This is a genomic window from Segatella copri (assembly GCF_009494835.1).
Classification (GTDB): Bacteria; Bacteroidota; Bacteroidia; order Bacteroidales; family Bacteroidaceae; genus Prevotella; species Prevotella copri_F.
The window spans coordinates 1-57,671 of record NZ_VZBE01000001.1 but is presented as its reverse complement, the minus strand read 5'-3'; the positions used below and the strand labels follow the sequence as shown (position 1 = coordinate 57,671).

The following is a 57,671-nucleotide window of genomic DNA, read 5'->3' as shown; positions in this document are numbered from 1 at the left end:
TGCGGATGATGCCTGCCATCGTCAGTCCCATGAAGAAATGCTCAAACGGCATCAGCTCTTCCAGATAGATGGTCAACATGCAGAAGAAGATGGCGTTGCCGATGCTTCTGAGGAAGATGGGCAGATAGAGTGCTTCGATGTTGAGTCCCGGGTCGATGAGGAAATACATCATTACGGGATAACATACCATCGTTGCCACGCCTATCGTGAGCAGTTGGGTATATTTCTGATGGAGCACCTTGCACCAGAACAGGCAGAAGAGGCATCCGGCGATAGACCCCACCCATTCTACGAAGTTGAGCACATTGGTGGTAAACGTGCCGAAATGAAGCACGCCGCCCGTAAAGGCTGTCTGCAGCACCTTGGGCGTACTGCCCATAAACTCTACGAAGGCGAAGAGGATGAGCAGGGGGATGAGCCGTTTATACTTCCATGCCGCGGGAGCGATGAAAGGATGACGGATGTGGAGCATGCGCTGGATGCAGAAATAGCCGGTTATGATAAAGAGTACGACATCTATCTGCATGATCTTTGAATCGAGCCAGTTGTAATGCTCGCCGTAGGTGAAGAAGAAGATGAACTCCAGCATCCATGCCGACCAGAGGAAGCATCCCAGATAGTCGAGGCTGATGAAGGGCAGGGGTTTCATGAAGCGGAAGTCGTGGGTGGTGACATACACGATGAGTGCTACCAGCAGCAGGGCGCCTGTCATCGTCCAGTTGATGATGCGCCAATCCTGATATATATATAAATAAGGTGTTCGGTAACCCAAGGCGTGAAGAACATGTTTCCCAAAACCACGCTATAGAGCAGGGGGAAGAAGATGGTAAAATCGCGCTTGGGGGTCATCCACAACTGGATGTTGCTCATGCATTCGAAGGTTCCGCAGAGTTTAAAGAAACCTGCTAGGTAAGAGAGTATGCACATCACGGGAACCGAATCGGTCCACATGATGAGGAAATTGCAAGCCGCTATTACCAACGCCGCATTCAGCAGAAGCTGGCGGTTGGTAAAATGGAACTTCATCTTGAAGAGGAAGGGGAATGGCATCGCCACGCCCACCACGTTGAACATGACAATCATGAGCACGTCTTCTCTCATCAAACTGTACTCGCCCATCACCTGGCTCATGGCTCCTCCGTAAATTCCGCCCGACATCTGGAAGATGAAGGCGAAGAGGAGATAAATCCAAGGCTGCAACCGGCGAGGAATATATCCGTTGAACGAAGGGACGCGGAAGGGTCCCTGTAACATAGGAGGTCCTGGCATTTTTTTTAATTAATAATTGATAATTTATAGTTTATAGAACATTCTATTTGAGGCGAACCTTGGTTTCTACGTTCAGACCGGCACGGAGCAGGGCTACCTGTTTAGGGTCGTTATCGCGGGTGAGGGCGATGCGAACCGGTACGCGTTGTTCTACCTTGACGAAGTTGCCGGTGGCATTATCTACCGGAATCATGGAGTAGGCGTTGCCGGCAGCTGCAGAGAGTGCCTCTACCTTGCCATGGAATACGACACCCGGAATGGCATCGGCTGTAAAATCTACCGCCTTGCCCACCTGGATGCCGTCCATCTGGGTTTCACGATAGTTGGCTACTACCCATACATCGTTGTCATCCACGATGCGTGCCAACATCTGTCCTGGCTGAACCAGCTGTCCCTCGTGGATATCTTTCCTGCCCATCACGCCGTCGCAGGTAGCCACGATTACGGTATAAGAAAGGTTCAGACGAGCCAGATTGAGCTGAGCCTCAGCCACACTCTCGCCGGCACGCGAACCGCCCAGCTGCTGGGTCTGTACGTTGCGAACCGAGGCGGCACTTGCCTTCCGGCTGCTTGCCTGCTCATAACGTGCCTTGGCTCCCAGATAGCGGGCGTAGGCATTATCATATTGTTGGCGGGTTACCGCATCCTTCTTCATCAGGGCTGCAAAACGGTCGAAATCCTGCTTGGCGTTCATCATGTCTACACGTGCCTCTTCGATACCTGCCGAAGCCGTCTGCACGTTGGTAGTGGTGGTTCCCATGCTGGCTGATACAACCGAAGAACCTGCCTTAGAACCGCGCAGCCCAGCCTCTGCCTGAGCCACATGCAGGCGAAATTCTGAATCTTCGATAATGACGAGTGTATCGCCCTTCTTTACGTGCTGATAGTCGGAGAAACGGATTTCCTTGATAAATCCTGATACGCGCGTGTTGATAGGCGTAATGTGGCGGTTCACCTGGGCATCATCGGTATAAGCCACGTCGCTACCATGATAAAAATGGCTGAAGCACCAGCCGATGGCTCCTATAAAACAGAGGATGATAACTACATTATATATTCTCTTGATAATCTTCTTATTCATAATTTATGTTTGTTTTAATGTTCGAAAAAAGAGCAAATGAACTCTTCACTTCCTAAATTTCTCCCGCTACGTATTTCATGCGGTAATAAGCGTATACGATGTTGATGCGGGCGTCTACCTCGTTCAGTTCGGCGTTGAGCTTCAGGTTCGATGCATCCACCATGTCGGTTACCAGCGCCAGCTGACTGAGATAGCGGGCGTTCATCACCTCGTAATTCTGCTGCGCCAGTTCTACGCTCTTGCGTTGCGTTTCCAGTTCTACGTAGGTTTGCTGATATTGCACGTAGGCAGCCTGCACGTTGTTGTTCAGCTGTTCTGCCTGCAGGGCGTGGTTTTCCTTTGCCTGTCGGGTTTCTACGGCAGCCTGCTTGATGCGCTTGTTACTCTTGAAGAGCGAGCTGAGGCTGTATTTCACGCCTACGCCCACATACCATACGTTCAGATTCTTGTCTATCGGCGGCAACTCGAAGAGGATAGGTCCGTCAAAATTCTCGGCAGCCACCAGGGCCACTTTCGGCAGCAGGTCGCTCTTGGCAATCTTCTCCTTCTGTTCCGCTATCCTGATGGCGTTGCTGCTCTGTTCCAGCAGGGGCGAATTCATCGTGCCTGCCGTCTGCCAGTAAGCTTCGCCATCCTTGGCGTAAGCCTTGTCGGCAATCGTGGCGTCTGGAATAATCTGCATCTCCTGTCCCCCTTGTTCTCCCTGGTTCATGCCGAGCGTATTCAGAAGCTGGTGGTTCAGAATGCTGCGGTTGTTGCGTAGCGAAGCGAGTCCCAGCTTGAGGCTCTCCATCTGCAGTTCGTATCGGGTGATGTCGTTCTTCAGAGCCATTCCCTGGGTTTGTTTCGCCTTGATGTCGGCGATAAGCTGGCGGGTGAGCTCGATGTTTTTTTCATATACCTTGATGCGGTTGTCTATCTTGTAGAGGTCCAGATACTGTCCCAGGGCGACGAAGCGAGCCTGCTGACGGGTGAGTTTCACGCCCACCTCTGCCTGCTGCTTGCCCAGTTCGGCGAGGCGTATGCCTGCGTTGATGGCGCCACCAGCATAAACCACCTGCTGTGCCTGGAAGGCGAAATTATTGCCGAAGTGGGGCGATTTCAAACCTTGGGCGTTACTGAAGTCGCGGTCGGTCATCAGGGCGTTTCCGATGTAGCTGAAGGAGAGGGATGCATTGAGGTCGGGCAGTTTCTTGCTTTTAGCCGATTCGATTCCGATGCTGGCAGCTTCTACGCCCGATTTCGAGGTTCGTAGCGACTTGCTGTTTTCTTCGATTCTTTCGAAGAGTTGGGCGATGGTCATCCTGGTTTGAGCCACAGCCCATAGAGAGCCTCCCCAGATGAGAAGGCCTGCAATCATCATTTTCTTTATCATTCAAAAATCTGTTTTTTATTATTCTTTAAAAATTCTGTTATTTCATGAATTCGGGTGCAAAGGTACGGCGATTTTGGCGAATATCCGTTTTAAATTTTTCGTGCCGCATGGATTTTTTCGGAACAAAAGTTCTTTTTTCTCACATTATTTCCGTATATTTGCACGCAAAAAGCGAATAAAAGGTATTTATGGTAGAATTATCAGAACTGAACAGTTATCAGGAGGCCAGTCTTTTCTGCTCCGATTTGAGCGAGTGGCAGGAGGGTCCGCAGGTATTGACCTATGGAGCCATTCTCCTTTGCCGCAAGGGCAGGGCTGTGATGAATGTGAATTATAAGGATTGGGATCTCTATGAGGGAGCCGTCATCACCCTGTTTCCGAATGATGTGGTAGAGGTGAAGAAGGTGGAGCCTTCTGCTTCCTGCGAGGGAGATGCCTGTGCCGCCATGAATGCTTCGACCTTCGAAGTGGAGATGCTGAAATATAATCCATCTCTGCTGCGCGAAGCCAGTCTGCAGCTGGAACAGACGGTTTATTCAGCCCTGCGCGAGGACCGATGCCGGCAGGATTCGCCCGTGGTTACCCATATCATCGAGAGCATGTTTTCCCTCCTCAGACTCTATTTCGAGCAGCACGACTGTACCTGCATCTCGCAGCTGGTACTCTATCAGCTCAAGGCCTTCTTCATAGGGTTCCACGAATATCTGCAACGCAATCCGCAGAACTGCCCCGACGAGGTGAAATCTTACAGGGTGAGGGAACTCTTCAACCGCTTCATGATGCTCATGGAACGCGATTACAAGAAATCGAGAGATGTCAACTATTATGCCGAGCAGATGAACATCACCTCCAAGTATCTTTCGAATATCGTGAGGCAGGTAACGGGGCATACACCCAAAATCATCATCGACCAGTATGTGGTGCTCCAGCTGAAGATGCAGCTCAAGCGCTCTGCCCAGAGCATCAAGGAGATGGCATGGGAATATCATTTTGCTGATGCCAGCTTCTTCTGCCGCTATTTCAAGAAACATACCGGAATGACGCCGCAGCAGGTGAGAGAATGAATACAGTAATTATAAAATAAAAATTTTCAAAACATGACAACAACACTTATCATATTGCTTATTACGGTAGCCCTGTTCATCTGGGGCAGGGTGAGGGCCGACATCGTGGCGCTTACCGCCCTGGCTGCACTCCTGGTTCTGGGTATCCTGACACCTGCCGAGGCGCTGGCGGGCTTTTCTTCGCCCATCGTCATCATGATGATAGGACTCTTCGTGGTGGGTGGAGCTATCATGCAGACCGGACTTGCCAAGCTTACGGGCAATAAGCTCATGGCGCTCTCGCGCGGCAACGAAACCATCACCTTCCTGCTCGTAATGCTCGTTACCTCGTTTATCGGCGCCTTCGTGAGCAATACCGGAACGGTAGCCCTCATGATGCCTATCATCATGAGCATAGCTGCGGGCTCGGGCATGCAGTCGTCGCGTTTTCTCATGCCGCTCGCCTTTGCCGGAAGTCTGGGCGGAATGCTTACCCTCATCGGTACGCCGCCCAACCTGGTTATCGATGAAGTATTGACCGAGGGCGGTTATCAGCCGCTTGCCTTCTTCAGCTTCTTCCCTGTGGGCATCATCGTCATCGCCATCGGCATCATCGTGCTCATGCCGCTCAGCAAAATCTTCCTCAGCAAAAAGCAGAGCGGTAAGAAAAAAAAGCAGGGCAAATCGCTTGATGACCTGGTAGACGAATATCAGCTGCTCGATAATCTGCATCGCTACATCGTGCCTAGCCGCCGCCCTTCTGCCGCCCTCGACGAGAATGGCGAGCAGATGGATATCGTGGGCAAAACCCTGAAGAATCTGAGCATCCAGAAGAAATATGGCGTGAGTATCATCGAGATAAGAAACGAGAAGAAATCACGACTGGGACTGGTGAAGGATGTGAGCCAGAACATGGCGAAGAGCAGCAGCACCATTCAGGTTCACGATACCTTATATATAATAGGTGAGGAGGAGAAGATGAAACGCTTTGCCAGCGATTACGGCCTCAGGAAGATGAAGGATGTGAAGATTGATTTCTACGACTTGGGACTGACCGAAATCGTGGTGATGCCTACGTCTAATTTTGCCGGTCTGCGCATAGGCGATGCCAACCTGCGCAAGCGATTCGGCATCAACGTGCTGGGCGTAAAGCGTGGCGATGAATATATTACCGACAATCTGATAGCCACCAAGCTGCATGTGGGCGATATGCTCCTGGTGCAGGGCGAATGGACCAATCTGGCTCATCTGGCTAACGATACGAGCAACTGGGTGGTTATCGACCAGCCAGAGAAGACTGCCGACAAGGTGCTCTTGGATTATAAGGCGCCTGTGGCGGCTGCCATCATGCTGCTGATGATTGTGATGATGGTATTCGATTTCATTCCTGTGGCTCCGGTCACGGCGGCCATCATCGCCGGACTGCTGACCGTCTTTGCCGGATGTTTCCGGAATGTGGAGGCGGCTTACAAGACCATCAACTGGGAGAGTATCGTGCTGATTGCCGCCATGATGCCGATGTCTACGGCGCTTGAGAAGACGGGTGCTTCGGCCTTGGTTTCTCAGGGGCTGGTAGAGAGTTTGGGTTCGATGGGACCTACAGCTCTCTTGGCAGGCATCTACTTCACCACTTCTCTGATGACGATGTTTATCAGCAATACTGCCACGGCTGTGCTGATGGCTCCTATTGCCCTGGTGGCGGCCCAGCAGGTAGGTGTGAGTCCTTATTCCTTCCTCTTTGCGGTTACGTTGGGCGCCAGCATGTGCTTTGCCTCTCCGTTCTCCACGCCTCCTAATGCGCTGGTGATGAAGGCGGGTGGCTATACGTTTATGGATTACGTGAAGGTAGGTTTGCCTCTGCAGATTATCATCGGCGTTGTGATGACCTTCGTTCTTCCGCTCCTTTTTCCTTACTAAGGATTTTTGATATCAAAATAAAAGCCCCTGATGTTTTTCCCGCATTGGGGGCTCTTTTTTTATCGGGTTAAATCAGGCCTTTTTATTTTCCCAATTAGGGAGATTTTTTTCTCCAACTGGGCAAGTAATTTTGCGCGCTTTCTGAATCACGATGCAAAGATACGAAATCCCGTTTTGTCAGTTGTGCGATAGCGTGCGATGCTGTGCGATAGCGGAACATTTTCCGCTAAAATCTTTCAACAATAAACTCTAAACCCCTGAACTTTGTAAGTATGCTTCACATGCCCAGCTGTTCGTTAGCCATGGCCGTTCTGGATGAATGCAGGATTGGTGCCGTAGATAAGGTGGAAAACCGGAATCTCATGTCTGTATGCTCCGTTTTTTCCTTGTTGGCACCCTTCAGATGGCCCATTTGCCCGCACATTTCGTAAGATTTGTTGTCGGAATACATGAATCTTACGTCTGTGAAATGAGCCGCTAATGCCGGAATTGCCATCGGAATGAGCACTTCCTGCATGTCTTTTGATGCCTGAGAGATGGCAAATTTTACAAATTCAGTACCCTTACTGGGTTTTGGCATCGCCGGAGCGATGTTGCTAAAAATATTATAATCTATTGCTTTTTAGAGAGTTAAATCAAATTTCATGTTCATTTTTTCTTGCTTGCAGTCTCAGTCTCAGAGTCTCAGTTGTTTTTTTTATGGTCTCGCTTCCTATATATATTATATATAACTAATTAATAATCAGTAAGTTATAAAGACTTAAGAAGCGGGTTTGAAGTTGGATTGTGACATTTTTCCTAACTGAGACTGAGATTTGAGACTGTTTTGAAGAGGAAATGAGGGTAGGGATGAGCCTGTTTCCTGCCTCCCCGAAGTCCCCATTTCCTCTAGAAGGCCTCGACTCCGTTTTATCAGTTTTTACCCCTGCCGCTGAATGATTTCCTATCTTTGCTGCGTGTTTGAAAAATAACCTTTTCTTATGCCTTTGCAGAGTACCCGGCAAGCATGGACCTACCTTTTATGCCGCAAAGTTAAGATTATTATTTGGAATAAGCAAAGATTTTGGGGCTTTTTCTTGGTGGTTTATCAGAAAATGAGTAGTTTTGCGGGCGTGAATCAAATAGATAACGAATAATGGATAAGACAACGACTCAAATTACGATGCTCGGAACGGGAAATGCTACGGTTTCCCAGATTTATAATACTTGTTTTCTGCTCCAGACTCCCGGCTCCCTGATGCTGGTGGATGCGGGCGGAGGAAACGGAATACTGGCGCAGCTGAAGAAGGTGAATGTTCAGATTTCTGATATTCATCACCTCTTCGTTACCCATGCGCATACCGACCATGTGTTGGGTGTGATCTGGGTAATCCGAATGGTGGCACAATGTAAGGGTTACGAGGGATTGCTCCATGTGTATGGAAACGATAAGGTGATGAAGGTGATCAAGACCATCATCGACATGATTCTTGCCAAGAAGCAACTGGCTAAGGTGGCTGAAAGGGTGGTGTTCCATCAGTTGGAAGATGGCGATTGTTTCGAGGTGGGGGATATGAAGCTGGAATGCTTTGATATTCAGTCTACTAAGGAAAAACAGTTCGGATTCCGAGCTGAGCTGCCTTCTTCTGATGAATCGGGTAAGCCTTTGGTCTTGGCGTGCCTGGGCGATGAACCTTATAACGAGCAGAACCGACGCTACATAGTGGGGGCTGACTGGATGATGTGTGAGGCGTTTTGTCTCTATGCCGACCGCGATACGTTCAAGCCTTATGAGAAATGCCACAGTACGGCGCTTGATGCTGGAAAACTGGCGGAGGAACTGGGCGTGAAGAATCTTATCCTGTATCATACGGAGGAGAAGACACTCGCTAATCGTAAAGAAAATTATACCCGTGAAGCTGCCGAGAACTTCAAGGGTAGAATCTTCGTTCCGGATGATTTGGAGGTGATAGAGCTGTAGTTTTTTTATCCCACAGATTTCACAGATTTACACAGATTTTTGACCTGTACGGTCGGGGATTTCACAGATTTTTTTGTTTGGATATTTGGGGAATTTTCCTCCCGATTATGACAAGAATGAATCTGTGTAAATCTGTAGTATCTGTGGGACTTTTGAAGTGGCTCACTTTTTCAGTCTTTTTTAATACGCTTCTCCCTGCTCTATTTCTTCCTGCGTAATGCGCTTGCGGTCGATGGCGCGCCAGGCAAAGACGATGTAGGCGAGCACGAACGGGATGAGGAGGGAAACTATCGCCATGGTGCGGAGCGTGAACTCGCTGCTGCAACTGTTGGCGAGAGTGAGCGAACTCTGAAGGTCGATGTTGGATGGATAGTAGGCGGTATTGTTCCAGCCGGCTATCAGCAGCAGAACCAACACGGTAAGCACGGTTCCGATGCCCGTAAACCAGATTCCCTTTCTATACTGCACGCTCCTCGATGACTTGAAAATGCCGAAAAGAACGAGTACTACACCTATTAATAATATTACAAGCAAGATTGGCATCTCCAGAAGATTGTGAAGATACTTCATACTCTCAATCGTAATGCCGGAAGAAGAAGTGCTGAATCCATCCTTTATCATTAATCTGATGAGGAATGGCAGGAAGAACAATAGGAAGAGCAGGGCATTCCATGGCAACTGGCGGGTGCAGCGCTCCTGAATCTGCTGGTGCTCGATGTTGTTCTTGATGTAGAGCATGCCCAGAATGCGGGCTAGCATCAGTACGGCAAGTCCCAGCACCACATTCCATGGGTCGAGCAGGGCATCAAGACCATGACTGGCGTTTGCCCAGCGGCTGATGACGGGTTGCAGACTGTTGGTAATATTGCCCTTGTCTATCAGAAAATTGCTGCCGTTGAAGAAGGTGGCTACGGCGCCGCCAAGGAGCAGAGGACCTACGATGCCGTTGATAATGAGGCAAATCTGAAAGGTTTTCGGTCCAAGAAAATTACCTATCTTGTTCTGGAATTCATAGCTCACGGCTTGAATCACAAACGAGAACAGGATGATCATCCACAGCCAGTAGGCTCCGCCGAAACTGGTGCTGTAGAACAGCGGGAACGAGGCGAAGAAGGCTCCACCGAAGGTGACGAGCGTGGTGAAGGTGAACTCCCATTTTCGTCCCGTAGAGTTGATGATGAGGCGACGCTCTTCTTCCGTTTTTCCCAAACAGAATATCAAGGTGTTGGCTCCCTGTACAAACATGAGAAACACCAGCAGGGCTCCTAATAATGATACGAGGAACCACCAGTATGATTGCAAAAATTCGTATGTCATAATGCTAATGTCATAAAGTTAATTCATTATCTTAAGTTTATCATCTTAAGTTTTTATTCGTATTCAGGTCCTTTCTTGATCTGCTTCACCAGGATGCTGATTTCCACGGCAAGCATGGTGGTGAAGAGTGCCAGGAAGATGAAGAAGGTGGTGGCCACGCTGCCTGCCTCGATGTCAGAGATGGCGGCACTTACTGGCAGCAGGTCTTGGATGGTCCAAGGCTGGCGACCGATTTCTGCTACTATCCAGCCCGATTCTGAGGCGATGTAAGCCAGCGGAATCATGATGATGGCGGAAATGAGGAACCATCGGTATTGGGCGATTTCCTTCTTATAGACCAGGAATAGGCTGAGGGCGAAGAAGAGGATGAGCAGGCTGCCTACTCCCACCATCAGGCGGAAGGCGTAGAAGCAGATCGGGATGCTCGGTACCAGTTCCTTGGCGTCCTTGATGTAACCATATCCGAAGTATTTCATGTTCTCCTTTAAGATAGGGAGCTGGTCTTTCGCCTTCGTTTCGCGATAGGTTTTCAGGGCAACAATCGCCTTCTTGCCCCGGGCTATCTTTTCCTGCACGGATGGTTCCCGGGTGCCATCCTCGTGGGTGTAACCCTTGATAATATCGTTCACGCCAGGCACGTAGCCATCGGCTGTGCGGGTAGCTAAGAACGAGAGCATGTTAGGGATGGCGATGCGCATGGCTGGCTCTTGCTCGTTCTCATAATCGGGCTGCTGGAAGGGGTGAACGGCTGCTATCGCCGTGAGGCTTTCGCCGTTTCCACCATTATATAATGCTTCCATCGCAGCCAGTTTCATCGGCTGCACTTGTGCCACCCGATAGGCGGAATTGTCGCCGGTCATCGCAGCCAGCAGGGTGGCGATGAGTCCTACTCCGGCACCCATCTTGATGCTCGCCTTCGCCAGCTGGGCTTCTCTCTTTTTCAGGAGATACCAGCAACTTACGGCTACCACGAAGGTGGCGCCGATGATCCAGGAGGAAGTAACGGTATGGGTGAACTTGTTGATGGCGAATGGCGAGAGTGCCACATCCATAAACGAAGTCATCTCGAAGCGCATGGTGTCGGGATTAAATTCCTGCCCTACTGGATATTGCATCCAGGCGTTGGCTACGAGAATCCACCAGGCTGAAATGGTGGCGCCAAGTCCCGTGAGCCAGGTAGAGGCAAGGTGGAAGCCCCGGCTCACCTTATCCCAGCCGAAGAACATCACGGCCACGAAGGTGCTCTCCATGAAGAATGCCAGGATGCCTTCGATGGCTAGGGGAGCGCCGAATACGTCGCCCACGAACCAGGAGTAGTTGCTCCAGTTGGTGCCGAATTCAAATTCCAGGATGATGCCTGTGGCAACGCCCATGGCGAAGTTGACGCCAAAGAGTTTTTGCCAGAAACGGGTTACGTGCTTCCAGAACGGCTTGTTGGTGCGGTAGTAGCATGTTTCGGCGATGCCCATGATTACTGCCAGTCCCAGGGTGAGCGGCACGAACAGCCAATGGTAGATGGCCGTGAGTGCGAATTGCGCCCTCGACCAGTCGATGGTGGCTGATGTAATGTCTAACAATAGATTTGTCATCATAGTTGAATGGTTTTAAAATTGTTATTATATAATGTTTTTGTATTTCTTTCGATGTGAAGGTTGCGGGGATTCTGAGTCTTATCTGCTCAGAATTTCCTTGGAAACGAAGCCAGCCTTGTCTCCGTTCTTGGCATTCGTATTGATAAAATCTGGAAAGAAAAAGAGCTTGAGCACCAGGAAGATGATGGCAAGCTTGATGAGGATGACAGCCCAGAGCGTCTTGCCCAGGGTCATCGTCCTGAAACCATCGTAATAGAGATGGAAAATCCGGGACAGCAGTCCTTGCTTCATCGGTTTTACATCCGTTTTCATCAGGTTTTTATCCTTTTTCTTCTGCATAAGCACTCCTTCTTAAAAAAATCTGCTGCAAATCTACAATAAAATTATGTAACTACCAAATATTTTGTTGAAAAAGTTACAAAAAGATTATTTTTAGGTATCCCATAAGGGAGTTATTTTAAAGTTTTTCTTTTTTTTTTATGGAATAAGTCTTGCCGTTTCATCAGAATTCATTATCTTTGCAGAAAAAATGCTGCACTCGGCAATTTGAAAGCAAGCTTTCATTGCGCTCGTTTGCAATTTCTTTGTCCCCTAAAACATAGAAACATTTTAATCAGAAATAATCAGTAGAAATGATGAATATAGAATCAGTTAGAGAGTATTGCCTCTCGCTTCCCCTCGTAACCGAGGCTTTTCCTTTTGATGAGCGGACTTTGGTATTTCGCATTTTGGGCAAGATCTTTGCCTGTGTTGACCTGGAGCGCCCCGAGTGGGTTACGATGAAATGTAATGCCGATTACGCCCTCGAACTCCGGGAAGTGTATCCCGAAATAGAAGGCGCATGGCATTGGAATAAGAAATACTGGAATCAGGTAAACCTTTATGGCACGTTGGAAGATGATTTCATCCAGGCCCTGATTCGCCACAGTTATTCCGAAGTAGTGAAGAAGCTCAAGAAACAGGAAAAGCTTGAGCATCCTGAAATCATGGAGGTGGTGGAGTAGTTTCTACCACTCCACCTTATCGTTGAGATTCACGCCGTCGGTTGCATCTTCGGCTGTAAAGGTTTCGGCCTTATACTGCACGCAGATCATCACGAGTGGTTCTGTACCGTTGTTGCGAACAGAGCGCTTGCCGGCTGGTGCTACTCTCACCACGCTTCCCTCCTGAATAGGGAATACCTTGCCATCCACCTGGAACTCGCCCTTGCCGCTGAGGAAGAAATACAGTTCCTCGTGGTTCTTGTGGGTGTGGAGGAATCCTGTCTCTGTGCCAGGAGCAAAGCTTTGGAATGAGAACTCACCACCAGTAGCGTTCACGCTCTGACCTCCGAATACCTTTCCGGGAATCTTAATCTCAGGACCCATCTCTAAGGTGTAATCCTTGATTTCACTCATCTTGCCAAAATCTGTGGCTGTGAAGTTTTCAGCCTTTGCAATAATCTTTGTTTCTTTCATCTTGTCTGTTATTTTTAAATGTTTATATTTCTCTTTTTCTTTTTTCTTTCACTTTATGTTATTTCTTTTTGTGAATTTGTGAATACTTCTGTTTTCAGCTTTCATTTCTGAATTGCGCTGCAAAGATACAGCGAAAAACTGGTTCCTGCAAGAGGGCACTTGGGGGTAAGATGGTTACTGGGAGGTAACTGTTGCGTGGGAATGGGAGAAAGAAAAATGAAGCGTTAACTTAGATTAACTTGGTATGTTTGGTATCTTTTCGGATATTAGTTACTTTTGTAGCCTATTGCAGAATATTGTAGAGTTTTGCAGAATATTATAGATTATTGTAGAATATAAAGAAGATAGATTATGGGAAGAATGATAAAAGAAATGGTAGTGCAGGACTGTCCCATCCGTAACGTCCTGGCGCGCGTTTGCGACAAGTGGTCGCTACTGGTAATCTACACCCTGAAATATCATCAGGATGGCCCCCTCCGGTTTAATGCCCTGCGTAAGCTGATTCCGGATATTTCGCAGAAAATGCTTACCAGCACGTTAAAATCGTTGGAGGCTGATGGCTACGTTACCCGCAAGGCTTATGCCGAAGTGCCGCCAAGAGTGGAGTATTCTCTCACACCCCGTGCTGAAACCCTTATTCCTATTATGGATCATCTGATAGAATGGGCGCTGGATAACATGGCTGTGATACTGAAGGATAGGGATAAGGCAGCAGGCTGATTTCCAAGATGAGATTTCCTGAATAATATTCCAAGATGAGTTTTTCTGAAGAATATTCCAAGATGAGATTTCCGGAAAATCATTCATTTTTTCTGTAGTTGGGGTAATGCGTGTTTTCGCGAATCTTCGTATCTTTGCACCCAGAAATCATAATTAAAACTATAAGAAAATGTATATTGAGAAAATAAAGTCGCCAGCCGACTTGAAGAAGCTGGATTTGAAGGAGTTGCAGGTGGTGGCTGATGAAACCAGACAGGCTGTGCTGAACCGTGTAAGCAAGCATGGCGGTCATGTGGGACCAAACCTCGGATTCGTGGAGGCTACCGTGGCGCTTCACTACGTTTTTGATGCGCCAAAGGATAAGCTCGTGTTTGACGTAAGCCACCAATGCTATCCGCATAAGGTGCTTACCGGACGAGCTGCGGGATTTCTTGGCGATGTGGACGACATGAATGCCATTTCGGGCTATTCTTCTCCTGCCGAATGTCCGGAGTATGATAACTTCGAGGTGGGGCATACTTCCACTTCCGTGAGTCTTGCCACCGGTTTGCAGAAGGCGCGCGACATCAAGGGAACCGATGAGAACATCATCGCCATTATCGGCGACGGCTCCCTTTCGGGCGGCGAGGCTTTCGAGGGACTGGACGAGGCTTCGGAACTCGGTACGGGCATCATCATCGTGGTGAACGACAACGAAATGTCTATCGCCGAAAATCATGGCGGAATCTACAAGAACCTGCGTGCCTTGCGCCAGAGCAACGGCACCTGCGAGCACAACTGGTTCAAGGCGTGGGGCTTTGAATACAAGTACCTGGAAGAGGGTAACGACATCGAAAAACTTATCCAGGTTTTCGAGAGCGTGAAGGATACGGATAAGCCTACCGTGGTTCACATTCACACAGAGAAAGGTCATGGATTTGCGCCAGCCGTAGCCAATAAGGAGGCTTGGCATTGGGGATTGCCTTTCAATCTGGAAGACGGTTCGCGACCAAGAAGGAATGCCGATGGAACCCTCCCGGAGGTTGCTCCAACAGAGGATTACGGCACTTTATTCTCCGACTGGATGCTGGGCGAGATGAAGCAGGATAAGACCCTCATCGCCGTAACTGCCGGTACTCCTACCGCAGGCGGCTTTACTGCCGATAAGCGCCAACTGGCTGGCAAGCAGCACATCGATATGGGAATCGCCGAAGAGCAGGCGGTGGCCATGATTTCGGGAATGGCGAAGGGTGGATTGCATCCGGTTTGGACCGTTTACAGCACCTTTATCCAACGTACCTACGACCAGATTGCGCAAGACCTCTGCATCAATTCCAATCCAGCCGTAATCAACGTGGTAGGAGGCGGAGTGAACTCGATGAACGACATCACCCACATCTGCCTTTTCGATATTCCGATGCTCTGCAGCATTCCGGGGCTCATCTATCTGGCTCCAACCACCTGCGAGGAGTATTTCGCCATGCTCCGTTGGAGCATTCTGCAGGATAAGAAACCTATCGCCATCCGCGTGCCAAGCAATGGCGTGGTTCATACGTCAGAAGCCGTTGATGCTGAATATGGTTACGAGGCAAAGTACAAGGTGATGCATCAGGGCGAGAAGGTGGCAGTCATCGCCGCCGGTTCGTTCTATCAGAAGGGCGAAAATGTAGTCCGCCTGTTGGCTGATAAGGGTATCGATGCAACGCTCATCAACCCACGTTATCTGAACGAGGTGGATGCCGAGACGCTGGATAGCCTGAAGGCAAACCATCAGTTGGTGGTAACTCTGGAGGATGGCTCGAAGGATGGCGGATTCGGAGAGCGTATCGCCTCTTACTATGGCACTTCAGAAATGAAGGTGATGGTGGGCGGCATCAGGAAGGGTCTCTACGACAGATACGATGTGAAGCAGTTGCTTTCGGATAATCGCCTGCTTGATGAGCAGATTGTGGAAGACGTTTTGTTAGTGATTAATGATTAATTATTAATGATTAGTTAGTCAGCATAGTTAGTTTTTATTTACCGAGAAATCCAAGCCGGAGAATCATCTCTAGCTTGGATTTCTTCTGTTTTATCATCTTTGTCTTAATCCCGGTCATTATCTCAATCATCATCATCATCGTCATCATCATCATCATCCCAATCTCTATCGTGCTTCCACTTCTTCTTGTCGTGCTTCCACTTCTTGTCGTGCTTGTGATGCTTGTGATGCTTGCACGGCTTTCCTGGTCCATAAGTTACATGGGTTCCGCCTGGCCATCCTGGTCTTCCGTAGCTGCACTCAGGGCGAGGGCGGCGCTTGTCGTGTCCCCAGTTATGCTTTGGATACTTGGTATAAATATGGTGAACATACACATGATTCTGCCAGCCGATAGGGCGATAGAAATAGTAAGAGTTCTTGAATCTCTTCCATTGTCTGGCGGTCATCATGCGCTTGAGCTGCTTGTTGCGGTATTGCCAGCCGTAGGCATCGATGTCGCGATAGCTGCGGATGCCATTGAGATAATTGAGATTGATGTTCAGGATGCTGTTGCGCTGGGCGCTGCTCAATCCCAGTTCCACCACCATCTTATCTGTGATAAAACGGGCTTCTGCCTGAATATTTGTCAGTCTCTGAGCATTCATAGATGTAATCATCATCCATACTGCTACCAATGTCATAATAATTCTTTTCATAACTGTCTTCTCTTTAAAGGGTTATTACTGCATTTATTTATTTCTGGTGCAAAGAAAGTGCAAACGAGCACAATGAAAGCTTGCTTTCAAATTGTCGAGTGCAGCCTTTCTTCTAACGTAGTGCAAAGATAGGGAGAATAGCTGAAAACAACAAGGGAAAAACTATAATCTGATGTATGATTTTCCCTAAAAGAATCGGGAAAACTCCTGTAACAAAATTGTAGTATCTTTTATCTGCTAATTCAAATCCTTGTAACCTCATTGACACATAATACCCCTACCTTTGCACCCGAAATTTAACAGGTATTACCTCGAAAGGGGAAATCTTTAATAAAAGTATTATAGTCAGATAAAGAAAAAATGGAAAAGAAAGTATCGGGTAAGCATAGCAGCATGAATGGCTTTGCTATGATGAAAGGTAGAGTAGCAACTGTAGTTTTGGCTTCGGCTTTATTGTTGGGTGGAGGCTTGACTGCACAGGCTCAAAACGCAGCATTAACAACCTGTTCTCAGAGTGCAGCAACCGCTATTCCGCAGAATCCAAACTGGAAGGCGAATGCTGCCGAATGGCAGAAACTGAAGGGCGAAATCACCCTCTACATGACCAATGACATGGGCCGAAACGGCTACTACGACCAGAAGCCTATCGCCGAACTGATGGGCGAGATGGCTGGCACGGTAGATCCTGAATGCGTACTTGCCGTAGGCGACATCCACCATTTCAATGGCGTGACTTCTACACAGGATCCTCTGTGGCTTACCAATTACGAATATGTTTATTCTCATCCCGACCTGATGCTCGACTGGTTCCCGGTTTGTGGAAACCATGAGTATCGTGGTAATACTCAGGCTTTTATGGACTATGGCAAGGTGAGCCGCCGCTGGATGATGTCAGCCAAATATTACACCAAGGTGTTCGACCACAAGGGAACCACCATCCGTGTCATCTTCCTCGACACCACACCTCTTATCGATTCTTACCGCAAGAATTCAAAAATCTATCCTGATGCCTGCAAGCAGGATGCTGAGGCTCAGCTTTCATGGCTCGACGAAACCCTGAAGAATGCCAAGGAAGACTGGGTCATCGTGGTAGGCCATCATCCTATCTATGCCTACACCACGAAGAAGGAGAATGAGCGCCTCGACATGCAGAAGCGCCTTCTTCCTATCCTCCATAAATATAATAATGTGGCGATTTATGCCTGCGGCCACATCCACAACTTCCAGCATATCCAGAAGAAGGGCGACAACATCGACTACGTAGTCAATTCCTCTTCATCTCTGGCTCGTCCTGTGAAGCCTATCGATGGCACCGTGTTCTGCAGTCCAGCCGATGGTTTCTCTGTATTTACAGCAGATAAGAAGCAGCTCAGAATGTCGATGATTGACAAGGATGGAAAAATCATCCACACGGTTTTAAAGGTAAAAAAGTAAAAAGGTAAAAAAGTAAAATAGCTTTTAAAGGGTAAAAGTGAAGAATTCGGTAATTATATAATAGAGAAATAATTTTATGAATCCAAGTAGAGTATTATTTTCGGCTTTGTTGATGGTTGCTGCTACAAGTGCATCTTTAGCAGCTACCGAACCGGAAAACAACGCCATGTTGGGTGGAGTTATTAGTGGACGTATTGTTGACGGCGACCATCAGGCTCTGCCAGGTGCAACCATTTTGGTAGAAGATTTGCATACAGGAGTAACAAGCGATGTGAATGGTTTTTATGCTTTGCCTAACATGAAACCGGGCACTTATAAGGTAAAGGTTTCTTATGTGGGTTATTCACCTAAGACTTACATGATTAAACTTGTTGGTAAAAATGTAGAACGAAACATCACGCTTTCCGAGGGAAATGAACTTCGTGAGGTGGTGGTTGAGGGTGCTTTCTACGGTCAGCGCAAGGCTCTTCAGATGCAAAAGGAAAATATGGGTGTTACCAATGTGGTAAGTGCCGACCAGGTAGGCAAGTTCCCGGATTCTAATATTGGTGATGCGTTGAAGCGTATCAATGGTATTAATGTGCAGTATGATCAGGGCGAGGCGCGCTTCGGACAGGTTCGAGGAACTTCTGCCGATCTTACTTCTGTTACTGTGAATGGTAACAGAATGCCTTCTGCCGAGGGTGATACGCGTAATGTACAGCTCGACCTGATTCCTGCCGACATGATTCAGACCATCGAGGTGAACAAGGTGGTAACATCTGATATGGATGGCGATGCAATAGGTGGTGAAATCAATCTTGTAACCAAGAATACGCCTAGCCATCGGGTGCTGAACTTCAATGTTGGTTCGGGTTATACCTGGATTAGCGGCAAGCCACAATGGGATTTGGCTGCTACCTGGGGCGACCGTTTCTTCCACAACCGGTTGGGTATCATGGCTTCTGCCTCTTATCAGTATGCTCCAGGTGGTTCTGATAATACAGAATTCGAATATGAGGAGAATGATGATAAGGATTTGGAACTGAAGGAAACTCAGGTTCGTCAATACTACGTTACCCGCGAACGCCAGAGCTATTCTTTAGCCATGGATTATAAATTCAGTCCGCTTCACCGTATCTCGTTCAAGGGAATCTATAATCGCCGTAGCGACTGGGAAAACCGTTATCGCATCAGCTATAAGAAACTGAACAGCAAGGCGTCAAAGCAAAGCGTTGTGTTCCAGACTAAAGCTGGTTCATCAGATAACAAGAATGCCCGTCTGGAATTGCAGCAGACGATGGATTATACGCTTGATGGTGAGCACATGTTTGGCGGTCTGAAGATGGATTGGGCTGTTAGTTATTCCCGTGCTACAGAAGAACGTCCAAACGAACGCTATGCATCTTATAAATATAAGTATGGCAAGAAGGAAACTGATTTTATCGACTTCGGCGATGGCTTTAAGGATGTAGGCGACAAGCAGCCTTATTATTCAGCATCACTCCCTTCGCTTGATGACAGCCATTGGGTGCTCGATGAATTGAACAATTCTAATCAGGATATTGCAGAGAATGAGTGGAAGGGAAGACTCAACTTTACCTTGCCTCTGGCTCATGGATTTTATGGAAACACCTTGAAGTTTGGTGCCAAATATACAAGCAAGGATAAAACCCGTACCACTTCATTCTTCGATTATGATGCAGAGGAAGTTTTGGGCGAAGACTGGCGCAAGCAGACTACGCTTCTGGTACGCGACGGCTTCATGCCTGGTAGCCAATATCCAGCCCAGTCTCCTTTCATCTCAATAAAGACATTGGGAAAAATTGATTTCAGCAAGTTTGAAGGAGAAGAGAACTTTGAAGAAGAGGCTGGCAACTATAAAATTCGCGAGCAGATTACAGCAGGTTATCTCCGTTTCGACCAGAAAATTGGCAAAAAACTTTCTGCCACTCTCGGCTTGCGCGTAGAGCGTACTGACCTGAAAACCAGCGGATATAATGTAGACATTCCGGAGGATGGTGATGCCACAATGGTCCCTACGGGTGATTTCAAGAATCATTATACCGATTTGCTTCCAAGTTTCCTCCTCAAGTACAAATATTCAGACGATGGCAGTCTTCGTGCCTCTGTTACCAAGACCATCTCTCGTCCTAAATATTCTGCGCTCATCGCTAACAAGACCTTCAATATCGCAGACGAAGAGGCTACTATCGGCGATCCAAAAACCAAGCCAGCTGAGGCTATCAATATCGACCTCTCAGCCGATCATTATTTCAAGAGTGTAGGTCTGGTGAGTCTGGGTCTCTTCTATAAGGACATCAAGAATGTGAATGTAGAGTGGGCTTCTAACAAATATCTCGGCAGCGACCTCGGATTGGCCGGTGAAAATGCAGATAAGAACTTTGCGGTTACACAGAACATTAATGCTTATGATGCACGTGTCTATGGTGTAGAGGCAGCTTACCAGCGCGACTTCGGCTTTATAGCTCCTGCGCTTAAGTGTCTGGGATTCTATGGAAACTATACTTATACTCATAGCACTACACGCAATTTTAATGAGCGTCTGGGCATTAAGGATGGAGATGATGTAAAGGTGGCAGGCTCTCCAGAGCATACAGCCAACGCTTCACTCTTCTACGAAAAGAGTGGCTTGAGTCTTCGCTTGTCATACAACTTTGCTTCATCATTCATCGATCAGATGAGTACAAGTAGAGCACTTGACCGTTATTATGATCATGTGAACTATCTGGATGTAAACGCCAGCTATACATGGGGCAAGAAGCAGAAATTTACAGTATATGCCAACGCCAATAATCTGCTTAACCAGCCTTTGCGTTATTATCAGGGAGAGCAAAAGCGTACGATGCAGGTGGAGTATTATGGTGTGAAAGTAAATGCCGGAATCAAGGTTAACTTGTAGTTTTCAAAGTTCAAACTTCAGTAAGTTAAATATAAAGAGAAAGCGTGCAGGCGACAGATGTTGCTTGTACGCTTTTCTTTTCTTTCTCCTTTCTATCTTCTTCCTATCTCCTTTCTATCTTCTTCCTATCTCCTTTCTTTCTCCTTCCTGCATTAATTTTGTGTTAATCTCGGGAAAAGTCTTGGTTGATTATAGGATAAAATGTTCTTTAACCCTATTGAAATCTCCGTTCATAGACGTTGAACCGCGGTTCAGCGTCTTTGAACGGCGGTTCAACGTCTTTGAACGGACATTCAACGTCTATGAACGGAGATTTTATCTAAGTATAAATGTTTCTTTTCTTAGTTGAAAGAACAGTTTTAGTAGGGTAAATTCCTTGTTTTACCTCTCTTTTTGTTCTAATTCATCCGCTTACTCCGAATGATGCAAGAAAAAAAGAAAAAGCTTTGAAAACAATCTCGTTTTCAAAGCTTTTTCCTTATTTATGCCTCTTTCTTCTTCGTCTTAGGAAGAACGAGGTTGAGAACTACGCCGATGACGGCGGAAAGACCGATGCCGGAAATGGCGAAGGAACCGGATGAGAGAACGGCGCCACCCAAGCCCATCGTCAGCATCACAGAGATGATGATAACATTGCGGGTTTCATTCATGTCTACCTTGTTCTGCATCAGATTCTGAACGCCCACACTTGCGATGGTTCCAAAAAGCAGCAGCATGATGCCACCTAAAACCGCCTGAGGAATGCTCTGCAACAAAGCACTCAACTTGCCCACGATGGAGAAACAGATGGCGGTGGCTGCGGATATGCGAATCACAGCAGGACTCGTTACCTTGGTGATAGACATCGCACCTGTTACCTCTGAATAAGTGGTCTCAGGAGGTCCGCCCAGAAAGGCTGAACAGAGACATGCCAGTCCATCGCCCAACATCGTGCGATGCAATCCCGGATCTGCCACGAAATCCTTCTTGGCTACGGCACTCACCACATATACATCGCCGATATGCTCCAGCACCGGAGCTATTGCCACGGGCAACATATAGAGGAATGGAGCCCAGGAGAAATGGGTGATGGTATCGAAGGATACAGGACAGGAGAACCATGATGCCGTTGCCACGCCCGAGAAATCTACCTCGCCCATGCAGATGGCGATGACATAGCCCACGATAACCCCCGAAATGATAGGAACCAGCTTCATCAAGCCCTTGCAGAAGGTAAGCACCAGGATAGCGGTGATGAGCGATGCAAAGGCGAGAATCCAGTTGGTCTTTGCCATATCCACAGCGCTGCCCGAAAGGGAGAGACCGATGAGGATGATGGCGGGACCGATGACTACCGGAGGAAAAATCCTGTCCAGCAGTTTCTTGCCCTGCCATTTCACTAGGGCGCTCATGACGAAATACACCAGAGAAACGCTGGTTAGTCCGGCGATTGTTCCCGGCAGTCCCCATTGCTTGGTTGCAGCGATGATAGGGGCGATAAAGGCGAAGGAACTGCCCAGGAAAATAGGCACCTTACCCTTGGTGATGAAGTGAAAAAGAAAGGTTCCTACACCAGCGGTGAAGAGAGCCGTTGCCGGATCGATGCCTATCAGAAGAGGCACCAGAACCGTTGCACCGAAAGCCACAAACAGGAACTGTACTCCCACAAGGGTTTTCTTGGTCATAGAAAGTTGTTCTGTATCCATAATCGATATTCTTTATTAGTCTTTCAGACTCTCCTGATACCAGTCGAAGAGTTTCTTCACACCATCCTCAATCTCTACCTTATGCGTCCAGCCGAGGCTGTGGAGCTTATCTACAGAGATGAGCTTGCGCATGGTTCCATCTGGCTTGCTGGCGTCAAACTCTACCTCGCCTTCGAAACCTACTGCCTTTACTACAAGCTCAGAAAGTTCACGGATGGTGAGCTCCTTGCCGGTACCCACGTTGATGTGGCAGTTGCGAATCTCACCGAGAGAAGGGATAGCGCCACCACGGCCCTCAGAGTTGTTTCTATCCACAGCACCATCTACCTTGGCACCATAGAATACAGAACTGTACTTCTCGATACCGATGATGTCCTTGAAATCTACATTCAGGAGCACGTGAACGCTGGCATCTGCCATATCTTCGCTCCAGAGAAACTCACGCAATGGTTTGCCTGTTCCCCAAAGCACTACCTTGTTGTCGTAGATGCCGTAGAACTCCAGCGCCTTCAGAATGCGCTCGTGAGAGTTGCTGCCGTCTACGTTACCCTCGCCGATGATTTCGCGGAGCTTATCAGTAGGGTTGATAGGGCGCTTGTTCATATCCACCTCGATGCTGTGCCAGTCGCCATCGTGGATGAGTTTGGCAAGATAAATCTTGCGCATCATCGCAGGCATTACGTGGCTGTTCTCCAGATGGAAGTTATCGTTAGGGCCATAGAGGTTGGTTGGCATCACAGCGATATAGTTGGTACCATACTGAAGGTTGTAGCTCTCGCACATCTTCAGTCCGGCAATCTTGGCGATGGCATATTCCTCGTTGGTATATTCCAGCGGAGAAGTAAGGAGCACATCTTCGCTCATAGGCTGCGGTGCATTCTTAGGATAGATGCAGGTAGAGCCCAGGAAGAGGAGCTTCTTCACGCCATGAGAATAGGCGTTGCTGATTACGTTGCATTGCATCTTCATGTTCTGCATGATGAAGTCTGCACGATACAATGAATTCGCCATGATACCGCCCACGAAGGCAGCAGCCAGAACTACTGCATCCGGCTTCTCCTCATCAAAGAACTTCTCTACTGCATACTGGTCGGTCAAGTCGAGTTCTTTGTGAGAACGGCCTACCAGATTATTATAGCCTCTCTTCTTGAGGTTATTCCAGATAGCAGAACCCACGAGTCCGTGGTGTCCTGCTATATAAATCTTAGAATCTTTTGATAACATTGATTATTGCTATAAACTATCTATCAACTGTTAACTATAAACTATTACTTAACAATACCCTTCTCGAGATATTCTGCAAGATTGCAGCGAACCTTCTGACCGGCATCCTCGGCAGCTACCTTAGCCATATCGCTCTCTACCATGATCTTGACGAGATCCTCGAAAGAGGTGGTGTTAGGATTCCAGTTGAGCTTAGCCTTTGCCTTTGTTGGGTCACCCCAGAGGTTCACCACGTCGGTAGGACGGTAGAAATCTGGAGAAACCTCAACGAGTGTCTTGCCGATGAGTTCCTCAGGACCCTCAACACAGATACCTTTCTCGTTCTCATCCTTGCCTTCCCATTTCAGTTCGATTCCTACATAGTGGAACGCCAGCTGGGCGAACTCACGAACAGAGTGCTGCTTACCTGTTGCAATCACAAAGTCCTCTGGTTTCTCAGCCTGGAGAATCAGCCACATACACTCTACATAATCCTTGGCATAACCCCAGTCGCGGAGTGAATCCAGGTTACCGAGATAGAGCTTGTCTTGCTTGCCCTGCTTGATGCGGGCTGCAGCCAAAGTAATCTTGCGGGTTACGAAAGTCTCACCACGGCGCTCACTTTCATGATTGAAGAGGATACCCGAGCAGCAGAACATATCATAAGCCTCACGATACTCCTTGACAATCCAGAAACCATACTGCTTGGCAACAGCGTATGGAGAATAAGGGTGGAATGGAGTGTTCTCGTTCTGAGGAACCTCTTCTACCTTACCGTAGAGCTCAGATGTTGAAGCCTGATACATGCGGCAGGTCTTCTCCAGACCGCATTGGCGGATAGCCTCCAGGATACGGAGCACACCGGTAGCATCTACATCTGCTGTAAACTCAGGGGAGTCGAAGCTCACCTGTACGTGGCTCTGTGCTGCCAGATTATATACCTCAGTAGGTTTCACCTTGTTCATTACCTGGATGATACTCATAGAGTCACCGAGGTCAGCATAGTGAAGATGGAAATTAGGTGTACCCTCCAAATGGGCAATTCTTTCGCGGTAGTCGGTAGATGATCGGCGGATAGTTCCGTGAACATCATACCCTTTTTCCAACAATAATTCAGCCAAGTATGAACCATCCTGGCCTGTAATACCTGTAATTAAAGCTACTTTTCTATTCATGTCATTATATGTTTTTAATGATGTCTTTTTATTGAATAAGTCAGAATATCTGTGGGTAAACCGGATTAAGCCTTAGCAATCAGGTTTTCAAAGTCATCACAGAATTCAGTCATCTGGTGATAGAGTAGATTGCAACCCTTATTGGATAATTCTTCATCTGGTAGCGGACCGCTGTTAATTGCTACCGTAAAAATGTTGGCTGCCACGCCGGCACGGACGCCCAAAGGAGCATTCTCTACCACGATGCCTTCCCAGGGTTTCAGGTTTCCTGCCTTCTGCAATCCCATGAGATATGGGTCAGGATTTGGTTTGCCGCGCTTTACATCATAGGCGGTTACGATATGAGCTTCATCCAGAAAATCGCCGAAGTCGTTGAGCAGTCGCATGATGAGCGGGCGCTGTCCGCTTCCTGTTACCACTCCTACCTGCATGCCGGCATCTTTAATCTTCTGCATGATTTCCTTTACGCCAGGAAATATTTCGGCAGTAGGCATCGAGTGGAATATTTCGGTCTTTACATCATACATCTTCTGTGCTTCGTCCAGCGTGATGTCGATGCCCTTCTGCTTCTTCACCATCATCTGGATAGTATCAATGCCTCGGGCTCCTTCGGTGGCATAAGCATCGGCTGCTGTCATGTGGATATCAAACTGTTTCATCGATTCCTGCCATGCCACAGCATGATTTGGCATACTGTTGTACAGCACGCCGTCCATATCAAAAAGCACGGCTTTAGGGTTGAATTCCCCAAAGCCGTGTTCTTTCATATATTTAAAAATAATTTCCTTCATCAATTATTTAATGTTTTGTGTTTAATGTTTAGTGTTTAATGCTTTGCATGGCGTATGCCTCAACTAAACATTAAACACTACACATTATTCATTCTTCAAGCGCTCCTGGATAGCTTTGCTCTCTGCCTCATAACCTGGCTTGTTGAGCAATGCGAACATATTCTTCTTGTATGCCTCAACACCAGGCTGGTTGAATGGGTTCACCTCTTCCAAGAGACCGCTGATACCGCAAGCCTTCTCGAAGAAGTAGATCAGCTGACCGAGGTAGTAAGCGTTCAACTCTGGTACGTTAACCAGGATGTTAGGAACACCACCGTCAACGTGAGCCAAACGTGTACCGAGCTCTGCCATCTTGTTCACCTCGTCAACACGCTTGCCCTCGAGGAAGTTCAAACCGTCGAGGTTCTCATCATCGTGAGGGAAGAGCAACTTCTCGTTAGGAGTCTCTACGCTGATAACAGTCTCGAAGATAGAGCGCTCGCCCTGCTGAATCCACTGGCCCATAGAGTGAAGGTCGGTAGTGAAGTCGCAAGCTGCTGGGAAGATACCCTTCTGGTCCTTACCCTCGCTCTCACCATAGAGCTGCTTCCACCACTCAGCGAAGTAGTGAAGTTTAGGCTGGAAGTTGCATACGATCTCAATCTTCTTGCCAGCCTGAGTATAGAGAGCCTGACGTGTAGCTGCATAGATAGCTGCCGGATTCTCCTCGAAAGCTACGTCCTTGCCACAAGCCTTCTCCATGTCAGCCGCACCAGCTACGAGCTGCTTTACATCGAAGCCTGCTACTGCGATAGGCAACAAACCTACAGGGGTCAAAACAGAGAAGCGGCCACCTACATTATCAGGGATGATGAAGCTCTTGTAACCCTCCTTGTCAGCACAAGTACGTGCAGCACCCTTCTTGGCGTCGGTTACAGCTACGATAACATTCTTAGCCTCTTCCTTACCGCGCTGATCCTCGCATTGCTTCTTCAAAAGACGGAAAGCGAGAGCAGTCTCAGTAGTGGTACCAGACTTAGAGATATTGATGACACCAAACTTCTTGTTCTTCAAGAAAGAAGTCAACTCGAAGAGGTAGTCCTCACCGATATTGTTACCTGCGAAGAGGATAGTAGGGTTCTTCTTGTCGTTTACGAGCCAAGCGAAAGAGTTGCCGAGACCTTCGATAACGGCGCGTGCACCGAGGTAGCTACCACCGATACCTGCTACAACAACCACCTCACACTTTTCGCGCAAAGTATTGGCAACAGCCTGAATCTCATTGAGGAACTCAGGAGTGATTGAAGATGGCAAATGTAACCATCCCAAGAAATCGTTACCTTCACAAGTGCCGTTCTCAAGAGCTTCCTGAGCGGCCTTAACCTTAGGCTCGTAAGCCTTTACTGCACCTTCTGTAAGGAATGATGCAGCCTTTGTAATGTTTAAGCTGATACTTTTCATTTTTCTTTTAATATCTAAATGAATGTGTTAATGTTACTACTTGAAGACAAACTCTTCTGCCGAAGCCGAAGGATAGGATGTGCCTATCTGAACGAGTCGGTCAAGAGTTTGATTTCGATTTGCGGACTGATGCGCTCGTACAATATATTATATACAGCATCGAGAATCGGCATGTTGACGTGCATGTGGCGATTGATTTCCTTCATACACTTGGTGCCGAAATATCCTTCTGCAATCATCTCCATCTCTATCTGCGCACTCTTCACGCTGTAGCCCTTGCCTATCATGGTTCCGAAGGTGCGGTTGCGGGAAAAATTGCTGTAACCTGTTACGAGCAAGTCGCCCAGATAAACTGAGTCGTACATGCTTCGGTCGATAGGGTGGACGGCTGTCAGGAAGCGGTGCATCTCCTGAACGGCATTTGACATGAGTACCGCCTGGAAGTTGTCACCATACTTCAGACCGCCACAGATACCTGCTGCGATGGCGTATACGTTCTTCAGAACCGAAGAGTATTCGATACCGATGACATCGCTCGAAGTCTTGGTCTTGATGAATTCACTCGCCAGACAATCGTTGGCGAAGGCACGCGCCTTTTCGGTATCGCTACAGCCCACGGTGAGATAGCTCAGTCGCTCCAGTGCCACCTCCTCGGCATGAGAAGGACCTCCGATGCAGGCGAGGTTCTCGTAAGGCACATCGTAAACCTGATGGAAATACTCTGAGCAAACGAGGTTTTCATCAGGCACAATACCTTTGATGGCTGTGATGATGAACTTGTCGCTGAGTCGCGTCTTGAGCTTCTTGAGATGATTCTTCAGATAAGGCGACGGGGTGACGAACACGAGTGTATCGTAATTCTGCACTATCTTGTTGATGTCGGAAGAGAAGAAAATCTCATCTACATTGAATCGTGCCGACATCAGATAGGCAGGGTTGTGCCCCATGCGCTTGAAGTCCTCGATGCGGTCATCGCGACGCATATACCAGCCTATATGATGAGTATGACCCACCACAATCTTGGCTATTGCCGTAGCCCAGCTACCGCCGCCAATTATCGCTATTTTACCGCAGTTGAACACTTCGAATGAATTTATAATTAATAATTAATAATGAGACTTTCGCCTTTGTTTGTAGATATAATGTATAACCAATAAAAAGCCGGAGCTCTTTATTAATTATACATTATTAATTATGCATTATCAATTAAGCATTTGCTGCATTAATCCAGCCCTGGATGTCGTCAACAGAAGGCTTCTCGTAGCCGAGCTTGTACTTTTTGTTGATTTCTCCAATCTTTTGCTGCAAGCCTTGTGCTTTTTCTTCACGGATATCAGAGATGAGGTTGAAGCCTGCCTTGCGGAGCACGTATGCCCAATCCTCTGGCACGCCAATCTCTTCCCATTCCTTGATGGTGCTCTGTGGCATCTTCTTCTCTGGCTTCATCTGTGGGAAGAACAGTACCTCCTGAATGAAGGTCTTGCCTGTCATCAACATGACCAAGCGGTCGATACCGATACCAATACCAGATGTTGGAGGCATACCGTACTGGAGGGCACGGAGGAAGTCCTGATCGATGATCATCGCCTCGTCATCACCCTTGTCAGCAAGCTTCATCTGGTCGATGAAACGCTCTTCCTGGTCAATTGGGTCGTTGAGCTCAGAGTATGCATTGGCAAGCTCCTTACCGTTTACCATCAACTCGAAACGCTCGGTCAAGCCTGGCTTAGAACGGTGCATCTTGGTCAATGGAGACATCTCTACAGGATAGTCGGTGATGAAGGTTGGCTGGAGGAAGGTTCCCTCGCAGAACTCACCGAAGAGCTCATCAATCAACTTACCCTTACCCATGGTCTCATCTACGTCCATGCCCTTCTCCTTGCAGAATGCGCGGATCTCTTCCTCGGTCTTGCCGTTGCAGTCGAAACCGGTCTTCTCCTTGATGGCATCGAGGATAGGCAGACGGCGATATGGAGCCTTGAAACTGATGATGTTGCCATCAATCTCGCGCTCTGGCTTGCCGTTTACGGCGATACAGATCGTTTCGAGCAACTTCTCTGTGAAAGCCATCATCCAGTTGTAGTCCTTGTACTGAACATAAAGCTCCATACAGGTAAACTCAGGGTTGTGGTTGCGGTCCATACCCTCGTTGCGGAAGTTCTTGCCGATTTCATAAACACCCTCGAAACCACCTACGATGAGGCGCTTCAGGTAGAGCTCGGTAGCGATACGCATGTACATATCCTGATCGAGCGCATTGAAGTGGGTGATGAATGGACGGGCAGAAGCACCACCGGCAATGCTCTGCAGGGTAGGAGTCTCTACCTCAGTATAACCTGCGTTGTCGAGTACGCTGCGGAGTGTGCGGAGTACGGTAGCACGCTGCAGGAAAGTATCCTTTACGCCATCATTAACGATAAGGTCAACGTAGCGCTGGCGGTAACGCAACTCTGGATCATCGAACTTGTCGTAAGCCACGCCATCCTTATACTTCACGATAGGGAGTGGCTTCAAACTCTTAGAGAGCAGGCACAGTTCCTTGGCGTGAACAGAAATCTCGCCAGTCTGTGTGCGGAATACGAAACCCTTTACACCGATGAAGTCACCGATATCGAGAAGCTTCTTGAATACTGTATTATAAAGGTCCTTGTTCTCGTCTGGACAAATCTCGTCGCGGGCGATATAAACCTGGATTCTTCCCTTTGAGTCCTGCAACTCAGCGAAGCTAGCTTTACCCATTACGCGGCGCCCCATCATACGTCCGGCGATAACTACCTGGCGTGGCTCGTCCTCGTCCTTGAATTCAGCTTTGATATCTGTGCTGAATGCATTGGTTGGAAACTCTGCTGCTGGGTATGGGTCGATACCCATCTCGCGCAATGTCTGAAGACTCTGTCTGCGAACGATTTCCTGTTCGCTTAGCTCTAAAATGTTCATATTCTATTCAGATATATCTTTTATTTTCTTATTTTTGGTGCAAAAATACAAAATAAATCTGAACTATATGCCGTTTTTTATGTTTTTTATTATTAAAGAAAGGAAAAGGTATGTAAAGTTTGCCCTTCATCAAATAAAAAGTGCGATAAATTTTGTTTTCTCTAAAGAAAGTCTTACCTTTGCGTTGAGTTTATCAGAAACATACTTTGGAGCGAAGAGAAAACGAATAGCTCTGAATCAATAACAAAATACGAAAAATAGGAGATAATAAGATGAACATAGATGAATTAGTAAAAAGAATCAGCAAGACTGATGGATTATCCAAGACCCTCGGAATGCATTTCATTTCTACCCCTGAGCCTGATACGCTTCAGGCAACGATGAAGGTAGATGAGCGTAATCGCCAACCTTTCGGCTTCTTGAGTGGAGGTGCTTCTCTGGCTCTTGCCGAGAATGTGGCGGGTATCGGTTCCCTGGCGCTCTGTCCGGGACAGATTGCCGTGGGTATCAACGTGAACGGTACTCACGTTCAGGCGGTCAGCGAGGGCGATACGGTTACTGCCTTTGCCAAGATTGTGCACAAGGGCAGAACCTTGCATACCTGGCAGGTGGATATCAAGAATACGGCTGGTGAGGTAATCTGTACCGTACAGGTAACCAACTATGTGTTCACTCCAAAGAAAGATAATCCGAAAAAAGGGGCAGAAACTAAGGTATGATAGCTTTTGCGTATTATCGTCTGCCTTATCTGCACCATGCTACCTATGTGGCTCAGCATGAGGGAGAACCTGAGGTACTCTCTTCTGTGGCAGAACTGAATGGCAAGGAAGGTTTCGTGATAGCTCCTTTCGCGCCATCCAGCGAATGTCCCGTGGTGTTAATGCATCCGGATGAAAGCAAACTTCTCTCTGCCGAGGGGGCTGAAAATGCATCGCGATGCGGCACTTCCTACGTCGTGACGCAGCAGGATTTACGTCGGGACGTAGCAGAATCTACGTCGGGACGTAATTTTGAAGCCTATGCAAGGGAGTTTGAATGCTTTCACCGGCAGCTCTCTGAAGGTAAATTCAGCAAGATTGTTCTGGCAAGAAAACTGCGTATTCAGAGCAATCGGCAGTCTTTAGAATCAGTCCAGACTTCAGCAGTGCAAGATGCCGGCAAGCCTTCAGATGTGCAGAATACAGCCAATGCTTCAGTTGTGCAGGATTCAGACTCTTTAAAGGCTCTGTTTCTGAAGACCTGCCGGATGTATTCCCGTCTTTTTGTAGCCTTGATTTATACACCCCAATCGGGTTTATGGCTGATGGCTACACCTGAAATTCTGCTTAAAGGTGAACAGAATCAGATGGCAACCATGTCGCTGGCAGGCACCCAAAAGGCTGAACCTTCCAAGACCGTAGCCGATTATCCGGTAGAAGGGATAGAATGGTCGGAGAAGAACAGAGAGGAACAGCAGTATGTAACCGATTATATCGAGGATTGCATCAAGGCCTTTTCGGATGATTATCAGAAGAAGGGACCTTATACCACGATGGCTGCCAATCTCTATCATCTCCGTACCGACATCGCTTTCCGTCTGCATGATACGGGGCGTCTGGGCGATGTGCTCGATGCCTTATATCCTACGCCTGCCGTCTGCGGAATACCGAAGGATGAAGCTCGCCGGTTTATCCTGCAGCATGAACATCAGTCGCGCAAATACTACAGTGGTTTTGTGGGACCGATTTCGCCGAAAGGTAAGACGCATCTCTATGTTTCCCTGCGCTGCATGAACATCCTGGATGACGGCTCTTGCGAACTCTATGCCGGAGGCGGATTGCTGAAGGAAAGCGAGATGGAGAAGGAGTGGAAGGAAACTGAAGCTAAGATGCAGACCATCCTGTCGGTCCTGTAAAGGTCTTGCAGAGAAATGATAGGGATTCATTCTGATTTTATAATGCTAAAAGACAAAGGCTCTTCAAGAATCTGAAAACATAAAAATAACCTGAAAAATAAGGTGAAATGTATAGCAATAAAGAAAACGTCAATATTTTGACAAGTTTACTGGTAGCGCATGGTGTTCGCCATGCTGTGGTGTGTCCGGGCAGCAGAAATGCAGCCATAGTTCACAATCTCAACGAGTGTGAAGACATCACTTGCTATCCTGTAACCGACGAACGTAGCGCCGGCTTCCAAGCTCTTGGACTTTCTATGGCTGAAGGTTATCAGCCTGTCGTAGTGTGTGTGACTTCGGGTTCTGCATTGCTCAATCTTTATCCGGCAGTAGCTGAGGCTTATTATCAGCAAATCCCGCTCATAGTGATTTCTGCCGACAGACCGGCACAGTGGATCAACCAGCTGGATGGTCAGACGCTTCCTCAGCCTGATGCTTTGGGGCAGATGGTAAGAAAAGCGGTATCTCTGCCAGAAGTGTTCGCTGGTGAGCAGCAGGAAAAGATGCATTGGTATTGCAACCGGCTGGTCAACGAAGCGCTGTTGAAAAGCATGGGGCGGGTAAAGGGACCTGTACACATCAATGTACCTATCTCTGAGCCTTTCTATTCGTTTACGAAAGAAGCTTTGCCCGTTGAGCGCAAGATAGAGGTTGCTTACTGCAGGGCAAATATTGACACATTTGAAGAGACCCCTTTTGAATGTGTGTTAAAAGCCAAACGTCCATTGTTGGTAATAGGACAGTTGGACAATACCGAAAAATATGTAGACTTGTTGGCTTATATTGACCGGATGCCTATATTATGGGAATCTCTGGCAATGCCACCTTATCTATATAAGGTTCAGGAAGAACTGGGAGAAGATTGGAATAAAACCACCATGTATGGCGCTTTCGAGAATTTGATGGATGAAATAAAGGACGATGAAAGATTCTGTCCTGACCTGGTGGTTTATATAGGTGGACATATTGTGAGCAAGAAGCTGAAATCTTATCTGCGTTCGCTTAAAGGAATTGAGCAGATAAGAATCTCGCAAGAGGCTGATATCGAAGATACGTTCATGCATCTTACTAAAGTGATGGATTTGCCAAACAGTGATGCTATGTCATGGTTGGATAATTTTGGCTGGCACAACCACTGGAAGGATTATCGCAAATTGTGGATGGATGCGTTGGCTAAAAGCTATGAACGCAAAGAGAACTTCAAGCCTGAGTTCAGCAGTCTGGCTACCGTAAAGGAATTCTTCTGCCAGCTTCAGAAGGTTGAGCCTCAGGATTTCAAAGCGTTCACCTTAGGCGGTAAAGATGCTCATGACGATGGTATCTATGACCGCAAATTCGATACTTTCCTTCCTGGTCTGATGAGCAGCGTCATTTCCGGCAACAGTTCTGCCATCCGGTTGATGAATCTGTATGCCGACCGCCATGTTTACTGCAATCGTGGTGTGAACGGCATAGAAGGTTCTCTTTCTACGGCTGTAGGTTTCTCGATGTGCAAGAACAAGTCTGATAAGCATGTATACTGCGTTCTCGGCGACCTGAGTTTCTTCTATGACCAGAATGCGCTCTGGAATAGAAATCTGAATGGCAAACTCCGTATCATCGTGCTCAATAATGGTGGCGGTGCCATCTTTGGCAAGTTCCAGGGATTAAAGGAGAGTCAGGCTCGCGAAGAAATGGTAATGGCAAAGCATCATGCAACGGCTGAAGGAATCTGTAGTCAGAATGAGGTAAAATATCTCGCAGCTCATACGATGGAAGAGATGGAACAGGGCATCAGCCAATTGATTCATGCCGAGAGCGAGCGCCCGATGCTTCTGGAGGTTTTCACCGATATGGATGTAGATAATGAGATGCTGGAAGCCATCCAGAAGTGCTGATAGAGGACCTGTAAGGAACTATAACTGATAGTTCTGTCAAAAGAATAAGATAAATAGTAATCATAAAGTTCAAAGTAAAATGAGAGAATGGAAGAAGATAGAAGGTTTTGATTTCAAGGAAATCATCTTCGAGGAGTATAATCATATCGCTAAGATTACCATCAACCGTGAGCGCTACCGTAATGCCTTCACGCCGTTGACCACTTGGGAGATGGCGCAGGCATTCAACTATTGCCGCGACTGTCTGGATATCCGTGTTGTCATCCTGACGGGTGCTGGTGATAAGGCATTCTGTGCAGGTGGTGACATGCATGTAAAGGGCCGAGGCGGTTATGTAGGTAATGATGGTGTACCTCGCCTGAATGTGCTCGATGTACAGATGCAGATTCGCCGTTTGCCAAAGCCGGTCATCGCTATGGTAAATGGTTATGCCATCGGTGGCGGTCATGTGCTTCATGTGATGTGCGACCTGACCATCGCTTCAGAGAATGCCATCTTCGGGCAGACCGGTCCTAAGGTGGGAAGTTTTGATGCCGGTTTCGGTTCTTCTTATCTGGCACGAATGGTGGGACAAAAGAAGGCACGCGAAATCTGGTTCCTCTGCAAGCAGTATTCTGCCAAGGAGGCTGAACAGATGGGAATGGTGAACAAGGTGGTGCCTCTCGACCAGTTGGAAGATACCTGTGTAGAGTGGGCTGAAATCATGATGGAGCGTTCGCCTCTGGCACTCCGTATGATCAAGGCTGGCTTGAATGCCGAACTGGATGGTCAGGCTGGTATTCAGGAGTTGGCTGGCGATGCCACGATGCTCTATTATACGATGGATGAGGCTCAGGAGGGCGGCAAGGCGTTCCTGGAGAAACGCAAGCCTCGCTTCGAGGATTATCCTCAGTTCCCATAATGACATCAGCTATAAACAATAAAAACCTCGGAAGATGCATAAAAGCAATCTTCCGAGGTTTCTTGTTTTTATTCGTGAGTAGCGAATCTCTGTTCTGCCAGTTTCTCGTATTTGGTGCCTGGCTTGCCATAGTTGGCATACGGCCAGATGCTGATGCCGCCACGAGGAGTAAAGATGCCTGTTACCTCTATATATTTAGGATCCATCAGCTTGATGAGATCCTTCATGATGATGTTCACGCAGTCTTCATGGAAGTCGCCATGATTGCGGAAACTGAAGAGATAAAGTTTCAGACTCTTGCTCTCTACCATCTTTACGTCAGGAATATAGCTGATGCGAATCTCTGCGAAATCTGGCTGACCCGTAATAGGGCAGAGTGATGTAAACTCAGGGCAGTTGAAACGTACCCAGTAATCATTGCCAGGATGCTTGTTCACGAAAGTTTCGAGCACCTCTGGCGCATAATCCATTCTATATGTAGTCTTGGCACCTAATGCCTGAAGACCGTCTTCTTTTCTATCCACGCTTGGTAATGTTTTAATGTTTGAAATTTACTGATGTCTTTTAGCCGAGGCTGAAGATCTTGAATACATTGTAGGAGATGTTATTGTCGTATGTATCTTCACCTTCATGCTTCTTCACGTATTTCACTACACGGATGGTCAGAGGCAGTACCACAATCTCGTAGGCAGTCTTCAGTATCACCTGCCAGAGCATGAGCCAAGGCAATTCTGATGCAGGCACCACACCGCCCAGGGCAAGTGGGAAGAAGATAAGACTGTCGCAACTCTCACCTGCAATGGTACTGAGGATGGCACGGGCAGAGAAATGCTTGCCACCATCGCGGATTTTCATCACGCTCATCACATAGGCATTGGCAAATGAACCGATGATGAAGGCTACGAAAGAGGCTGCTGCAATGCGGGGTGCCAGACCGAAGATGGCATGAAAACCGGCATCGTTGGTCCAATAAGGTGCTGCAGGAATTACATCGCAGATAGCACCCAGTGCCACGAAGAAGAAGTTCATCGCAAAGCCGGTCCAGATCAACAGACGCGCTTTCTGATAGCCCCATACTTCGCATACCAAATCATTGATGATGTAGCTTACAGGGAATACGATGAGTCCACCGGTAAGGGAAACTGGCCCGAAGGCGATTTGCTTTGTTTCGAGTACGTTTGCTGCAATCAGGCAAACGCAGAAGAGGATGCTGAAAAGCATAAACAGCACGCTCACTTGAGTTTTTTTCTTGTCCATTTTCTTGTTTTTTACGAGGTTTACCAAGCACTCGGGTTATTGAATATGATGATTCTTTTCAGAAATCGGCTGCAAAATTACAACTTTTCTTCCTAATAGCCAAATATTTGTGCAAAAAAATGGCTCCAAATACTAATCACTAGCACTTGAAGCCCTTATCTAACTAAAAACCTAAAACTTTTTTCTAAAAACTAAACCTAACAATCTTAACCTATGAGAAACTAACCTTTTCAGATTATATTGTGATAGCAAAATAACACTCTTGTTATCCGCTGTCATCTGTCATCATGCAACAGATATACCAAAAAGTAGTTTCGTGACAAGATGTCAGAGAAAATTTACTTTTCCATAAACTTCTTTGCAGCTCTTAACTGATGTCTCATCACACTCAGGAATTCCTGACTCTCCTGCAGTACGTTGAGATAAACTAGAGAAATCTGCATCAGCGTATTGTCAGTCATGTGCTGGATGCGGTCGATATGCTTCTTGCGGAGAACAGAAAGCTCGTCTTTGCAGGCATCTGCCTCGGCAAGAATTTCGCGATAGCTGTCATATCTGCCAGTTTCAATCAGTTCGCAGCTCATGCGCATCAGGTCGTTGATCTTCTGGCGTACAGGAGCAAACTCCTTGATGTATTCAGCTGGAAGCGGATTGAAGTTGTTGTCAACATGTTCCTTGATCGGGTCGAGCATACGGCGCAGAGAGTAGATAAACTGCTGGTTGCTGTTGGCGCCCAGATGGAACCAGGTGTTGCGCTCGATGGCAATCTCGATAGGCGATTTCTTCAAACCGAGCATCTCCTGGCGACGGAACTTCTTCAGCATATCCTGTTCCTTCTTCAGTTCCTTGTTAGCATGACGAAGGTCGCGGGTATTCTCGTTGGTAAGACCATCCATAATCTGGTTGAACTCGTTCAGGGCGAAGTGGCAGACGTAAGACTGGGTGCGTGAAACCTGACGGCGAAGCAAATCCCATACAATCTCCGGGTCGCGGGAACGCATCATCAGCTGGAATGTACTGCTCTTGCCCTCTTCCTTAGCCTTCTTGTTATACTTGATGTTGCTGCGAATGAGCAGGTAGATAACCAAGCCCATGAAGCAAGCCTGGATGCCCACACCACCGAAGTGCATGATGATACAAACAATGGCACAGGCTGCGAAAGCTACACCGGCTGTGATGAACCAACCACCGATTACACTCAATACACCTGTTACACGGAATACGGCACTCTCGCGGCTCCATGCTCTATCAGCAAGTGAAGAACCCATAGCTACCATGAAGGTAACGTAGGTGGTAGAGAGAGGCAACTTGAGGTTGGTACCGATGGTGATCAGCATAGAAGCAAGTACCAGGTTTACGGCTGCACGAACCACGTCGAAAGCAGCACTCTCCTCGAGTTCAACATTATTCTTGTCGAAACGGCTGTTTATCCAGTTCATCAGCGCCTTTGGCATAAACTGCTTCAACCATGAATCTGTAGCCTGGCAGTTGCGTACAATCACGCGGGCTGCAGAAGAACTGCCGAACATCTCATCGCCCTCATCCTGACGGCTCAAGTCAACAGAAGTCTTGATTACGTTCTGTGCTTTCTTGGATGTCGCCATGGCGATAATCATCACGGCACCGGCAGCAAGCAGGAAGCCAGGAGTGGTCTTGGCGCTCTCCATCAATGAAGTCATCATAAACTGGTCTGGCGCTGCACCGTTGGCATTTGCCATATAGTCCTGATAAGAAGAGAGACCAGCCAGAGGCACACCGATGAAGTTTACCAAGTCGTTACCAGCGAAAGCCATAGCCAGGGCGAAAGTACCCATCAGCACCGTAAACTTGAAGATGTTGACACGGCAGAGGTGCAGGAATTCCATTACAACAGCAGATACCACGAAGGTGATGCAGATGAGGAAACCGAGATTCTGGTCGATATAATCGCGCACCTCAGCAGGCAAGTAAGGACTCTTGCCCAAACCCTTCATAAAGATGAAGTAAGAGAGGGCTGTAAAGGCGATACCACCGAAGATGGCGATGCTGTAGCGGCTGTGCTTGCGGTAGTTGAAGGTGAAAATGATACGGGAAAGCCACATCACAAAGGCACCAAACACGAAGGCGATGATGACAGATGAGAAGATACCCATAATTACCTCCAACGCCTTGTTGCTATTGAGCAATACGCCATAGTTGAGGCTGTCGTCTCCATACATCTTCAATGTTGCGAGGATGAAAGCACCACCCAGCAACTCGAATACCAGAGAGACGGTAGTAGAGGTTGGCATACCTAAGGTGTTGAACACATCCAGGATGATGACATCAGTCACCATGACCGCCAGGAAGAGCGTCATCACTTCTTCGAATGTAAAGTGGTCAGGACTCATGATACCATGGCGGGCGATATCCATCATTCCCGATGACATGATGGCTCCGAGAACCACACCGCAGGATGCGATAATCAGCACCGTGCGAAATTTAGCCACCTTTGCTCCGATGGCAGATTGCAGGAAGTTAACAGCATCGTTGCTGACTCCTACGAAGAGATCAAACACTGCCAGACAGAGCAGGAAGATCACAATACATAAATAAATTGTACCCATTATTATCTTAATGTTTATTGTTATTGTTTACTTTGTGGGGGACATTTCTTTCCCTTATTTGCGGGAGTTATCCATTTTCTCCTTCTTTTCGGCTGCAAAAGTACGTAGGAAATGTTACAGGCTATTTAAACAGATGTTACATTCTTGTTAAAAACGATTTTTCTTCTGTTTTTCTGAAAGAAAGTAGTATCTTTGCAGTCAGAACGCCTATATATAATAAGGTGTAAAACATAACAAACATGAAAATGGATAGATTTAAAGATATCAGGGCGATAGCCTTCGATGCTGATGATACGCTCTGGGCATTACAGGAATATTTCGAAGAGGTGGAGCATGAATATTGCGAACTTCTTTCTGAATACGGAAAAGAGAAAGAAATCTCTGCCGCTCTTCTGGAGACGGAAAGTGGTAATATGGCTGACTTGGGGTATGGCTGCAAGGCTTTCACCATTTCGCTGGTAGAGAATGCCGTGAAGGTAAGTAAGGGCAAGGTTTCTGCCTATGTGATTGCTCAGATTATAGGGCTGGGAAAGAGTCTGCTGCATCTTGATGCCAAACCGCTGGAGGGGGTAGAGGAGACGCTGGCTCTGCTGCATGAAAAGAAGAAAGAGGGCAGGGGATTGAAACTTGCCGTCTTTACGAAGGGAGAGTTGCAGGATCAGGAGAATAAATTATGGCGCTCGGGTTTGCAGCGTTATTTTGATGTGGTAAGTATTGTGAGTGATAAAAAGCCTGAAGCTTACCGCCGCCTCTGCAGGGAACTGGATGTCCAGCCTTCAGAACTCGTCATGGTGGGTAACAGTTTCAAGAGTGATATTGCTCCTGCGCTGAGCATCGGCTGTTCTGCCATCCATATTCCTGCCCAATCTATTTGGGCGCATGAGAAGACTGAAGAGTATGAACACCCGAAACTCCGCCGCATCTCATATTTCAAGGAGATTCTTGATTGGATATAGAGGGATGGATATCAGCTTTTCCTCTTTATCTGCTGATACCCATCTACCGCGTTTTACGGTTTTATGTGTGTTAAATATCTGAAAATCAGTTAGTTTACTACCTTGTTACGATGCTTTACCGTATTATGTATGTTAAGTGTTTGAAAATCAATAAGTTTACCCACTTGACCCCTTAAAATAAGGGGTCAAGCCTTACTTTAGGATAACTCTTAGTAAAAAGGGACTAAGAGTTATCCTATTTCTTTATCTATATACGCAAGGATTTCTTCTTGCTGGTCTGGATGGAACCATTGGATAGTGGTATCCCGCTTAAACCAGGTAAGCTGCTTGCGCATGTATTCACGGCTATGCGACTGTATCTGGCGGATGGCTTCATCCTTATCTATCTCGCCATCGAAATAGGCAAACATTTCCTTGTAGCCCACGGTTCTCAAGGCAGTGAGGCCCTTGTGTGGATATACGCTGCGTGCTTCTGCCTCCAGACCTTCGTCCATCATCATCAGTACACGCTGGTTGATGCGGTCGTAGAGTTCAGTTCTGTCGCGGTTCAGACCTATCTTGATGATGCGGAAAGGGCGCTGCTTCTTTTCGGATGTGCGGAAAGAAGTATAAGTCTTGCCGGTCTGATGGCAGATTTCCAGGGCATGAACCACGCGGCGTGGATTCTTCCTGTCTACTATCGCCCAGTGCTCCGGATCCATCTTGTGGAGTTCTTCTACCAGTGCCTCCAGCCCTTCCTCTTCCAGCCGCTGTTTCATCCAAGTGCGGATGTCGTCACGAACTGTAGGGATGTCGTCGATTCCTTTGCATACAGCATCGATATACATCATGCTGCCGCCTGTAAGCAGCGCCACATCGTGATTCTTGAAGATATCTTCCTGCAGGAGATTCATTACATCAGCCTCGTATTGGGCAGCGCTGTAATAGTCTTCGATGTGGTGGTTTCCTACGAAATAATGCTTCACCCGCTGCTGCTGTTCGGCAGTAGGGGCTGCGGTTCCTATAGGGAGTTCGGCGAAAATCTGGCGGGAGTCGGCATTGATGATAGGTATAGCGAGATGCTCTGCCAGTGAAAGGCAAAGCTCCGTTTTACCTACACCGGTAGGACCTAAGACCACAATCAATGTTTTCATATATCATTCTTTATATTCAAGAAAAAAGCATCCTTGCTCGTTTCATAAACCTATGCAAGGATGCTCTTTTTACCTTTTTACTTTTTTACCCTTTTACTTTTATCGGATAATGCCTCGCTGAGAACTCTCTACGAAGTCGATAATGTACTGAATCTCCTTGGTAATCTCAAGATTCTTCTTGATTTCCTCGATACCTTCCTTCAATATACCCTTGCTGTAGAGCAGGCGGTAAGCCTCGTGGATGTTCTGGATGGTCTCACTGCTGAAACCGCGACGGCGCAGACCGATGAGGTTGATGCTGCAGTAGCGGGTTGGCTCCTTGCCGGCAATGATGTAAGGAGGAATATCCTGAGAGAAACGGCAACCGCCCTGGATCATCACGTAACCTGCGATATGGCAGAACTGGTGAACGAGAACGTTGGCGCTGACGATGGCGTTGTCGTCTACTACCACCTCACCGGCAAACTTGGTAGAGTTGCCGATAATCAAGCCGCTGCCGAGCACGCAGTCGTGAGCTATGTGAACGGTCTCCATCAGGAGGTTGTTGCTGCCTACTACGGTCTTGCCCTTAGAGGCTGTACCACGAGAGATAGTAACGTTCTCACGGATGCTGTTGTTATCGCCCACCTCGCAGGTTGTCTGCTCGCCCTTGAACTTCAAGTCCTGAGGCTTGGTAGAGATGCTGGCGCCTGGGAAAAATTCATTATTGTTGCCGATGCGAGCGCCCACGTGAATGGTAACGCTGTTCTGCAATACGTTGTTATCGCCCAAAACGGTGTCCTTGTCGATATAGCAGAAAGGACCGATAATGTTGTTGTCACCGAGTTTTGCCTCTGGATGAACAAACGCTAATGGACTAATCTGATTCATATTTCTATTTTATTATTACTTGTTCTTAACAATCTGTGCTGTGAAAGTAGCCTCTGCCACCACCTGGTCGCCTACGAACATATAGCCCTTCATAGAGCTGATGCCATGACGTACAGGTGCGAGGAGTTCTACACGGAAGAGGAGGGTATCGCCTGGAACCACCTTCTTGCGGAACTTCACATCATCGAGCTTCATGAAGTAAGTACTCCAGCGCTCCGGCTCCTCCAACTGGTTGAGGACGAGCAGACCGCCACACTGTGCCATCGCCTCTACCTGGAGAACGCCTGGCATCACTGGCTCTTCAGGGAAGTGACCGGTGAAGAAAGGCTCGTTGCTGGTTACATTCTTTACGCCCACGATGCTGTTAGGACCCATAGCAATGACCTTATCGACCAGCTGCATAGGGTAGCGGTGAGGCAGGAGCTGACGGATGCGGATATTATCCATGATTGGCTCCTCGTTAGGATCGTAGATAGGAGCCTGAATCTCGTGCTTGCGAATCTCCTTGCGCATGAGGCGGGCGAACTTGTTGTTTACGGTATGGCCTGGACGCGTAGCGATGATGCGGCCCTTGATAGGCTTGCCGATGAGTGCCATATCGCCGATGATATCGAGCAGTTTATGACGTGTACATTCGTTCTCCCACTGCAATGGACGGTGTTGGATGTAACCCAACTTGTTAGCATCCATGTGAGGCACCTTGAGATGGTCGGCGAGCTGGTCGAGCTGAGCCTGTTCTACCTGGCGCTCGTAGATAACGATGGCATTGTCCAGGTCACCACCCTTAATGAGGTTAGCCTGGAGCAGAGGCATGATGTCGCGTACGAAAACGAAGGTACGGGCTGATGCAATCTCCTCTGCGTATGTCTCCATCTTTTCGAGAGTAGCAAACTGGCTGTTGATGAATTTGCTCTCGAAAGAACACATGGCTGTGATGCTGAAGTCCTCGTCAGGAAGGATGGTGATGACAGACCCATTATCATCTTTCACCTCAATCTTATGACGGATGATGTAGTAGTCTTTCTCAGCATTCTGCTCCTGGATGCCTATGCTCTGGATCTTCTCTACATACGGAGCAGCAGAACCGTCGAGGATAGGGAACTCAGGACCGTTTACCTGGATGAGACAGTTGTCGATGCCGAGGGCATAGAGTGCTGACATACCATGCTCGATGGTAGAAACGCGGATATCGCCCTTACCGAGTACGGTACCGCGCTGTGTTTCAACAACGTTCTCAGCTACAGCCTGGATAACAGGCTCGCCTTCGAGGTCGATGCGCTGTATTTTATAACCGGTGTTCTCTAGTGCAGGATTGAAAGTTACGGTGAGGCTCAAGCCTGTATGCAAACCCTTTCCGCAAAGAGAGAAACTACCTTTCAGTGTCTTCTGTTTTGACATAATTATATTCATTTTTTAGGCACGGATAACACGGATTTTTTCTCTGCGTTTTCTTCGGATTCCTTAGTGGCGTTAGCCTCCGCGTCATCCGTGTCATCCGTGCCTTATTATTTTTAATTGTTTTTCTTTAATTCTTCAATCTGCTTCTTCAGGTCGTTGAGTTCCTTGTACATGTCAGGCAAACGACGGAAGATAGCCTGAGACTTGAAGTAAGCGCGCTGCTCCATAGGAGGAGTTCCGATGAGCTGCTGGCCGCTCTTGAGGCTGCCCGGAACACCGCTCTGGGCACCGAGGAACACCTTATCGCCGATAGTGATGTGGCCGGCAATACCCACCTGACCGCCAAACATACACCATTCGCCTACCTTTGTACTGCCTGCTACACCTACCTGAGAAGACATGACGGTATTGGCACCGATGTCGGTATTGTGGGCAATCTGTACGAGGTTGTCGAGCTTTACGCCCTTGCGTACGTAGGTAGAACCCATTGTAGAACGGTCTACACAAGTATTGGCACCAATCTCTACATCGTCTTCGATGGTAACGATACCAATCTGAGGAATCTTGTCGTAACCTTCAGGACCTGGAGCGAATCCGAATCCGTCGGCACCGATTACACAACCGGCATGAAGCGTAACGTTATTGCCTAATTTACAGCCGTGATATACGGTAACGTTCGGATAGATGAGTGCATTTTTACCAATCTTCACACCCTCTCCGATGTAGGCATGAGGATAAATCTGGCTACCTTCGCCTACCTCTGCACCATCGCTGATATATGCGAAAGCACCTACATATACGCCTTCAGCCACCTTAGCCTTTGGAGATACGAAAGCCAGCGGATCGATGCCGGTCTTCTTAGGCTTCATGGATTCGTACATCTGCAGGAGCTTAGCCACACACTCGTATGCATTCTTCACACGGATGAGGGTTGTGCTGACAGGATGTTCCAATTCTACGGTTTCATCAATGAGTACGATGCTTGACTTGGTTTCGTAAACATAATGAGTGTATTTAGGGTTAGAAAGGAACGAGATAGCGCCTTCCTTACCTTCTTCGATTTTTGCGAAGGTGTTGACTGTTGCGTTCTCATCACCTTCCACACGGCCCTGAACGAACTGGGCTATTTGTTGAGCGGTAAATTCCATAATTTATCTGACTTCTAGTTTGTTTTATTTAGGTTCCCAAGGCATCATTACCTTTAGGTAACCGCAATTTGTTTGCAAAAATAGCAAAAAAGATTTAGATTCTCGACTTTATTTTGTAATATTTTGCTTTTTCGCCCCATAAAAAGGTATTTTTTAGGCGCAAAGCCTCTTTTTCAAGATACTTTGCGCCTAAATCGAGTTTTTATAACTTAGCAAGTTCTGCTGCCATTTCTGCCTGCAACTCCTTAGCTTTCTGAGCTGCTACCTCAGCAAAGTCATCGCCGTTGCTGGCATAGATGATGCCGCGGGAAGAGTTGACGAGCAAGCCGCAGTCCTTGATGATGCCATACTTGCAAACCTCCTGCAGGCTGCCACCCTGTGCACCTACGCCCGGTACGAGGAGAAAGTGGTTAGGAGCCACCTTGCGGATGTCTTCGAACATCTTGCCCTGTGTAGCGCCTACTACATACATCATGTTCTCATCGTTGCCCCATTCCTGGCTCTTCTTGAGAACCTTCTCGAAGAGGCGCTCGCCCTCCTTATCCTCGGTGAGCTGGAAGTCGTGGCTACCCTTGTTGCTGGTCAGTGCCAGGAGGATAACCCACTTGCCGTCATACTCGAGGAATGGCTTGACTGAATCCTCACCCATATAAGGAGCTACGGTTACTGAGTCGATATTGTACTCCTCGAAGAATGTCTGGGCATACATCTTGCTGGTGTTGCCGATATCGCCGCGCTTGGCATCTGCGATGATGAAGTGGTTTGGATAGTGGCTGTGGAGATACTTGATGGTGTTTTCGAAGGCAATCATGCCATCGATGCCGCGGCTCTCATAGAAAGCCAGGTTTGGCTTGTAAGCCACACAGTATGGGGCTGTTGCGTCGATGATAGCCTTGTTGAATCTGAATATCATTTCGGCTTCTGCGCCCTGGATATCTTCACTCTCGGTGATGCACTTAGGCAACTTGTTGATATCTGTGTCAAGACCTACGCACAAGAAACTCTTCTTGGCGAAAATCTGCTCTACGAGTTCTTTTCTGTTCATAATGGATTGATATGATGATTCATCGCCCCGAAGTACGGAACGATGAATCGGGGTTTTACAATTCTGTTTCTTTCAGCTTCTCTGCGTTCTCGGCTACGGTCAGGGCATCAATCATGTCCTGAATATCACCTGCCAGGAAACCATTGAGATCGTGAGTGGTGTAACCGATACGGTGGTCGGTAACACGACCCTGTGGGAAGTTGTAGGTACGGATCTTCGCACTGCGGTCGCCGGTAGAAACGAGGCTCTTGCGGCGGCTGGCGATATCGTCAACATACTTCTGGTGCTCACGGTCGTGGATGAATGTATAGAGGCGGCTCAGGGCACGCTCCTTGTTCTTTGGCTGGTCGCGGGTCTCGGTACACTCGATGAGGATTTCCTCTACCTCGCCTGTGTTAGGGTTTTTCCAAGGGTAGCGGAGACGTACACCAGACTCCACCTTGTTCACGTTCTGACCACCGGCACCTGAACTTCGGAAGGTATCCCACTTGATGTCACCTTCGTTGATGTTCACCTCAAACTTGTCTGCCTCTGGCAATACGGCCACGGTAGCAGCTGAGGTGTGCATACGGCCCTGTGTTTCAGTAGCAGGCACACGCTGAACACGGTGAACACCTGATTCGTACTTCAATGTTCCGTAAACGTCAGTACCGCTTACAGCGAAGTCGATTTCCTTGTATCCACCTACTGCGCCTTCAGAAACAGAAGTCACGCTGACGGTCCATCCCTTCGATTCGCAGTATTTCTTATACATATTAAATAGGTCGCCTGCAAAGAGGGCAGCCTCGTCGCCTCCGGCACCGCCTCGGATTTCCATCTGTACGTTCTTGGCGTCTTCTGGGTCCTTAGGTACCAGCGCAATCTTGATTTCTTCTTCGAGTTTAGGCTGCAGCGCCTCGTTCTCGTTGAGTTCTTCGCGAGCCATCTCCTTCATTTCCGGATCGCTCTCGTTGGCAAGGATGTCCTTTGCCTCCTTGATGCTGTTCAGACAGTTGATGTATCGCTTGCGTGCGTCCATGATGTCACCCAGGTCTTTCCATTCCTTGGTGAGCTTCACGTAGCGTGGCTGGTCGGCGATGACATCTGGGTCGGTAATGAGGGTGCTTACTTCCTCGTATCGGCTCTCTAAGCCTTCTAGCTTCTGTAATATGTTGTTATTATCCATTGATTTTAATGTTGAATGTTGAGTGTTGAATGTTGAGTTGACACTAACATTGTTTTTAGTATTCGAATGTTCCGAATTCGCTCTTGATGGTCAGGCTGCGCTTGCCTTCTTCGATGTGACCCACAATCTGGGCATCGATGTTGAAGCTCTTGCTGATGGCGATGACCTTCTCGGCAACCTCAGGACGAACGTAGATCTCCATACGGTGACCCATGTTGAATACCTGATACATCTCCTTCCAGTCGGTCTCTGAACAGTCGTGGATCGCCTTGAAGAGTGGAGGTACTGGGAACATGTTGTCCTTCACTACCTTGCAGTTCTCGCCTACGAAGTGAAGAACCTTGGTCTGGGCACCACCGGTGCAGTGAACCATACCGTGAACCTCTGGGCGGAGCTCATCGAGAATCTTCTTGATGACCGGAGCGTAGGTACGGGTAGGAGAGAGTACCAGTTCTCCGGCATTGATAGGTGAACCCTCTACCTCATCAGTCAACTTATACTTACCGCTGTAAACCAACTCCTCTGGCACGGCGTGGTCGTAGCTCTCAGGATAGTTCTCTGCGAGATACTTGGCGAATACATCGTGGCGGGCAGAAGTCAAACCGTTGCTGCCCATACCGCCGTTGTACTTCTTCTCGTAAGTAGCCTGACCTGTAGAAGAAAGACCTACGATGACATCGCCTGGACGGATGTTGGCATTGTTGATGACGTCGCTGCGCTTCATGCGGCAGGTAACGGTAGAGTCAACGATGATAGTACGAACCAGGTCGCCTACATCGGCAGTCTCACCGCCGGTAGGATAGATGCCGATACCCATCTCACGCATCTCGTGGAGCAGGTCGTCAGTACCGTTGATGATAGCTGAGATTACCTCGCCTGGGATGAGCATCTTGTTGCGGCCGATGGTAGAGCTTACGAGGATGTTGTCTACGGCGCCTACGCAGAGCAGGTCGTCGGTATTCATCACGATAGCATCTTGAGCGATACCTTTCCATACAGAGAGGTCGCCCGTCTCCTTCCAGTACATGTAGGCCAAGCTCGACTTGGTACCTGCACCGTCGGCATGCATAATGTTACAATACTCTGGGTCGCCGCCCAAGATATCAGGTATGATCTTGCAGAAAGCCTGTGGGAAGATACCCTTGTCGATGTTCTTGATAGCGTTGTGAACATCTTCTTTTGCTGCGCTAACACCGCGCATCATATATCTATTGTTACTCATATTCTTACTTTGAATTTTGTTCTTTGAACTTTATGATATGCTTATTTTTCCTGGTGCCAGAAATCCCATGATGCAAAGGCTTGCAACAAGAGCATTTCCAAGCCATTCTTTACTGTGGCTCCGTGTTCTTTGCCCTTCTTCATGAAGAGGGTTTCGTCGGGATTGTAGATGAGGTCGTAGAGCAGGGTGTGGCTGTCCATTGCCTCGTAAGGCAGCGCAGGACACTCGTCTACGTGTGGGTACATGCCCACTGGGGTACAGTTTACGATGACGTTATACTCCTTGATAACCTCAGGGGTGATTTTTTCGTACTGGATAGTACCCGGACGCTCGTATCGACTCACGAAGACCGTCTCCAGTCCGAGCGATTTCAGACCGAAGTTGATAGCCTTTGAAGCTCCGCCTGTACCCAGGATGAGAGCCTTCTTGTGATAAGGCTCGATATAAGGTTCGATGCTCTTGGTAAAACCGATTACATCGCTGTTATATCCTTTCAGATAAACATCTTCGCCTCTGTGCTCCACCTTGATCACGTTGACGGCTCCGATAGCATTCGCCTCAGGGCTTACCACGTCGAGATAGCTGATCACTTTCTCCTTGTAAGGAATGGTGACGTTGAGACCCTTAAGCTCAGGATTTGAGTCGAGAATCTCTGTAAGATTTTCGATAGAAGGTATCTCGAAGTTGATGTATTGGGCATCGATGCCCTCGTTCTCAAACTTTTCGTTGAAATAGTTTTTTGAGAACGAATGCCCCAGAGGGTAACCTATGAGTCCATACTTGTCCATAATATTTTTGTTTTATTTGGTTGCGAAATAGAGTGTGCAGATGCCGAAGGTGAGTCGCTTGAACTCTGCCTTTGCGAATCCTGCCTTTTTGAACACCTCCATCATGACCTCGCCCTGAGGGAATGCCTCGATGGTCTTGTTGAGATAGCTGTAGGCGCTCTGGTCTTTGCTGATGAGTTTTCCATACATCGGCAAGACAGTGTTGCTGTAGATGCTGAACAGCTGCTTCATCGGGAAACTGACCGGCGTGGTGAGTTCTACGATGCAGAGATGTCCGCCTTTTTTCAGTACCCGGCACATTTCCTTCAGTCCCTGATCCAGGTTCTGGAAGTTCCTGATACCGAAGGCTGCGGTTACAGCGTCGAAGCTCTCGTCCTGGAACGAGAGGTTGAGGCAGTCTTCCTTGGCAAAGGAGATGGTGTTTTCCAGTCCTAGCTGCTTTACCTTCTGTCTGCCTATCTCCATCATGCCTTCCGAGATGTCTGCTCCGATCAGCTGGTCGGGATGTAGCATCTGTGCGGCTAGGATGGCGAAATCGCCGGTACCGGTAGCGATGTCGAGCATCTTTTTAGGAGAGAAGGGCGCAAGACGCCTGATTGCCTTCTTGCGCCATCCCTTATCGATATCCCACGAGAGACGGTGGTTCAGGGTATCGTAGGTAGGGGCGATGTTGTCGAACATCTCCTCTACCAGCTTGCCCTTGTCTCCTGTGCCCTCGTAGGGCTTTATCTGTTCTTGCTTATACATTTATATATAGTTTACTTGTGTGCAGCAAGCCACTCGCTTACATTCTTCTCGATGCGGGCAGCGATGTCGCCTTCCTCTGCAGCCTTGTCAAACTTCTCGCCGGTGATGTGCTCGTACAGCTCGATGTAGCGGTCGGATACGCTCTCTGCATACTCGTCGGTAATCTCTGGCATAGTCTGGCCTGGCTCGTTCATGAAGTTGTGCTCGATGAGCCACTGGCGAACGAACTCCTTAGAGAGCTGGCGCTGTGGTTCACCCTTCTCAAACTTCTCCTCGTAACCGTCAGCATAGAAGTAGCGGCTAGAGTCTGGAGTGTGGATCTCATCGATGAGATAAACCTTGCCGTCGCGCTTGCCGAACTCGTACTTGGTATCTACGAGGATCAAGCCCTGCTTGGCAGCGATTTCCTGACCGCGGGCGAAGATGCGGCGTGTGTAGTCTTCCATCACAGCGTAATCCTCTGCACTAACAATACCCTGGGCGATGATCTCTTCCTTAGAGATATTCATGTCGTGACCCTCGTCAGCCTTTGTAGTAGGGGTAATGATAGGCTCTGGGAAACGCTGGTTCTCGCGCATACCGTCTGGCAACTTCACACCGCAGATCTCGCGGCAGCCCTTCTGATACTCGCGCCATGCACTACCGGTGAGGATAGAACGGATGATCATCTCCACGCGGAAACCTTCGCACTTCAAACCTACGGTAACCATTGGGTCTGGAGTAGCCAACTTCCAGTTTGGACAGATGTCTGTAGTCGTGTCCAGGAACTTAGCTGCAATCTGATTGAGCACCTGTCCTTTGAAAGGGATACCCTTAGGCAGAACAACGTCGAACGCTGAGATTCTGTCGGTAGCGACCATCACGAGGAGGTCGTCGTTAATGTCATACACATCACGTACTTTACCGTGGTAAACACTCTTCTGTCCATCAAAATGGAAATCTGTCTTTGTTAATGCTTTCATTTTACTTTGAACTTTGAATTTTGAACTTTGAACTTTATGATATGCCTTGAGTAATCATTCTGTTCATTCTTAATTCTTATTATTTTGAATTATCTTTTTCTGCTTTCTGAGCTTCCCGTGCTTCCGCTCTCTCCTTGTCATACTTGTCGTATGCGTTGACGATGCGGGTTACGAGTTTGTGGCGCACGATATCCTTCTGTCCCAGCTTCACCACTCCGATGCCTTCCACGCCGTCCAGAATCTTGAGCGCCTCTTTCAGTCCGCTTCGCTGTTCGCGTGGCAGGTCAATCTGTGTCAGGTCGCCGGTGATGATCATCTTGGTGTTCATGCCCATACGGGTAAGGAACATGCGAATCTGTTGGGAGGTAGTGTTCTGCGCCTCGTCGAGGATGACGACGGCATCGCTGAGTGTGCGTCCGCGCATAAAGGCGAGCGGAGCAATCTGGATAATGTGCTTTTCCATCATATCCTGCAGCTTTACGGCAGGTATCATGTCTTCCAGCGCATCGTAGAGCGGCTGGAGGTATGGGTCAATTTTGTCTTTCATATCGCCAGGCAGGAAACCGAGTTTTTCGCCGGCTTCTACGGCTGGTCGTGAGAGGATGATTTTCTTGATGGCTTTCTCCTTGAGGGCCTTTACGGCAAGGGCGATGCTGAGATAGGTCTTGCCGGTACCGGCTGGTCCCACGGCAAATACCATGTCGTTCTTCTCGTAAGCATCTATCAGCTGCTGCTGGTTTTCGCTGCGGCTCTTGATAGGTCGGCCACTGATGCTGTATACCAGCACGCCTTTCACGCTGTCCGCCTTGGTCTGTTTTCCTTTCACGATGTCCAGGATGTCTTCATCATTGAGCATGTTGTATTTAAGCAAGTGCTTGCGCATCTGCTCAATATCCTCTTCCACCTTTGCCATTTCCTCTTCGTCGCCGAGCACACGAATCACGTTGTCGCGTGCCACGATACGCAACTTAGGATACAGCGATTTAATCATCTGCAGGTGGGCATTGTTCACACCGTAGAACATCACTGGATCGATATCTTCGAGTACAATATGTTTCTCTATCAAAATGTCTTAATTCTATAAAGTTTAAACTGTCCTATCTAATATTTTGTTATATAACGCTGCAAAATTACTACTTTTCCATGAAATGAGCAAATTTCGGCGAATAAAACATTCTTTAAATATTAAAAAAGCTATTTTTTCGAGAGATTTTGTTACCTTTGCAGCTAAAATTGGCGATGCGGTTCCCGTTTTGCCTGAAGAATATAGAATATTATTTCGTGAAAATAAGATAATTATGAAGATTAGTAAGAACAGATATTTACAGGGTTTTGGTATTGTGGTTTTGCTTTTGGCGCTGGTGAGAGTCATCTTCCCGGGAGTAGCAAAACCGAAGGTTGCGGCTGCTGGTGCGGCTGATTCTACGCTCGTGGCTGCGAAGGATTCGGCTGCTTCTGATGCTTCTTCTGCTGAAATTTCTGATGCATCGGCTGATGCTGAAGGGAATGTGGCTGAGGACCTGAAGAAGGATGAACTCTCTGTTATGCCTGATACGGCACAGGGCGGCAAGCCTTCTATCTTCTTCGACAAGGATGGCAAGGAGGTGAAGCATCGCATCTTCTCGGTGCCTCATTTCGGCAATACTTTCCCCGACCAGCAGGATGTGCAGATTCTGGCGGCGACTAAGCATGGTGTGAAACCGGTACAGAACCGTCTGGAGGCGGAGAACAGCAAGGGCAAGCTGGTGTATGTGGGCAGCAATCCTTTCTTTTATGTCGACAAGCTGAACAACAGCATTCCTTACCTGGTGCCTCGCGCCTCTGTGCTGCTCCAGGATATCGGCCGTGCCTATTTTGATTCGCTGCAGATCAAGGGCATTCCGCTGCATAAGATTATCGTGACGAGCATTCTGCGTACCAAGGATGATGTGGCGAAACTGCGTACCCGAAACGGCAATGCTACCGAGAATTCGTGCCATCTTTATGGTACTACCTTCGATATCTGCTACAACCGCTACAAGCAGATTCAGACCCGTGAACAGCCTCGCCGACAGGTGCAGAATGATACCCTGAAATGGGTGTTTTCCGAGGTGCTCCGCGATTTCCGCAACAAGAACCGCTGCTATATTAAATATGAGGTGAATCAGGGGTGCTTCCATATCACCGTGAAGTAGTTCCTTCTCTCAGATGAAAACGAAATAAGCCTTACTTGAACACCGGACCAACTGGTTCCGGATGCCAAGTAAGGCTTATTTGTTTTCTGTTAATTCTTAATTCTCTTCAAATCTGCTTCTTCACCCACTATCCAGATGATGTCTCCCTTCTTGAAGACTCGGGTAGGGGATACGTGCGTCAGATTCTCACGACCTTCTTCCAGTCCTACAACCATGCAGTTGTACCGGTCTCTGATACCGCTTTCGATGAGCGTCTTGCCCAGGAATTCGCTGGAAGAAGAGATGATGAGCTGGCTCAGTTTCATTTCGCGCTTTTCTATTTCAGCCTCCTCAGGCAGCAGGTCGCTCTGCAGGGCGGTGTTGAATTTCTGCAGCTGGTCGTCGTTGCCGATTACCTGCAGTTTGTCGCCCGGGAAGATGATCATGTCGCCGTTCGGGATGTTCAGCCGGTGAGAGCCGCGGTGAATGCTGCTCAGGTCTACACCGAACCGCTGGCGCAGATGCAGTTCTCGCAGCGATTTGCCCGTCCAACTGCTGTCCTCTGGCACTTCAAATTCGCTGATGTGGATATCCCGGTCCAGCAGTCTGCCCTCGTAGAGCGGCCGCTTTTCGCCATTCACCTGAGCCGCAATATCGCGCGAGCGAAGGTTGTGAACGAAGACGCGCTCCATCACGATGCTACGCTTCTTGATGCGGCGGGAGGTTATCATCAGCATCACTACTGCTGCACCGATGCAGACAATCAGCGCATTGGTAAAGCGCGAGAGGAAATTGATGATATAGAAGATGAAAGCCAGTGCTATCATAAAGCGCACGAACACCGTAAAGAGCAACGGCACGCGGTTGATGCTGCTCTCCACCCAGAGGCGTTTCCACTCGGCACTGTGGTTCTTCTTCATCACGATGGCGCGCAGGAACGGTGAGATGAATAGGACGGTGAGCAGACCGGTGATAGCGTTGGCATACCAGTGGAGATGCCAGCCTGGCAGCAGATTGCGCATCAGTGGCAGCACGAAGGTGAACATCAGGGCGATGACGGCTGCCGAGAGGATAGAGTAGGCGGTGGTGTTGACCAGCATCTGGCGGATCAGCGATTTCCACTTGCTCTGCTGCTGCGTCTGGGGATGACTCATCGCGAAATGGTTCAGAATATGGATGAGCTTGTCGGGCAGATGTTTCTCCATTACCTGATAGGTAGGTGTGGCAAGACGAATCATATAAGGTGTAAGGAAGGTGGTGATGACGCTCACCGCTACCACTACCGGATAGAGGAACTTGCTGATGACGCCGAGCGACAGACCCAGCGAGGCGATGATGAAAGAGAACTCACCAATCTGAGCCATCGAGAAACCGCAGCGCATCGCCGACTTCAGCGACTCGCCTCCGAGCATGAAGCCGAAGGTGCCGAATATCGCCTGACCTACCAGGATCGTACCCACCAGGGCGAGGATAGGAACGGCATATTCTACCAGAATCTTCGGGTCTACCAGCATACCTACCGATACGAAGAAGATGGCTCCGAAGAGATTCTTTACCGGTTCTACGAGTTTGATAATCTTCTCTGCCTCAATGGTTTCTGCCAGTATGCTGCCCATAACGAAGGCTCCGAAGGCGCTGCTGAAACCCACCTTGGTGCTCAGTACCGCCATGCCGCAGCACAGACCCAGCGAAACGATGAGCAGGGTTTCGGCATTGATAAGTTTCCTCACCGAACGCAGGAACCACGGAATGGCGAAGATGCCCACGATAAACCACACGCCCAGGAAGAAGCCTATCTTCACGATAGAGGCAAGCATCTGCCCGCCGTCGGGACTGCTTCCGCTCGCTATCGCCGACAGCATCACCATCATCACGATAGCCAGGATATCTTCCAGTATCAGTACGCTCATCACCATCGAGGCAAACTTCTGGGTGCGCAGCCGCATATCATCGAATGCCTTATATATAATAGTGGTAGAGCTCATGGCGAGCATACCGCCCAGGAAGATGCAGTCCATCCTTCCCCAGCCGAAGCTGTGGCCTACGCTGATGCCCAGCATCATCATGCAGAACACGATGACCACGGTGGCGATGATGGGAGAGGCACCCATCTTCACGATTTTCTTGAACGAGAAGTCAAGACCGAGCGAGAAGAGGGTGAAGATGACACCGATGTCGGCCCAGGTCTGGATGTCCGTCTCGTCGACTACCGACATGGTGTAGGACATGTGTGGCGAAACCAGGAATCCCGCCATGATGTATCCCAGCACCAGCGGCTGCTTGAGCCTCTTGAAGATGAGGGTTACGATGCCTGCTACCATCAGGATGAGGGCGAGGTCTTTTACTAAGAATGGAATTTCAGCCATATTTTTCTGTTTATGAAAAAGGGGAATTTAGATGTGTCTAAATTCCCCATATCTGTATTAGTCGTTAAATTCTTCTGTGATTTCCGCAATCTTCACGATGGTCTTCACTACCTTCTCCATTACCTGGATGCTCACAAACTCATGAGGGCCGTGGAAGTTGACACCGCCGGCGAAGATGTTAGGACAAGGCAGACCCTTGAAGCTCAGCTGGGCTCCGTCTGTACCGCCGCGGATAGGTTCTACGCGAGGTGGAACACCGCTCTCCTGCATCGCTCTGAGCACGATGTCGATGACGTGCATGTTAGGATCAATCTTCTCCTTCATGTTATAGTACTGGTCGTAGATAACCGCCTTTACGGTTCCGTCGCCATACTTCTCGTTCATCTTGTTCACGCAGTCCTCGATGAAATCCTTGCGGCTTTCAAACTTGTTGCGGTCGTGATCTCGGATGATGTAGCTGAGTTTTGCCTCCTCGCAGCGGCTCTCGATGCCGATGAGGTGGTAGAAACCCTGGTAGCCTTCAGTCTGCTCAGGAGTCTCGTTCTCAGGAATCATGTTCTGGAATTCCACAGCCAGTCGGCTTGCATTCACCATCTTGCCCTTGGCATAGCCTGTATGAACGCTCACGCCCTTGATGACGATCTTGGCTCCGGCAGCATTGAAGTTCTCGTATTCCAGGTCGCCCAGGTCGCCGCCATCTACGGTGTACGCCCAGTCGCAGCCAAACTTCTCTACGTCGAAATGATGTGCACCCATACCGATTTCCTCGTCAGGATTGAAACCTACGCGGATATCTCCGTGCTTGATTTCGTCGTGGTCGCGCAGATAGCACATAGCCTGTACGATTTCAGCGATGCCCGCCTTGTCGTCAGCACCCAGCAGGGTAGTACCGTCTGTCACGATGATATCCTCTCCCTTGTGAGCCTTCAGTTCTGGGAAAGTCTCAACGCTTGAGATGATGCCCGGGCTCAGCTCGATGTCGTTGCCGTCATAGTTCTTGATGACGCGCGCCTTTACATCCTTTCCGCTGGCATCAGGCGATGTATCCATGTGTGAAATAAATCCGATGGTAGGAGTCTTTTTCTTGGTATTGCTCTTCAGAGTGGCATAGATATAGCCCATGTCATCCATTTCGACATCGCTCAGTCCTTCGTCCTCAAGTTCCTTCTTCAGGTACTTGGCAAATTCGAGCTGTTTTGCCGTACTAGGCACGCTGGTCGATTCTTCGCTCGACTGTGTGTCGAATTTCGTATAGTTTATAAATCGTTCTACTAAATCCATGTTTTCAATTATTAATCATTTCTGTTGTTTCGGGTGATCTCGGTGGGATTCAAACCCACGACCTTCAGAACCGGAATCTGACGCTCTATTCAGCTAAGCTACGAGACCTTCTCCTACCGCCCGTTTCTCCGGTTGTATGACATCGAAACGGAAGTCGACTGCAAAATTACTGCTTTTATTTGAAATAACCAAATATTTGGGGCAGATTTTTTCATATATATAATGTGTATTTGCAAATTATTCTACAAAATGCTACTAAAAAACTTAAAAATGCTATCATTTTGCGAAAAAATACGGAAAAATGCTTGCAGATTAATTATTATTTTGTACCTTTGCAGCGCAAATACTAAATATGAAATAAAAATGAGCAATTTGATAAAACCTGAAGGGTACAAGGCGCTGCTGGATATGCGCCAGACCGAAATGGGTATTAAAATGATAAAAGAATTCTTCCAGCAAAACTTGAGCACCGAGCTCCGTCTGCGTCGCGTTACCGCTCCGCTCTTCGTATTGAAGGGTCTTGGTATCAATGATGACCTGAACGGCGTAGAGCGCCCTGTAAGTTTCCCTATCAAGGATTTGGGCGAAGCCCAGGCTGAGGTGGTTCATTCTCTTGCCAAGTGGAAGCGACTGACGCTTGCCGAGTATGAGATTGAGCCTGCTTATGGCGTATATACAGATATGAACGCCATCCGTGCTGACGAGGAGCTGGATAATCTTCATTCGCTCTATGTTGACCAGTGGGACTGGGAGGCTGTGATTACCAAGGAAGACCGTACCATCGCCTTCCTCGAAAATATCGTGCGCCGCATCTATGGTGCCATCTTGCGTACCGAGTTCCTGGCTTGCGAGCATTATCCTCAGTTGAAGCCTTTCCTGCCTAAGGATATTCATTTCATTCATGCGCAGGATTTGCTCGATATGTATCCAGACCTTTCTCCTAAGGAGCGTGAGGATGCTATCTGCAAGAAGTATGGCGCTGTATTTGTAGAGGGCATCGGAGGCAAGTTGAGCGATGGCAAGAAGCATGATGGCCGAGCTCCTGACTATGATGACTGGAGCACCGTGGCTGAGAACGGCAAGATGGGACTGAATGGTGATATCCTCATCTGGTATCCTGTTCTGGGTCGCAGTTTCGAGCTCAGTTCTATGGGTATCCGTGTCGACAAGGAGAGTCTGCTGCGTCAGCTTAAGCTGGAGGGCAAGGAGGATAGAGAGAAGCTTTACTTCCATCAGCAGCTCCTGAACGACAAGTTGCCTCTGAGCATTGGTGGCGGTATCGGCCAGAGCCGTCTGTGCATGGTATTGCTTCATAAGGCTCACATTGGTGAGATCCAGGCTAGCATCTGGCCTGAGGAGATGCGCAAGGAGGCTGAGGAAGCGGGCATGAACCTCATCTAGGCCTTTCTGTCGGTGTGTCATGGTGTGTACTGTGATGTGCTGCATATTCAGTTGATCTTTTTAAGATAATAATAATTTGCTTACGAAGGCTCCCGGTGCTTTTCTGCATCGGGGGCTTTTTTGTTTTATACCTTGAGGCTGTGTTTTACAGCCTCAAGGTCTGCGCTTCATGGAAAAAAATGAATACGGTGCAAAAGTACTACAAAATTTCCGAACCGCCAAATTTCACCCTGCAGAGTTATGTTAAACCGATTTTAACATTCCGGCTTTCGTAGTTAAACAAAAAAAGTCGTAGAGTTGCGGGGGAGAAAACTATATTTTGTAAAATGTTTCTCTGTGTGTTTTGAGCAAGAAAACAATGAGATGCTATGAAAAAAGCCATTTCTTCTGACTACTTCCTTTTTACCCAGAAAGCGTTACAGTGTGACAGTTGTGACAGTTGTGACAGTTTTCAGCGCCTACCCCTCCTTTCCTTTCTTTAGAGGTAAATTATTATATATAAATATATATATAATAATTTAAATATATAT

The 57,671-nt window shown here is 48.1% G+C and carries 48 protein-coding genes and 1 tRNA gene (1 of these 49 running past the window's edge); 15 read left to right on the top strand and 34 right to left on the bottom strand.

Annotated features, from left to right (window positions below; genetic code table 11):
* The 4 genes in view from F7D47_RS00240 to F7D47_RS00230 are tightly spaced (at most 49 nt apart) and all read right to left on the bottom strand, a layout consistent with a single transcriptional unit that may run on beyond the window.
* Positions 1 to 772 carry the 5' portion of a hypothetical protein gene (locus F7D47_RS00240; RefSeq protein WP_228113435.1) on the bottom strand. Its footprint begins 266 nt before the window's first position, so only the first 772 of its 1,038 coding nucleotides appear in the window; it begins with the start codon at positions 770 to 772; its stop codon lies off the left edge, out of view.
* Entirely contained in the window at positions 709 to 1,269 is a 561-nt protein-coding gene (locus tag F7D47_RS14840; RefSeq protein WP_228113434.1) for a hypothetical protein, read from the bottom strand. Before F7D47_RS14840 ends, F7D47_RS00240 begins: the two co-directional genes overlap by 64 nt.
* 43 nt (positions 1,270 to 1,312) lie before the next feature.
* On the bottom strand, positions 1,313 to 2,353 hold the full coding sequence (locus tag F7D47_RS00235; RefSeq protein ID WP_228113439.1) for an HlyD family secretion protein: 1,041 nt from the start codon (positions 2,351 to 2,353) through the stop codon (positions 1,313 to 1,315).
* Positions 2,354 to 2,402: 49 nt separating this feature from the next.
* Positions 2,403 to 3,713, bottom strand: coding sequence for a TolC family protein (locus F7D47_RS00230; RefSeq protein WP_228113433.1), 1,311 nt, complete (start codon positions 3,711 to 3,713; stop codon positions 2,403 to 2,405).
* A gap of 200 nt (positions 3,714 to 3,913) precedes the next feature.
* Between F7D47_RS00230 and F7D47_RS00225 the strand changes: the two genes are divergently transcribed.
* Positions 3,914 to 4,789, top strand: coding sequence for a helix-turn-helix domain-containing protein (locus tag F7D47_RS00225; protein ID WP_022121679.1), 876 nt, complete (start codon positions 3,914 to 3,916; stop codon positions 4,787 to 4,789).
* A 33-nt stretch (positions 4,790 to 4,822) separates the two neighbouring features.
* Positions 4,823 to 6,685: an SLC13 family permease gene (locus F7D47_RS00220; RefSeq protein ID WP_153086401.1), complete on the top strand. Its 1,863-nt coding sequence runs from the start codon at positions 4,823 to 4,825 to the stop codon at positions 6,683 to 6,685.
* Between the two features lie 277 nt (positions 6,686 to 6,962).
* Here F7D47_RS00220 and F7D47_RS00215 read toward each other — a convergent pair whose 3' ends face one another.
* Positions 6,963 to 7,265 carry a hypothetical protein gene (locus F7D47_RS00215; RefSeq protein ID WP_153086400.1) on the bottom strand — a complete coding sequence of 101 codons (303 nt, stop codon included), beginning with the start codon at positions 7,263 to 7,265 and terminating at the stop codon, positions 6,963 to 6,965.
* 555 nt (positions 7,266 to 7,820) lie between these two features.
* Here F7D47_RS00215 and F7D47_RS00210 point away from each other — a divergent pair.
* The gene (locus tag F7D47_RS00210; protein ID WP_153086399.1) at positions 7,821 to 8,645 is read left to right on the top strand and encodes an MBL fold metallo-hydrolase; all 825 of its coding nucleotides are present in this window, start codon (positions 7,821 to 7,823) and stop codon (positions 8,643 to 8,645) included.
* Between the two features lie 180 nt (positions 8,646 to 8,825).
* Here the strand turns inward: F7D47_RS00210 and cydB are convergent, their stop codons facing one another.
* The 3 genes from cydB to F7D47_RS00195 form a co-directional block, all read right to left on the bottom strand.
* Positions 8,826 to 9,962 (bottom strand): cytochrome d ubiquinol oxidase subunit II, encoded by a 1,137-nt coding sequence (gene cydB, locus F7D47_RS00205; RefSeq protein WP_153086398.1) that lies wholly within the window; start codon positions 9,960 to 9,962, stop codon positions 8,826 to 8,828.
* Positions 9,963 to 10,015: 53 nt separating this feature from the next.
* Positions 10,016 to 11,551 carry a cytochrome ubiquinol oxidase subunit I gene (locus F7D47_RS00200; protein ID WP_153086483.1) on the bottom strand — a complete coding sequence of 512 codons (1,536 nt, stop codon included), beginning with the start codon at positions 11,549 to 11,551 and terminating at the stop codon, positions 10,016 to 10,018.
* Positions 11,552 to 11,632: 81 nt separating this feature from the next.
* Complete coding sequence (locus F7D47_RS00195; protein WP_228113432.1) at positions 11,633 to 11,893, bottom strand: DUF4492 domain-containing protein; 261 nt, start codon at positions 11,891 to 11,893, stop codon at positions 11,633 to 11,635.
* 296 nt (positions 11,894 to 12,189) lie between these two features.
* Here F7D47_RS00195 and F7D47_RS00190 point away from each other — a divergent pair, with 296 nt between their 5' ends.
* Positions 12,190 to 12,558 carry an MmcQ/YjbR family DNA-binding protein gene (locus F7D47_RS00190; RefSeq protein WP_153086481.1) on the top strand — a complete coding sequence of 123 codons (369 nt, stop codon included), beginning with the start codon at positions 12,190 to 12,192 and terminating at the stop codon, positions 12,556 to 12,558.
* A 3-nt stretch (positions 12,559 to 12,561) separates the two neighbouring features.
* Here the strand turns inward: F7D47_RS00190 and F7D47_RS00185 are convergent, their stop codons facing one another.
* Positions 12,562 to 13,011 carry a cupin domain-containing protein gene (locus F7D47_RS00185; RefSeq protein WP_153086397.1) on the bottom strand — a complete coding sequence of 150 codons (450 nt, stop codon included), beginning with the start codon at positions 13,009 to 13,011 and terminating at the stop codon, positions 12,562 to 12,564.
* Between the two features lie 351 nt (positions 13,012 to 13,362).
* Here F7D47_RS00185 and F7D47_RS00180 point away from each other — a divergent pair, with 351 nt between their 5' ends.
* The gene (locus tag F7D47_RS00180) at positions 13,363 to 13,731 is read left to right on the top strand and encodes a winged helix-turn-helix transcriptional regulator (protein WP_022121690.1); all 369 of its coding nucleotides are present in this window, start codon (positions 13,363 to 13,365) and stop codon (positions 13,729 to 13,731) included.
* A gap of 169 nt (positions 13,732 to 13,900) precedes the next feature.
* Entirely contained in the window at positions 13,901 to 15,691 is a 1,791-nt protein-coding gene (locus tag F7D47_RS00175) for a 1-deoxy-D-xylulose-5-phosphate synthase (protein WP_153086396.1), read from the top strand.
* A 122-nt stretch (positions 15,692 to 15,813) separates the two neighbouring features.
* Here the strand turns inward: F7D47_RS00175 and F7D47_RS00170 are convergent, their stop codons facing one another.
* Positions 15,814 to 16,386 (bottom strand): hypothetical protein, encoded by a 573-nt coding sequence (locus F7D47_RS00170; RefSeq protein WP_153086395.1) that lies wholly within the window; start codon positions 16,384 to 16,386, stop codon positions 15,814 to 15,816.
* A 360-nt stretch (positions 16,387 to 16,746) separates the two neighbouring features.
* Between F7D47_RS00170 and F7D47_RS00165 the strand changes: the two genes are divergently transcribed.
* Both F7D47_RS00165 and F7D47_RS00160 read left to right on the top strand, forming a co-directional pair.
* The gene (locus tag F7D47_RS00165) at positions 16,747 to 17,820 is read left to right on the top strand and encodes a metallophosphoesterase (protein ID WP_153086394.1); all 1,074 of its coding nucleotides are present in this window, start codon (positions 16,747 to 16,749) and stop codon (positions 17,818 to 17,820) included.
* A 76-nt stretch (positions 17,821 to 17,896) separates the two neighbouring features.
* Positions 17,897 to 20,722 (top strand): TonB-dependent receptor, encoded by a 2,826-nt coding sequence (locus tag F7D47_RS00160; RefSeq protein WP_153086393.1) that lies wholly within the window; start codon positions 17,897 to 17,899, stop codon positions 20,720 to 20,722.
* A gap of 482 nt (positions 20,723 to 21,204) precedes the next feature.
* Here F7D47_RS00160 and F7D47_RS00155 read toward each other — a convergent pair whose 3' ends face one another.
* The 7 genes from F7D47_RS00155 to lysS all read right to left on the bottom strand — a co-directional run bounded on the left by F7D47_RS00155 (position 21,205) and on the right by lysS (position 29,953).
* Positions 21,205 to 22,407 carry a uracil-xanthine permease family protein gene (locus F7D47_RS00155; RefSeq protein ID WP_153086392.1) on the bottom strand — a complete coding sequence of 401 codons (1,203 nt, stop codon included), beginning with the start codon at positions 22,405 to 22,407 and terminating at the stop codon, positions 21,205 to 21,207.
* Positions 22,408 to 22,422: 15 nt separating this feature from the next.
* Positions 22,423 to 23,631, bottom strand: a complete 1,209-nt coding sequence (locus F7D47_RS00150) for a GDP-L-fucose synthase family protein (protein ID WP_006847208.1) — start codon at positions 23,629 to 23,631, stop codon at positions 22,423 to 22,425.
* Between the two features lie 44 nt (positions 23,632 to 23,675).
* The gene (gene gmd / locus F7D47_RS00145) at positions 23,676 to 24,785 is read right to left on the bottom strand and encodes a GDP-mannose 4,6-dehydratase (protein WP_022121697.1); all 1,110 of its coding nucleotides are present in this window, start codon (positions 24,783 to 24,785) and stop codon (positions 23,676 to 23,678) included.
* Positions 24,786 to 24,850: 65 nt separating this feature from the next.
* Positions 24,851 to 25,576 (bottom strand): HAD family hydrolase, encoded by a 726-nt coding sequence (locus F7D47_RS00140; protein ID WP_117691754.1) that lies wholly within the window; start codon positions 25,574 to 25,576, stop codon positions 24,851 to 24,853.
* Between the two features lie 84 nt (positions 25,577 to 25,660).
* Positions 25,661 to 27,016, bottom strand: coding sequence for a glucose-6-phosphate isomerase (locus tag F7D47_RS00135; protein WP_153086391.1), 1,356 nt, complete (start codon positions 27,014 to 27,016; stop codon positions 25,661 to 25,663).
* Positions 27,017 to 27,099: 83 nt separating this feature from the next.
* Positions 27,100 to 28,098, bottom strand: coding sequence for an NAD(P)H-dependent glycerol-3-phosphate dehydrogenase (locus F7D47_RS00130; RefSeq protein WP_006847212.1), 999 nt, complete (start codon positions 28,096 to 28,098; stop codon positions 27,100 to 27,102).
* Positions 28,099 to 28,222: 124 nt separating this feature from the next.
* Positions 28,223 to 29,953 (bottom strand): lysine--tRNA ligase, encoded by a 1,731-nt coding sequence (gene lysS, locus F7D47_RS00125; protein WP_118151047.1) that lies wholly within the window; start codon positions 29,951 to 29,953, stop codon positions 28,223 to 28,225.
* 272 nt (positions 29,954 to 30,225) lie between these two features.
* On the opposite strand from lysS, the gene F7D47_RS00120 reads away from it, so the two are divergent.
* The 4 genes from F7D47_RS00120 (at position 30,226) to menB (ending at position 34,664) form a co-directional block, all read left to right on the top strand.
* Positions 30,226 to 30,672, top strand: coding sequence for a PaaI family thioesterase (locus F7D47_RS00120; protein WP_153086390.1), 447 nt, complete (start codon positions 30,226 to 30,228; stop codon positions 30,670 to 30,672).
* Positions 30,669 to 31,847 carry a chorismate-binding protein gene (locus tag F7D47_RS00115; protein WP_153086389.1) on the top strand — a complete coding sequence of 393 codons (1,179 nt, stop codon included), beginning with the start codon at positions 30,669 to 30,671 and terminating at the stop codon, positions 31,845 to 31,847. Before F7D47_RS00120 ends, F7D47_RS00115 begins: the two co-directional genes overlap by 4 nt.
* A 107-nt stretch (positions 31,848 to 31,954) precedes the next feature.
* A complete protein-coding gene (menD, locus tag F7D47_RS00110; protein ID WP_153086388.1) occupies positions 31,955 to 33,763 on the top strand; it encodes a 2-succinyl-5-enolpyruvyl-6-hydroxy-3-cyclohexene-1-carboxylic-acid synthase in 1,809 nt (602 codons plus the stop codon).
* 79 nt (positions 33,764 to 33,842) lie between these two features.
* Positions 33,843 to 34,664, top strand: a complete 822-nt coding sequence (gene menB, locus F7D47_RS00105) for a 1,4-dihydroxy-2-naphthoyl-CoA synthase (RefSeq protein WP_153086387.1) — start codon at positions 33,843 to 33,845, stop codon at positions 34,662 to 34,664.
* A 68-nt stretch (positions 34,665 to 34,732) separates the two neighbouring features.
* On the opposite strand, the gene queF is transcribed toward menB, so the two are convergent.
* The 3 genes from queF to F7D47_RS00090 all read right to left on the bottom strand — a co-directional run bounded on the left by queF (position 34,733) and on the right by F7D47_RS00090 (position 38,506).
* Positions 34,733 to 35,188 (bottom strand): preQ(1) synthase, encoded by a 456-nt coding sequence (gene queF / locus F7D47_RS00100; protein ID WP_006847219.1) that lies wholly within the window; start codon positions 35,186 to 35,188, stop codon positions 34,733 to 34,735.
* A 40-nt stretch (positions 35,189 to 35,228) separates the two neighbouring features.
* A complete protein-coding gene (locus F7D47_RS00095; RefSeq protein ID WP_153086386.1) occupies positions 35,229 to 35,921 on the bottom strand; it encodes a queuosine precursor transporter in 693 nt (230 codons plus the stop codon).
* A gap of 338 nt (positions 35,922 to 36,259) precedes the next feature.
* Positions 36,260 to 38,506, bottom strand: coding sequence for an inorganic phosphate transporter (locus F7D47_RS00090; protein WP_153086385.1), 2,247 nt, complete (start codon positions 38,504 to 38,506; stop codon positions 36,260 to 36,262).
* A 239-nt stretch (positions 38,507 to 38,745) separates the two neighbouring features.
* Between F7D47_RS00090 and F7D47_RS00085 the strand changes: the two genes are divergently transcribed.
* Positions 38,746 to 39,462, top strand: a complete 717-nt coding sequence (locus F7D47_RS00085; RefSeq protein ID WP_118151060.1) for an HAD family hydrolase — start codon at positions 38,746 to 38,748, stop codon at positions 39,460 to 39,462.
* Positions 39,463 to 39,692: 230 nt separating this feature from the next.
* Here F7D47_RS00085 and miaA read toward each other — a convergent pair whose 3' ends face one another.
* From miaA to F7D47_RS00030, 11 genes are all read right to left on the bottom strand, one after another.
* On the bottom strand, positions 39,693 to 40,595 hold the full coding sequence (miaA, locus tag F7D47_RS00080) for a tRNA (adenosine(37)-N6)-dimethylallyltransferase MiaA (RefSeq protein WP_153086384.1): 903 nt from the start codon (positions 40,593 to 40,595) through the stop codon (positions 39,693 to 39,695).
* Between the two features lie 99 nt (positions 40,596 to 40,694).
* Positions 40,695 to 41,465 carry an acyl-ACP--UDP-N-acetylglucosamine O-acyltransferase gene (gene lpxA, locus F7D47_RS00075; protein WP_153086383.1) on the bottom strand — a complete coding sequence of 257 codons (771 nt, stop codon included), beginning with the start codon at positions 41,463 to 41,465 and terminating at the stop codon, positions 40,695 to 40,697.
* A 15-nt stretch (positions 41,466 to 41,480) separates the two neighbouring features.
* A complete protein-coding gene (locus tag F7D47_RS00070) occupies positions 41,481 to 42,863 on the bottom strand; it encodes a bifunctional UDP-3-O-[3-hydroxymyristoyl] N-acetylglucosamine deacetylase/3-hydroxyacyl-ACP dehydratase (RefSeq protein ID WP_437181633.1) in 1,383 nt (460 codons plus the stop codon).
* Positions 42,864 to 42,976: 113 nt separating this feature from the next.
* Positions 42,977 to 44,011 (bottom strand): UDP-3-O-(3-hydroxymyristoyl)glucosamine N-acyltransferase, encoded by a 1,035-nt coding sequence (lpxD, locus tag F7D47_RS00065; protein ID WP_118253930.1) that lies wholly within the window; start codon positions 44,009 to 44,011, stop codon positions 42,977 to 42,979.
* A gap of 202 nt (positions 44,012 to 44,213) precedes the next feature.
* The gene (gene pyrF / locus F7D47_RS00060; RefSeq protein WP_153086381.1) at positions 44,214 to 45,056 is read right to left on the bottom strand and encodes an orotidine-5'-phosphate decarboxylase; all 843 of its coding nucleotides are present in this window, start codon (positions 45,054 to 45,056) and stop codon (positions 44,214 to 44,216) included.
* 55 nt (positions 45,057 to 45,111) lie between these two features.
* Positions 45,112 to 46,221: a peptide chain release factor 1 gene (gene prfA / locus F7D47_RS00055; protein WP_006847233.1), complete on the bottom strand. Its 1,110-nt coding sequence runs from the start codon at positions 46,219 to 46,221 to the stop codon at positions 45,112 to 45,114.
* A 55-nt stretch (positions 46,222 to 46,276) separates the two neighbouring features.
* Entirely contained in the window at positions 46,277 to 47,425 is a 1,149-nt protein-coding gene (locus F7D47_RS00050) for an AIR synthase-related protein (protein ID WP_118078683.1), read from the bottom strand.
* Positions 47,426 to 47,484: 59 nt separating this feature from the next.
* Positions 47,485 to 48,231 carry a shikimate dehydrogenase family protein gene (locus F7D47_RS00045; protein ID WP_153086380.1) on the bottom strand — a complete coding sequence of 249 codons (747 nt, stop codon included), beginning with the start codon at positions 48,229 to 48,231 and terminating at the stop codon, positions 47,485 to 47,487.
* Between the two features lie 12 nt (positions 48,232 to 48,243).
* A complete protein-coding gene (gene ubiE / locus F7D47_RS00040; protein ID WP_006847237.1) occupies positions 48,244 to 48,978 on the bottom strand; it encodes a bifunctional demethylmenaquinone methyltransferase/2-methoxy-6-polyprenyl-1,4-benzoquinol methylase UbiE in 735 nt (244 codons plus the stop codon).
* Between the two features lie 11 nt (positions 48,979 to 48,989).
* Positions 48,990 to 49,940, bottom strand: coding sequence for a phosphoribosylaminoimidazolesuccinocarboxamide synthase (locus F7D47_RS00035; protein WP_006847238.1), 951 nt, complete (start codon positions 49,938 to 49,940; stop codon positions 48,990 to 48,992).
* Between the two features lie 79 nt (positions 49,941 to 50,019).
* Positions 50,020 to 51,006, bottom strand: coding sequence for a PhoH family protein (locus F7D47_RS00030; protein WP_022120453.1), 987 nt, complete (start codon positions 51,004 to 51,006; stop codon positions 50,020 to 50,022).
* 232 nt (positions 51,007 to 51,238) lie between these two features.
* On the opposite strand from F7D47_RS00030, the gene F7D47_RS00025 reads away from it, so the two are divergent.
* Positions 51,239 to 52,114 (top strand): DUF5715 family protein, encoded by an 876-nt coding sequence (locus F7D47_RS00025; protein ID WP_194252637.1) that lies wholly within the window; start codon positions 51,239 to 51,241, stop codon positions 52,112 to 52,114.
* 89 nt (positions 52,115 to 52,203) lie between these two features.
* On the opposite strand, the gene F7D47_RS00020 is transcribed toward F7D47_RS00025, so the two are convergent.
* The 3 genes from F7D47_RS00020 to F7D47_RS00010 form a co-directional block, all read right to left on the bottom strand.
* On the bottom strand, positions 52,204 to 54,459 hold the full coding sequence (locus F7D47_RS00020; RefSeq protein ID WP_153086378.1) for a cation:proton antiporter: 2,256 nt from the start codon (positions 54,457 to 54,459) through the stop codon (positions 52,204 to 52,206).
* 57 nt (positions 54,460 to 54,516) lie between these two features.
* Entirely contained in the window at positions 54,517 to 55,740 is a 1,224-nt protein-coding gene (pepT, locus tag F7D47_RS00015; RefSeq protein WP_153086377.1) for a peptidase T, read from the bottom strand.
* A 34-nt stretch (positions 55,741 to 55,774) separates the two neighbouring features.
* Positions 55,775 to 55,848: transfer RNA gene (locus F7D47_RS00010), tRNA-Arg, on the bottom strand.
* Positions 55,849 to 56,103: 255 nt separating this feature from the next.
* Here F7D47_RS00010 and asnA point away from each other — a divergent pair.
* Positions 56,104 to 57,141 carry an aspartate--ammonia ligase gene (asnA, locus tag F7D47_RS00005; RefSeq protein WP_118078677.1) on the top strand — a complete coding sequence of 346 codons (1,038 nt, stop codon included), beginning with the start codon at positions 56,104 to 56,106 and terminating at the stop codon, positions 57,139 to 57,141.
* Positions 57,142 to 57,671 lie beyond the last annotated feature (530 nt).

Coding starts and splice junctions, on each gene's coding strand:
- F7D47_RS00225 (WP_022121679.1), top strand. CDS start 3,914: ATGGTAGAATTATCAGAACTGAACAGTTATCAGGAGGCCAGTCTTTTC.
- F7D47_RS00115 (WP_153086389.1), top strand. CDS start 30,669: ATGATAGCTTTTGCGTATTATCGTCTGCCTTATCTGCACCATGCTACC.
- F7D47_RS00220 (WP_153086401.1), top strand. CDS start 4,823: ATGACAACAACACTTATCATATTGCTTATTACGGTAGCCCTGTTCATC.
- cydB (WP_153086398.1), bottom strand. CDS start 9,962: ATGACATACGAATTTTTGCAATCATACTGGTGGTTCCTCGTATCATTA.
- F7D47_RS00230 (WP_228113433.1), bottom strand. CDS start 3,713: ATGATGATTGCAGGCCTTCTCATCTGGGGAGGCTCTCTATGGGCTGTG.
- F7D47_RS00160 (WP_153086393.1), top strand. CDS start 17,897: ATGAATCCAAGTAGAGTATTATTTTCGGCTTTGTTGATGGTTGCTGCT.
- F7D47_RS00185 (WP_153086397.1), bottom strand. CDS start 13,011: ATGAAAGAAACAAAGATTATTGCAAAGGCTGAAAACTTCACAGCCACA.
- F7D47_RS00095 (WP_153086386.1), bottom strand. CDS start 35,921: ATGGACAAGAAAAAAACTCAAGTGAGCGTGCTGTTTATGCTTTTCAGC.
- F7D47_RS00020 (WP_153086378.1), bottom strand. CDS start 54,459: ATGGCTGAAATTCCATTCTTAGTAAAAGACCTCGCCCTCATCCTGATG.
- ubiE (WP_006847237.1), bottom strand. CDS start 48,978: ATGTATAAGCAAGAACAGATAAAGCCCTACGAGGGCACAGGAGACAAG.
- F7D47_RS00190 (WP_153086481.1), top strand. CDS start 12,190: ATGAATATAGAATCAGTTAGAGAGTATTGCCTCTCGCTTCCCCTCGTA.
- F7D47_RS14840 (WP_228113434.1), bottom strand. CDS start 1,269: ATGCCAGGACCTCCTATGTTACAGGGACCCTTCCGCGTCCCTTCGTTC.
- F7D47_RS00215 (WP_153086400.1), bottom strand. CDS start 7,265: ATGCCAAAACCCAGTAAGGGTACTGAATTTGTAAAATTTGCCATCTCT.
- F7D47_RS00210 (WP_153086399.1), top strand. CDS start 7,821: ATGGATAAGACAACGACTCAAATTACGATGCTCGGAACGGGAAATGCT.
- F7D47_RS00195 (WP_228113432.1), bottom strand. CDS start 11,893: ATGCAGAAGAAAAAGGATAAAAACCTGATGAAAACGGATGTAAAACCG.
- F7D47_RS00045 (WP_153086380.1), bottom strand. CDS start 48,231: ATGGACAAGTATGGACTCATAGGTTACCCTCTGGGGCATTCGTTCTCA.
- lpxD (WP_118253930.1), bottom strand. CDS start 44,011: ATGGAATTTACCGCTCAACAAATAGCCCAGTTCGTTCAGGGCCGTGTG.
- pyrF (WP_153086381.1), bottom strand. CDS start 45,056: ATGAACAGAAAAGAACTCGTAGAGCAGATTTTCGCCAAGAAGAGTTTC.
- F7D47_RS00035 (WP_006847238.1), bottom strand. CDS start 49,940: ATGAAAGCATTAACAAAGACAGATTTCCATTTTGATGGACAGAAGAGT.
- F7D47_RS00085 (WP_118151060.1), top strand. CDS start 38,746: ATGAAAATGGATAGATTTAAAGATATCAGGGCGATAGCCTTCGATGCT.
- asnA (WP_118078677.1), top strand. CDS start 56,104: ATGAGCAATTTGATAAAACCTGAAGGGTACAAGGCGCTGCTGGATATG.
- F7D47_RS00175 (WP_153086396.1), top strand. CDS start 13,901: ATGTATATTGAGAAAATAAAGTCGCCAGCCGACTTGAAGAAGCTGGAT.
- F7D47_RS00120 (WP_153086390.1), top strand. CDS start 30,226: ATGAACATAGATGAATTAGTAAAAAGAATCAGCAAGACTGATGGATTA.
- miaA (WP_153086384.1), bottom strand. CDS start 40,595: ATGAAAACATTGATTGTGGTCTTAGGTCCTACCGGTGTAGGTAAAACG.
- F7D47_RS00155 (WP_153086392.1), bottom strand. CDS start 22,407: ATGGATACAGAACAACTTTCTATGACCAAGAAAACCCTTGTGGGAGTA.
- F7D47_RS00050 (WP_118078683.1), bottom strand. CDS start 47,425: ATGATGCGCGGTGTTAGCGCAGCAAAAGAAGATGTTCACAACGCTATC.
- F7D47_RS00090 (WP_153086385.1), bottom strand. CDS start 38,506: ATGGGTACAATTTATTTATGTATTGTGATCTTCCTGCTCTGTCTGGCA.
- pepT (WP_153086377.1), bottom strand. CDS start 55,740: ATGGATTTAGTAGAACGATTTATAAACTATACGAAATTCGACACACAG.
- F7D47_RS00140 (WP_117691754.1), bottom strand. CDS start 25,576: ATGAAGGAAATTATTTTTAAATATATGAAAGAACACGGCTTTGGGGAA.
- prfA (WP_006847233.1), bottom strand. CDS start 46,221: ATGGATAATAACAACATATTACAGAAGCTAGAAGGCTTAGAGAGCCGA.
- F7D47_RS00200 (WP_153086483.1), bottom strand. CDS start 11,551: ATGACAAATCTATTGTTAGACATTACATCAGCCACCATCGACTGGTCG.
- menB (WP_153086387.1), top strand. CDS start 33,843: ATGAGAGAATGGAAGAAGATAGAAGGTTTTGATTTCAAGGAAATCATC.
- F7D47_RS00170 (WP_153086395.1), bottom strand. CDS start 16,386: ATGAAAAGAATTATTATGACATTGGTAGCAGTATGGATGATGATTACA.
- lysS (WP_118151047.1), bottom strand. CDS start 29,953: ATGAACATTTTAGAGCTAAGCGAACAGGAAATCGTTCGCAGACAGAGT.
- F7D47_RS00150 (WP_006847208.1), bottom strand. CDS start 23,631: ATGTTATCAAAAGATTCTAAGATTTATATAGCAGGACACCACGGACTC.
- gmd (WP_022121697.1), bottom strand. CDS start 24,785: ATGAATAGAAAAGTAGCTTTAATTACAGGTATTACAGGCCAGGATGGT.
- lpxA (WP_153086383.1), bottom strand. CDS start 41,465: ATGAATCAGATTAGTCCATTAGCGTTTGTTCATCCAGAGGCAAAACTC.
- menD (WP_153086388.1), top strand. CDS start 31,955: ATGTATAGCAATAAAGAAAACGTCAATATTTTGACAAGTTTACTGGTA.
- F7D47_RS00070 (WP_437181633.1), bottom strand. CDS start 42,863: ATGTCAAAACAGAAGACACTGAAAGGTAGTTTCTCTCTTTGCGGAAAG.
- F7D47_RS00180 (WP_022121690.1), top strand. CDS start 13,363: ATGGGAAGAATGATAAAAGAAATGGTAGTGCAGGACTGTCCCATCCGT.
- F7D47_RS00165 (WP_153086394.1), top strand. CDS start 16,747: ATGGAAAAGAAAGTATCGGGTAAGCATAGCAGCATGAATGGCTTTGCT.
- F7D47_RS00135 (WP_153086391.1), bottom strand. CDS start 27,016: ATGAAAAGTATCAGCTTAAACATTACAAAGGCTGCATCATTCCTTACA.
- F7D47_RS00025 (WP_194252637.1), top strand. CDS start 51,239: ATGAAGATTAGTAAGAACAGATATTTACAGGGTTTTGGTATTGTGGTT.